44 protein-coding genes and 3 tRNA genes are annotated in these 43,394 nt (G+C 60.9%); 29 read left to right on the top strand and 18 right to left on the bottom strand.

Annotated elements, in window-relative coordinates; all coding sequences use genetic code 11:
- A partial coding sequence (locus tag VIH17_02370; protein ID HEY4682076.1) for a hypothetical protein occupies nucleotides 1-209 on the top strand: 209 nt, incomplete at its 5' end.
- A gap of 153 nt (nucleotides 210-362) precedes the next feature.
- Here VIH17_02370 and VIH17_02365 read toward each other — a convergent pair.
- A complete protein-coding gene (locus VIH17_02365) occupies nucleotides 363-680 on the bottom strand; it encodes a (2Fe-2S) ferredoxin domain-containing protein (GenBank protein HEY4682075.1) in 318 nt (105 codons plus the stop codon).
- 106 nt (nucleotides 681-786) lie between these two features.
- Nucleotides 787-1,557 (bottom strand): nickel pincer cofactor biosynthesis protein LarB, encoded by a 771-nt coding sequence (gene larB, locus VIH17_02360; GenBank protein ID HEY4682074.1) that lies wholly within the window; start codon nucleotides 1,555-1,557, stop codon nucleotides 787-789.
- Nucleotides 1,558-1,776: 219 nt separating this feature from the next.
- On the opposite strand from larB, the gene VIH17_02355 reads away from it, so the two are divergent.
- The 4 genes from VIH17_02355 to VIH17_02340 all read left to right on the top strand — a co-directional run bounded on the left by VIH17_02355 (nucleotide 1,777) and on the right by VIH17_02340 (nucleotide 6,241).
- The gene (locus tag VIH17_02355; GenBank protein HEY4682073.1) at nucleotides 1,777-2,421 is read left to right on the top strand and encodes a UbiX family flavin prenyltransferase; all 645 of its coding nucleotides are present in this window, start codon (nucleotides 1,777-1,779) and stop codon (nucleotides 2,419-2,421) included.
- Nucleotides 2,422-2,601: 180 nt separating this feature from the next.
- A complete protein-coding gene (locus VIH17_02350; protein ID HEY4682072.1) occupies nucleotides 2,602-3,483 on the top strand; it encodes a UbiA-like polyprenyltransferase in 882 nt (293 codons plus the stop codon).
- Nucleotides 3,484-3,554: 71 nt separating this feature from the next.
- Nucleotides 3,555-4,700, top strand: a complete 1,146-nt coding sequence (mqnE, locus tag VIH17_02345; GenBank protein HEY4682071.1) for an aminofutalosine synthase MqnE — start codon at nucleotides 3,555-3,557, stop codon at nucleotides 4,698-4,700.
- Between the two features lie 155 nt (nucleotides 4,701-4,855).
- Nucleotides 4,856-6,241 carry a M48 family metallopeptidase gene (locus tag VIH17_02340; GenBank protein ID HEY4682070.1) on the top strand — a complete coding sequence of 462 codons (1,386 nt, stop codon included), beginning with the start codon at nucleotides 4,856-4,858 and terminating at the stop codon, nucleotides 6,239-6,241.
- Between the two features lie 65 nt (nucleotides 6,242-6,306).
- Here the strand turns inward: VIH17_02340 and rmuC are convergent, their stop codons facing one another.
- Together rmuC and VIH17_02330 are read right to left on the bottom strand one after the other, a co-directional pair.
- Entirely contained in the window at nucleotides 6,307-7,683 is a 1,377-nt protein-coding gene (gene rmuC, locus VIH17_02335; GenBank protein HEY4682069.1) for a DNA recombination protein RmuC, read from the bottom strand.
- A gap of 225 nt (nucleotides 7,684-7,908) precedes the next feature.
- Nucleotides 7,909-9,210, bottom strand: coding sequence for a glycosyltransferase 87 family protein (locus VIH17_02330; protein HEY4682068.1), 1,302 nt, complete (start codon nucleotides 9,208-9,210; stop codon nucleotides 7,909-7,911).
- Between the two features lie 23 nt (nucleotides 9,211-9,233).
- Between VIH17_02330 and VIH17_02325 the strand changes: the two genes are divergently transcribed.
- Nucleotides 9,234-10,880 (top strand): cellulose synthase family protein, encoded by a 1,647-nt coding sequence (locus tag VIH17_02325; protein ID HEY4682067.1) that lies wholly within the window; start codon nucleotides 9,234-9,236, stop codon nucleotides 10,878-10,880.
- A 120-nt stretch (nucleotides 10,881-11,000) separates the two neighbouring features.
- On the opposite strand, the gene VIH17_02320 is transcribed toward VIH17_02325, so the two are convergent.
- A complete protein-coding gene (locus VIH17_02320; protein HEY4682066.1) occupies nucleotides 11,001-11,327 on the bottom strand; it encodes a hypothetical protein in 327 nt (108 codons plus the stop codon).
- Nucleotides 11,328-11,490: 163 nt separating this feature from the next.
- Here VIH17_02320 and VIH17_02315 point away from each other — a divergent pair, with 163 nt between their 5' ends.
- The 4 genes from VIH17_02315 (at nucleotide 11,491) to VIH17_02300 (ending at nucleotide 14,664) form a co-directional block, all read left to right on the top strand.
- On the top strand, nucleotides 11,491-12,864 hold the full coding sequence (locus VIH17_02315; protein HEY4682065.1) for an aminopeptidase P family protein: 1,374 nt from the start codon (nucleotides 11,491-11,493) through the stop codon (nucleotides 12,862-12,864).
- Complete coding sequence (locus VIH17_02310) at nucleotides 12,861-13,586, top strand: uracil-DNA glycosylase (GenBank protein HEY4682064.1); 726 nt, start codon at nucleotides 12,861-12,863, stop codon at nucleotides 13,584-13,586. Before VIH17_02315 ends, VIH17_02310 begins: the two co-directional genes overlap by 4 nt.
- Nucleotides 13,587-13,816: 230 nt before the next feature.
- Nucleotides 13,817-14,377: an elongation factor P gene (efp, locus tag VIH17_02305; protein HEY4682063.1), complete on the top strand. Its 561-nt coding sequence runs from the start codon at nucleotides 13,817-13,819 to the stop codon at nucleotides 14,375-14,377.
- 47 nt (nucleotides 14,378-14,424) lie between these two features.
- Nucleotides 14,425-14,664 carry a hypothetical protein gene (locus tag VIH17_02300; protein ID HEY4682062.1) on the top strand — a complete coding sequence of 80 codons (240 nt, stop codon included), beginning with the start codon at nucleotides 14,425-14,427 and terminating at the stop codon, nucleotides 14,662-14,664.
- A gap of 88 nt (nucleotides 14,665-14,752) precedes the next feature.
- Here VIH17_02300 and VIH17_02295 read toward each other — a convergent pair whose 3' ends face one another.
- Nucleotides 14,753-15,712, bottom strand: coding sequence for an alcohol dehydrogenase catalytic domain-containing protein (locus VIH17_02295; GenBank protein ID HEY4682061.1), 960 nt, complete (start codon nucleotides 15,710-15,712; stop codon nucleotides 14,753-14,755).
- 71 nt (nucleotides 15,713-15,783) lie between these two features.
- The gene (gene selA / locus VIH17_02290) at nucleotides 15,784-17,187 is read right to left on the bottom strand and encodes an L-seryl-tRNA(Sec) selenium transferase (protein ID HEY4682060.1); all 1,404 of its coding nucleotides are present in this window, start codon (nucleotides 17,185-17,187) and stop codon (nucleotides 15,784-15,786) included.
- A 104-nt stretch (nucleotides 17,188-17,291) separates the two neighbouring features.
- Between selA and VIH17_02285 the strand changes: the two genes are divergently transcribed.
- From VIH17_02285 to rlmB, 17 genes are all read left to right on the top strand, one after another.
- Complete coding sequence (locus tag VIH17_02285) at nucleotides 17,292-17,885, top strand: MXAN_5187 C-terminal domain-containing protein (protein HEY4682059.1); 594 nt, start codon at nucleotides 17,292-17,294, stop codon at nucleotides 17,883-17,885.
- A gap of 482 nt (nucleotides 17,886-18,367) precedes the next feature.
- Entirely contained in the window at nucleotides 18,368-19,933 is a 1,566-nt protein-coding gene (gene purH, locus VIH17_02280; protein HEY4682058.1) for a bifunctional phosphoribosylaminoimidazolecarboxamide formyltransferase/IMP cyclohydrolase, read from the top strand.
- A gap of 195 nt (nucleotides 19,934-20,128) precedes the next feature.
- Complete coding sequence (locus tag VIH17_02275) at nucleotides 20,129-22,237, top strand: tetratricopeptide repeat protein (GenBank protein HEY4682057.1); 2,109 nt, start codon at nucleotides 20,129-20,131, stop codon at nucleotides 22,235-22,237.
- A gap of 38 nt (nucleotides 22,238-22,275) precedes the next feature.
- Complete coding sequence (gene ispE, locus VIH17_02270; GenBank protein ID HEY4682056.1) at nucleotides 22,276-23,205, top strand: 4-(cytidine 5'-diphospho)-2-C-methyl-D-erythritol kinase; 930 nt, start codon at nucleotides 22,276-22,278, stop codon at nucleotides 23,203-23,205.
- 6 nt (nucleotides 23,206-23,211) lie between these two features.
- A tRNA-Gln gene (locus VIH17_02265) sits at nucleotides 23,212-23,285 on the top strand.
- A 95-nt stretch (nucleotides 23,286-23,380) separates the two neighbouring features.
- Nucleotides 23,381-24,325, top strand: a complete 945-nt coding sequence (locus VIH17_02260) for a ribose-phosphate pyrophosphokinase (protein ID HEY4682055.1) — start codon at nucleotides 23,381-23,383, stop codon at nucleotides 24,323-24,325.
- A gap of 112 nt (nucleotides 24,326-24,437) precedes the next feature.
- Nucleotides 24,438-25,157 (top strand): 50S ribosomal protein L25, encoded by a 720-nt coding sequence (locus tag VIH17_02255; protein HEY4682054.1) that lies wholly within the window; start codon nucleotides 24,438-24,440, stop codon nucleotides 25,155-25,157.
- Nucleotides 25,158-25,163: 6 nt separating this feature from the next.
- The gene (gene pth / locus VIH17_02250; GenBank protein ID HEY4682053.1) at nucleotides 25,164-25,745 is read left to right on the top strand and encodes an aminoacyl-tRNA hydrolase; all 582 of its coding nucleotides are present in this window, start codon (nucleotides 25,164-25,166) and stop codon (nucleotides 25,743-25,745) included.
- A 24-nt stretch (nucleotides 25,746-25,769) separates the two neighbouring features.
- Entirely contained in the window at nucleotides 25,770-26,186 is a 417-nt protein-coding gene (rpsF, locus tag VIH17_02245; protein ID HEY4682052.1) for a 30S ribosomal protein S6, read from the top strand.
- A 12-nt stretch (nucleotides 26,187-26,198) separates the two neighbouring features.
- Nucleotides 26,199-26,528, top strand: a complete 330-nt coding sequence (rpsR, locus tag VIH17_02240) for a 30S ribosomal protein S18 (protein HEY4682051.1) — start codon at nucleotides 26,199-26,201, stop codon at nucleotides 26,526-26,528.
- Nucleotides 26,529-26,580: 52 nt separating this feature from the next.
- Entirely contained in the window at nucleotides 26,581-27,027 is a 447-nt protein-coding gene (gene rplI / locus VIH17_02235; protein HEY4682050.1) for a 50S ribosomal protein L9, read from the top strand.
- 236 nt (nucleotides 27,028-27,263) lie between these two features.
- Nucleotides 27,264-28,628 (top strand): replicative DNA helicase, encoded by a 1,365-nt coding sequence (gene dnaB / locus VIH17_02230; GenBank protein ID HEY4682049.1) that lies wholly within the window; start codon nucleotides 27,264-27,266, stop codon nucleotides 28,626-28,628.
- 542 nt (nucleotides 28,629-29,170) lie between these two features.
- On the top strand, nucleotides 29,171-30,295 hold the full coding sequence (locus VIH17_02225; protein ID HEY4682048.1) for a PIN domain-containing protein: 1,125 nt from the start codon (nucleotides 29,171-29,173) through the stop codon (nucleotides 30,293-30,295).
- A 20-nt stretch (nucleotides 30,296-30,315) separates the two neighbouring features.
- The gene (gene ispD / locus VIH17_02220; GenBank protein ID HEY4682047.1) at nucleotides 30,316-31,044 is read left to right on the top strand and encodes a 2-C-methyl-D-erythritol 4-phosphate cytidylyltransferase; all 729 of its coding nucleotides are present in this window, start codon (nucleotides 30,316-30,318) and stop codon (nucleotides 31,042-31,044) included.
- A complete protein-coding gene (ispF, locus tag VIH17_02215) occupies nucleotides 31,041-31,577 on the top strand; it encodes a 2-C-methyl-D-erythritol 2,4-cyclodiphosphate synthase (GenBank protein HEY4682046.1) in 537 nt (178 codons plus the stop codon). The genes ispD and ispF overlap by 4 nt, the downstream gene beginning before the upstream one ends.
- A 97-nt stretch (nucleotides 31,578-31,674) precedes the next feature.
- Nucleotides 31,675-32,229 carry a hypothetical protein gene (locus VIH17_02210; GenBank protein HEY4682045.1) on the top strand — a complete coding sequence of 185 codons (555 nt, stop codon included), beginning with the start codon at nucleotides 31,675-31,677 and terminating at the stop codon, nucleotides 32,227-32,229.
- Between the two features lie 2 nt (nucleotides 32,230-32,231).
- Nucleotides 32,232-32,993: a 23S rRNA (guanosine(2251)-2'-O)-methyltransferase RlmB gene (rlmB, locus tag VIH17_02205; protein ID HEY4682044.1), complete on the top strand. Its 762-nt coding sequence runs from the start codon at nucleotides 32,232-32,234 to the stop codon at nucleotides 32,991-32,993.
- Nucleotides 32,994-33,198: 205 nt separating this feature from the next.
- Here the strand turns inward: rlmB and VIH17_02200 are convergent, their stop codons facing one another.
- From VIH17_02200 to VIH17_02175, 6 genes are all read right to left on the bottom strand, one after another.
- Nucleotides 33,199-33,747, bottom strand: a complete 549-nt coding sequence (locus VIH17_02200) for a hypothetical protein (protein ID HEY4682043.1) — start codon at nucleotides 33,745-33,747, stop codon at nucleotides 33,199-33,201.
- A gap of 8 nt (nucleotides 33,748-33,755) precedes the next feature.
- Complete coding sequence (locus VIH17_02195; GenBank protein ID HEY4682042.1) at nucleotides 33,756-34,277, bottom strand: adenine phosphoribosyltransferase; 522 nt, start codon at nucleotides 34,275-34,277, stop codon at nucleotides 33,756-33,758.
- Nucleotides 34,278-34,568 carry an acylphosphatase gene (locus VIH17_02190; GenBank protein HEY4682041.1) on the bottom strand — a complete coding sequence of 97 codons (291 nt, stop codon included), beginning with the start codon at nucleotides 34,566-34,568 and terminating at the stop codon, nucleotides 34,278-34,280.
- A gap of 70 nt (nucleotides 34,569-34,638) precedes the next feature.
- Nucleotides 34,639-34,717, bottom strand: a tRNA-Pro gene (locus VIH17_02185).
- Nucleotides 34,718-35,416: 699 nt separating this feature from the next.
- Nucleotides 35,417-35,752, bottom strand: a complete 336-nt coding sequence (locus VIH17_02180) for a hypothetical protein (GenBank protein ID HEY4682040.1) — start codon at nucleotides 35,750-35,752, stop codon at nucleotides 35,417-35,419.
- A gap of 17 nt (nucleotides 35,753-35,769) precedes the next feature.
- The gene (locus VIH17_02175; protein HEY4682039.1) at nucleotides 35,770-38,325 is read right to left on the bottom strand and encodes a tetratricopeptide repeat protein; all 2,556 of its coding nucleotides are present in this window, start codon (nucleotides 38,323-38,325) and stop codon (nucleotides 35,770-35,772) included.
- 231 nt (nucleotides 38,326-38,556) lie between these two features.
- On the opposite strand from VIH17_02175, the gene VIH17_02170 reads away from it, so the two are divergent.
- Together VIH17_02170 and VIH17_02165 are read left to right on the top strand one after the other, a co-directional pair.
- Nucleotides 38,557-38,925: a carboxymuconolactone decarboxylase family protein gene (locus VIH17_02170; GenBank protein ID HEY4682038.1), complete on the top strand. Its 369-nt coding sequence runs from the start codon at nucleotides 38,557-38,559 to the stop codon at nucleotides 38,923-38,925.
- 15 nt (nucleotides 38,926-38,940) lie between these two features.
- Nucleotides 38,941-39,087, top strand: a complete 147-nt coding sequence (locus tag VIH17_02165; protein ID HEY4682037.1) for a hypothetical protein — start codon at nucleotides 38,941-38,943, stop codon at nucleotides 39,085-39,087.
- A 40-nt stretch (nucleotides 39,088-39,127) separates the two neighbouring features.
- On the opposite strand, the gene VIH17_02160 is transcribed toward VIH17_02165, so the two are convergent.
- From VIH17_02160 to VIH17_02140, 5 genes are all read right to left on the bottom strand, one after another.
- Entirely contained in the window at nucleotides 39,128-40,357 is a 1,230-nt protein-coding gene (locus VIH17_02160) for an inner membrane CreD family protein (GenBank protein ID HEY4682036.1), read from the bottom strand.
- A gap of 112 nt (nucleotides 40,358-40,469) precedes the next feature.
- Entirely contained in the window at nucleotides 40,470-41,393 is a 924-nt protein-coding gene (locus VIH17_02155; protein HEY4682035.1) for a 4Fe-4S binding protein, read from the bottom strand.
- Between the two features lie 135 nt (nucleotides 41,394-41,528).
- Nucleotides 41,529-41,606: transfer RNA gene (locus tag VIH17_02150), tRNA-Pro, on the bottom strand.
- A gap of 135 nt (nucleotides 41,607-41,741) precedes the next feature.
- Nucleotides 41,742-42,539, bottom strand: coding sequence for a 5'/3'-nucleotidase SurE (surE, locus tag VIH17_02145; protein HEY4682034.1), 798 nt, complete (start codon nucleotides 42,537-42,539; stop codon nucleotides 41,742-41,744).
- A gap of 227 nt (nucleotides 42,540-42,766) precedes the next feature.
- Nucleotides 42,767-43,126, bottom strand: a complete 360-nt coding sequence (locus VIH17_02140) for a MerR family transcriptional regulator (GenBank protein ID HEY4682033.1) — start codon at nucleotides 43,124-43,126, stop codon at nucleotides 42,767-42,769.
- Nucleotides 43,127-43,394 lie beyond the last annotated feature (268 nt).

Below are 43,394 nucleotides of genomic sequence, written 5' to 3'. Positions count from 1 at the left end.
CGCGCCAGGAAGCCTACGCCTGGGTCCAGGAACACGCCATGGAAGTCTGGCGGCATGGCGGCAACTTTCGCGAGCGGGTCTCCGCCGATTCCCGCATCACCCGATTCCTCTCGCCGGCAGAGATCGAAGCTGCCTTTGATTTCAAGCGCCAGTTGAAGTATGTGGATGCGATCTTTCAGCGGGTCTTCGGCGCTGCCGTGTCTCACTGACCCGCCGTCTTTCTCTGTTTAGCTCTGTGCACTCTGTGATCTCTGTGGTGAGAAAAAAAGCAAAAATAAACCACAGAGGACACAGAGGATTCACAGAGACGAAGCACGGGCAGCAATAAATCTTCTGTGTTTCCTATCTAGGCCCGGGCGCAGCTACTCGCCCTTTACCGCCATTTCCGGGTTAATCAGCCGCGCGACCGGTGTGTCGCCTTGGATGTGTTGGTCGAGGATTTCGGCCACGTCGGAAGGCTGAACGGTCTTATACCAGATGCCGTCGGGATGGATGATGACGGTGGGGCCGACGGGATGCTGGCCGGTGCAACCCACTTTGGTCACGATAACGTCGGTCCACCCCCGCGCCTTCACTTCCTCGCGGAATTTCATCAGCAATTCGTTCCCGCCTTTTTCCCCGCATTTGCCGGGACCTTCGGTGTTGCAGACAAAAATCTGTTTGCGAAAGACGCGTGGCATCGTTCCCCTCCGTGGGTGTGTTTACCTCTTTGGATTGTAACTGAAAATGGGGGCTTATACGGCAACCATCCCCTCAAGAGTCGCGCTCGTCATCTGCTCAGCCGGCTCACAATCGGTTAATCACACTGGCGACAAAGCCGCCGCCGAAGCCATTGTCAATGTTGACGACCGACACGTTTGAGGCGCAACTGTTCAGCATGGCAAGCAGGGCGGCCAATCCTTCGAAGCTGGAGCCGTAGCCGACGCTGGTCGGCACGGCGATCACCGGCACCGAGACTAATCCCGCCACCACGCTCGGCAGCGCCCCTTCCATGCCGGCCACGCAGACAATCACCCGGGCCTCGGCCAATTTCTTGCGGTGTTCGAGCAGGCGATGCAGGCCGGCCACGCCCACGTCGTAGATCGCTTCCACACGATTGCCCATCATTTCCGCCGTGAGCAAAGCTTCTTCGGCAACCGGAATGTCCGACGTGCCGGCGGACACGACAACAATTTTTCCCTTGCCATGGAGCGTAGTTTCTAGCCGAATGGCGATTACGCCGGAGAGAGGATAGAACCGAGGCGGAGAGCGTCGTAATCCACCCGATCTGCGGCAGGCCGCAACCACGCGGTCAAAAATCGCGCGGTTGGCGCGGGTAATCAGGATATTGTGCCGCTGGCGCAGCATCTTGCGGACGATCCCGGCGATTTGCTCGGGTGTCTTGCCGCGGGCAAAGATCACTTCGGGGAAGCCCGTGCGCAGGGCGCGGTGGTGATCAATTTTGGCAAAGCCGATATCTTCGAACGGAAGATGGCGCAGACGGTCGAGCGCCGCCGCCAGACCCACCTTGCCGCGCTTCACTTTCTCGAGTAGCTTCTTGATTTCCTGTTCTTTCAACAATTCTCCGGTTTCTTTAGCTCTCTGGAATCACCGAGATTCTACACGAAGATGTAGGGGCCGGTCTTTAGACCGCCCCAGGCAAGGGAGGGCAAGCTGAAGCTTGCCCCTACATGTGGGGGATACGATGTGCGTAGGCTATTCCACGTCTCTGGTTTCGTTGACTTGCCTTCGGCGTCGCCTTAACATGGCGCTTTGCCTCGAGCGCAAAATCTCGCCATGACACCCCGCCAACAGACCGATCAACGTACCATCACCGTGGCGGTCACGGGCGCAAGCGGCGCCGTTTTTGCCCAGAAGATCCTGACTGTCCTCGATGCGGATCGCCGCGTCAGGAGGGTCCATCTGGTGGTCTCGAACGGCGGCATCATGCTCCTCAAGCATGAATTGGACATTGCCGCGAACGAACGCAAGAAGCTGCCCTCGCTGATCGTCGGCGGCAAGGGCAGGAAAATCGAGTTGCTCGATAATCAGGATGTGGGCGCGTCGATTGCTTCGGGAAGCTATCCGGTGCACGGGATGGTGATCATGCCGTGCAGCATGGGGACGCTCGGCGCGATCGCCCACGGCGCTGCCGAGACCTTGATCCAGCGGGCCGCCGACGTGACGCTCAAGGAGCGCCGGCCGCTTGTCCTGGCGATCCGCGATACTCCCTTTTCCCGAATCCACCTCGAGAACATGCTGCGCTGCCAGCAGGCCGGCGCCATGATCTTTCCCATCATCCCTTCGTTTTACCATCGGCCGAAGAAGATTGACGATCTGGTGAGCCAGTATGTGTTCCGCGTCCTGGCGCACCTGGGGCTGCCGCAGGAGCGGCAGTATCGGTGGAAAGGAATGTCGCAGGCCGACAAGCTGAAATCGTAGCCGCGCGATGAAGAGGACAATCGAAAAGCGAAAATCGAAAAACGGAACTCGCAACTGCGTCCATGTCGCCCTGGAGTTTCTCTCCAAGCCGATTCCTTTGAATCGATTTTCGAATTTCGGTTTTCGACTTTCGTGTTTCGCCTGGATCTTTGCATTTGCGCGCTGAGTCCGAGTCCTGATATGAGCGCCGGCAGAATCCGCACCACGCTCGAGATGATCAAGTTCGAACACTCGGTCTTTGCGCTGCCGTTTGCCCTGACGGGGGCGCTGGTGGCGGCGCGGAGCGCGGGGCTTCCGCACAACCTGCCCACTCTCCGCCAGTTCCTGTGGATCGTGGTGGCGATGGTGGCGGCGCGGAGCGCGGCGATGACTTTTAACCGCATCGCCGACCGGCATCTGGATCGAGCCAACCCGCGCACGCAGGCGCGGGCGCTGGTAACCGGCCAGCTTTCCCTCCCCTTCGCCTGGGGCTTCACGTTGGTGGCGCTGGGCGTTCTCTTCCTGGCGGCCTGGCAACTGAACCCGCTTGCTTTGAAGCTGGCGCCGGCGGCGGCGGCGATCCTCCTGCTCTATTCCTACACCAAGCGGTTCACTGTCTGGTCGCATTTTGTGCTTGGTTTTTGCCTGGGGATGTCGCCGGTGGCGGCGTGGATTGCCATTCGAGGAACGATCGAGCCGCGGATGCTGATTCTGGCGGCGGCGGTAACGCTCTGGGTGGCCGGATTTGACATCCTGTACGCCTGCCAGGACGTGGAATTTGACAGCAAGGCGGGGCTCTATTCGCTGCCCAAGTCGCTCGGGATTCCGCGGGCGTTATTGGTGGCGCGGCTGCTGCACGTTTTCATGGTGGCGCTCTTGCTCTGGCTGGCGCGCGTTTGGGCGCTGGGCGGGCTGGCCTATGCAGGCATCGCGATCGTCGGCGCGCTGCTGGCCTACGAACATTCGCTCGTCAAGCCTCACGACCTGAGCAAAATCAATGCTGCATTTTTCACGGTGAATGGCTATATTAGCCTCTTGTTTCTGCTTTTTTGGGGCGCTGACATACTCGTGGCTGGAAGGTAGAGGCTGCAAGCGACCGAGGCGAAACTCGAAAAGCGAAAACCGAAAACCGTGCCCTACGAGAATTCCTAAGTATGGCGAGCCAACTCATCCTTGAGGACAAGCGGCTGGCAGCGATCGGCGACAAAGTGCTTGCCGGCGAGCGGCTCGCGTTTGACGACGGCGTCGCGCTCTATCGCTCGACCGACTTGCTGGCCGTCGGCTGGCTTGCCAACTACGTCCGCGAGAAGAAGCACGGGAACGTCTGCTACTACAACATCAACCGGCACCTGAACCCGACCAACGTTTGCGTGGCCTCCTGCCGGCTGTGCGCGTTCGGCCGCAAGGCGGACGCGCCGGGCGCTTACACGATGGCGATTGAGGAGGCGGTGGAAACGGCCGCGCGGGGATGGACGGAAGCGGTGACGGAATTCCACATTGTGGGCGGGCTTCACCCCGACTTGCCCTTCGCCTATTTCCTTGACCTGGTGCGCGCGCTCAAGAAGCGCTTCCCGCGGGTGCATCTCAAGGCATTTACGATGGTCGAGGTGCACTACCTCCAGAAGATTTCCGGTCTCTCGATTCGCGATGTGCTTCTGAAGCTCAAGGAAGCGGGAGTGGAGTCGCTGCCCGGCGGCGGCGCGGAAATTTTCAACCCGCGGGTGCGCAAGGTAATCTGCGACCACAAGACTTCCGGCCAGATGTGGATCAACGTGGCGCGCACCGCCCACGAGGTCGGCCTGCGGTCGAACGCGACGATGCTTTACGGCCACATCGAGACGGAAGAGGAGCGTGTCGAGCACCTGTTGCTGCTGCGCGCCCTGCAGGATGAGACGGGCGGCTTCGTGGCGTTCATCCCGCTTGCCTTTCACCCCGAGCACACCGCGCTCAGCCACCTGCCGAAAACCTCCGGGCAACTCGACCTGAAGAACATCGCGGTGGCGCGCTTGTTGCTCGACAATTTCGATCATATCAAGGCCTACTGGATCATGATGACGCCCCGGGTGGCGCAGGTGGCGTTGCGCTTTGGCGCCGATGACCTGGACGGCACGGTGGTCGAGGAAAAAATCTACCACGATGCCGGTGCGACCACCGCCCAGGTGATGCGGCGGGAAGAACTCGTCCGTTTGATTCGCGCCGCCGGCCGCGAGCCCGTCGAACGCGATACGCTCTACCGGCCGGTGCGGCGCCTCGAGGACGGCGACTTTCGCGTGGAGACCAGCGTCACCGTCCAGGTGTGACTTGAGGCTAGAGGCTGGAGGTTAGAGGCTTGAGTTTCCAGCTTCGAGCATCGAGCTTCCAGATCGCTTTGCGTTACCATCTCAAGCTTCGGGAGCCCGGTGTTTGGAGCGGCCCTTCGATCACGAAGCATCTCGCCATCCCTTCTGGAGGATTTATGCGACGCGTGCTTACCCTGCCCGGTGGCGCACGGTGGCGGGCCTTGCCCCTGGTCGTGCTCCTCTCGGGATTCCTGGCATTGCCGATCCTTTCGGCTCAAACCCAACTTCCTTCAGCCCCAAGCCAACCGGGGCCGGCTGCCCAGACGGCACCGGCGGCTGCTGAAGCACCAAAAGCGGAAATAAAGCCTTATACCCTTTCGCCCGAGCGGCGAGAAAAGGCCATCGCCTACTCGCGGGCGCAGTACCGTCTCTATTTCCTGGGTTTTGTTTACAGCCTGGCGGTGCTGTGGTTCTTCATGCGTTCCGGGCTGGCGGTGAAGATCCGCAACTGGGCGGTGGGCGATGGCCGCCGCCGGCGCATTTTCGAGGCGCTGATCTTTGTCCCGCTTTTCCTTCTTGCCCTGCGCCTTTTCCATCTGCCGATCAGTTACTACGGCCATCACCTCGGGCGAGCGTACGAGATTTCCGTGCAAAGTTTCGGTTCGTGGCTTTGGGACTGGACGAAGTCCAGCCTGATCTTGATGGTGATCCTGACGTTCGTCTTCTGGATCATGTTTGGGATTATCCGGCGGAGCCCGCGCCGCTGGTGGTTCTACTTCTGGCTGGCAAGCATTCCGATCCTGATCTTTATTCTTTTCATCACGCCGGTGGTCATCGAGCCGCTGTTTTTCAAGTTCGAGCCGCTAAAGGCGAAGAACCCCGGGGTCGTGGCCGACGTCGAGCAATTGCTCGGCCGGGCCGGGCTCTCCATCCCGGAAGAGAAGATGTTTTGGATGAAAGCGAGCGAAAAGACCAAGGCGCTCAATGCGTACGTCACCGGCATTGGCGCCAGCAAGCGAGTCGTGGTTTGGGACACAACGCTCGAGAAACTCAGCAAGGATGAGACGCTGTTTATCTTCGGCCACGAGCTGGGCCACTACATGCTCCACCACATCTGGAAGTTAATCGGGATCGCCGTCGTGGTCCTCTTCGTTTTCTTCTGGCTGGGCGCCGGGATGGTTCACAGCCGGCTTCAGAAGTGGGGTAGCTGGACGGGGGTGAAAGAGGTGAGCGACTGGGCCGTCCTCCCGATGTTGCTTTTCTTCCTGGCGATCTTCAACTTCCTTTCCGATCCCATCACCAATAGCCTCAGCCGCCACTACGAGCATCAGGCCGATATCTATGGGTTGGAAATCACTCACGGGGTGGTGCCAAACTCAGCGGCGGTGGCGGGCCAGGCGTTCCAAATCCTGGGTGAGGTGGACCTGGCCGACCCCAATCCCAGCCGGTTCATCGAATTCTGGCTTTACAGCCACCCCTCGATTCCCCGGCGGGTGACGTTCGCCCAGGCCTACAATCCCTGGGGAGAAGGCAAAGAGCCGGAGTTCATCAAAAGACCGTGATCCCGCAGAGCGGGACGGCTGGCGAGCCGCTGGCAGTTTTCAAGCGGCGCGTGGCTTGGCCAAGCTCAGGCGCCGGCTGCTTTCTTGGCCGCCGCGTCTGCCGGCGGAGCGAGTGCCGCCGCTTCGGAAGCCGCTTCAATCGCCCCCAGCTTCAGCCCGCTGAGGGTCACATCGAATCGCCGCACATCCTGCGTGGCCGTTTCGAACCGCTTGCGAGCGTTGTCCAGGTGCGTGCCCAGGATGTCGAAGCTCTCCCTGAAGCTGTCGAATTGCTCCTTGAGCGAAAGCAAAATCTCCTGAATCCGCCTGGCTTCCTCCTGGATCTTCATTCCCCGGAACCCGATGGCAATCACGTGCAGGTAGGCGTAAAGGGAATTGGGGGAGACCGGGATCACTCCCTGCCGGAGGGCATATTCGTGGAATTCGAAGTTAGTGAGGACTTCATAGAAGACGCTCTCCGCCGGCACGAACATGAACGCGAGATCGAGGGTCTCTTTCGGAACGATGTACTTTGACTTGATCGAGTCCACGTGGCCGTAGAAGTCGTTGACAAAGGCCTTCCGCGCCTCCTCGCGTTCCTGGTCGCTCGCCTGCGGGTTGTGCATCCGCTGGAAGTTGGCAAGCGGAAATTTGCTGTCAATGCAGAGCTTGCCCTCTTTGAGGAAGATGACCGCATCGGCCAGCGCGGTGCCCAACTGGCCGGGCGCCTCGTAACGGTCAGCCGGCACGATCTCACGGAGCATGTTGCTTAGCTCAAACTCGCCGAACTCGCCCCGCAGCCGCGGGCTTTCCAGAATGCCGGTCAGTTCGTTTATGCCGTCGCTGATTTCGACAATGGTGTCGGCCGTTTTGCGCAATTCGGCGATGCGCTCGGAGACATCGCGGAATACCCCGAGGTTCTTCTCGATGTTCTCATTCATCTTGCCTTCGAGGTTTTCGCGGATTTCGCCCAGCCTTTGTTCGTTGCTTTCCTGCAAGCGCCGAAATCGTTCGTCCATCATCTGGAAAGCGGACTCGAGCGATTCCCGGACCTCTCGCCGGTTCTGGGCAAGCTGCTCCTCATTGTTTCTTTGGAAGGTGGCGATGGCCGCGCCGAGTTCCTCGCGGCTCGACCGCTGCTGGTCGTCCATGCTCTGCCGGAATTGCGCCCACTCGGCCTGCACCTCCTTGCTGAACAGCCGCTGCGTCTCTTCCACTTTGTGGACGACCTCCTCGCGGACCTTGGCTACATTCTCCACGAGGTTGGTGGAAGACTTCTGGAGCGTCTCGGCAAAGGCAAAGCCGCTATTCTGCATCACCTGGTCGGTGCGCATGCTGGCAGCGTGAATCTCCCCCTGGATCTCATTCACGGCCGAACGCGCCGTTTGCAGGACGCGTGCGAAGAGGTAAACCACGACAAGGAGAAGAGCTGCTATTCCAATCGTCAACCACGTCAGTTCCATTTCTCGCCTCCCATCCGCTGCCGCCATCGGGTTGCGTGCCCCCCGCGCGCCAGCAGCACCTTCGAGGCCCGCTGCCTGTTTGCCCCCCAAGTTAAGGATTCCCCTGAGGGGCCGTCCATACTGCGAAATCGGTTATGGAGCCGTGCAGATCGCCTCAGGGACGGGTGAATCATAAGTCCGACCCGGGGCTAAATCAATAGCAGGCACTCGAGAGCCGTCGGCCTCTCAGGCAGCCGGCTGGTTTGCCGCCCGGCGGCTCTTCGCATACCGGGCAATCAGGAGGACAAAGAAGGGAGCGTACTCGAGCCACCGCAGGTAAGGGTTCCAGTGCCAGATGCCGAGCGCGCTCGAATCGATCAGCACCTCATACGAGAGCACGCTCGTTACCGTCAGCAGCAACCATGCCGGGTTGGGAAAGAAGCAGAGAAAAGGGACGAGCATCGTCAGATACCACGGAAACAGGTTGGGCGAGAGCAACCAAAGGGCTCCCGCCACCAGATAGACCGCCCGGAGGGAATCCGCTCGCCACCAGGCGAAATAGCCCACCATTCCGAGAACGACTCCGTAGAGAATCCCGTCCGCAACCGCTCGCGGGAACCCCACCCATTGCCAGAGCGCGTACAAGCTCCCATTGTTTTGCCAGTGAAGGTAGTAGTAGCGCAGTCCGTCGAACAGGCGGTGGCCCGCCGAAAGAAAGGGCAGATACCACAATGCCAGCACCACCACGAACCAGAGCCAATAGCGCAGGCGGCGGGTGAGGAGCGGGAGAAAAACCACCGGAAAATACTTGACGGCAGCAGCGGAAGCCAGAGCAACGGTTGACAGTGCTGGGCGCTGTTTTATAATCCAGAGGATCGCGGCGACGAGCAGGATGACGACCAGCGAGTCGAGGTGGCTGCTGGCCGCGAATTCAACGACTACCAGCGGACTCCATGCATAAATGGCCGCGGCCGTAACTGGCTTTCCCCGGAGCGCGAGCAAACGCATGATCAGGAGCAAAATCCCCAGGTCGAGCAAAACGTAGGCCGCCTTCATCCCAACCACCGAGCTGCCCGGCGGGCCACCAGGGGCAAGCCGGTAGTTGAGCCGGTAAAAGAGTTCCGCCAACGGCCCATAGATTGTCGGGGAATCTTTGCCGGAGGCTCGATCCCAGAAGGCGTCTCGCAGCGCCGTGAGTTTGGTGTCGTCGGGGCGCACGGTGTAGGGATTGACGCCCGCGTCTTGTACCCGGCCTTCCCAGCGATAACGATAGAAATCGTCCGACAGGGAAGGCCAGAGCGGCAAGAGAGTAGCTCGAAACGCCAGCGCGGCCGCCAGAACGAGCAAGCGGGCCCGTCGGGAATCGGCCGTTCGCTCGAGCCAGAAAAGGCCGACGAGATAGACGATGCCGGCGGCCAGAGCGAGGGCAATAAACTCCACCACTCGCTCCTTGAGGTTGCCCAGGCGCAGCATGGCGGCGAACAGGACTTCAAGCGCAAGGGCGCTCGCCGCTGCGAACCAGAACGGTCTTGCGAGAGCCTGTTTCAAGGGCAGAAGAGGAGAAACGCCTCTTGATCTTTTATCAGGGTTGCCAGGTCATAGTGGCTATCTTGTCGGCCAAAAGGAACCCGGTGGCAGACTATCTCCAACGCATTTTTTCCCGCGACGCGTTCCAGAAAGTCTATCAGCTTAACGCTTTCGACCTGCTCGTCATGATTCCGTATTTTCTGGTTCTGATCGTCCTCGCCGCCTACGGTCTGCACCGCTACAAGCTGGTTTATGATTATTTCAAGAACCGGCGGAACGTGCCGCCTTCGCTGCCCCCGCTGGACCAACAAAAGCTTCCCAAGGTTACCATACAGCTCCCGATTTATAACGAGCAGTACGTCATCGAGAGGCTATTGGAAACCGTCTCCCGGATGGACTATCCGCACGACCGGCTGGAAATCCAGGTGCTCGACGATTCGACCGACGAAACGCAGCGGGTGGCCGCCGACGTCGTGGAACGCTATCGGGCGCTTGGCGTGCCGATCCGCTATCACCATCGCGACCACCGCCAAGGGTACAAAGCAGGCGCCCTGCGCGCGGGCATGGAGGTCGCCAGCGGAGAGTTTATCGCCATTTTTGACGCTGATTTTCTCCCGCCGGCGGATTTTTTGCGCCGCCTCTTGCCTTACTTCGCTGATCCGAACGTAGCCATGGTGCAAGCGCGGTGGAGCTACATCAACCGCGACTACTCTTTGCTCACGCAGATTGAAGCGATCCTGCTCGATGGCCACTTTGTGATGGAGCATGGGGCGCGGTCGCGGGCGGGCTGCTTCTTCAACTTTAACGGCACCGGCGGCGTGTGGCGGCGGTCGGCGATTGAGCATGCCGGTGGCTGGGAGCATGACACGTTGACCGAAGACACCGACCTGAGCTACCGCGCCCAGATGAAAGGCTGGCGATTTCTCTACTTGCCGGAGGTGGAGTGTCCCTCCGAACTGCCGGTGGAGATGAACGCCTTCAAGGCGCAGCAAGCCCGCTGGGCCAAGGGCTTGATGCAGACGGCCAAGAAGATCCTGCCGCGTCTGCTGCGGTCGAAGCTCCCGTGGCGCGTGAAGGCGGAAGCCGTCTTTCACCTGACGGCCAATATTTCTTATCCCTTCATGATTGTTCTCTCGACGCTGCTCCTTCCGGCCATGATCGTGCGCTTCTACCAGGGAATGTTCCAGGTGCTGGTGATTGACCTGCCGCTTTTTCTTGCTTCGACGATGTCCATTTCAACCTTCTATCTTTTAAGCCAACGCGAGCTGGACCCGAAGGGCTGGAAGCGAACCTTTCTCTATCTGCCGTTTTTGATGGCGATCGGGATCGGGCTTTGTGTGCAGAACGCGAGGGCGGTGCTCGGGGCGGTTTTTGGCGTGCGGTCGGAATTTGTCCGCACGCCGAAGTATCGGATCGAGAGCGGTCGAGATACCTGGGCCGGCAAACTCTATCGTCATCGCGCCGGCCTGCTTCCCTTTGCCGAGATTGCGATCGGTCTCTACTTTGTCTTTACGGTGTATTACGCCTTCGACAACGAAAACTACGCCACCCTTCCCTTCCTTCTGCTCTTCGTATGGGGCTATCTCTACACCGGCTTCCTCTCGCTGGCGCAGATCTATTTGGAGCGCTTTCGGCTGGCGCGGCCGGTGCGCGTGGCGCGGGCTTCGGCTACCGGCGTGGCCGGGTTCTGAGGCTCCGGACCGCTTCCAGCTAATACGCTTTCTCGCCTGCTTATCCTTCCGTTCAAAAAAAGAAAAGCAGGCGGGTTTCGTCCGCCTGCTCCGTTTGGGATCGCATGAGTCGAAAGAAGGCTACTTCTTGGCTTCGATCGAGGCGACCTTGATGGTGTTCGAGGCTTCGTCAAGGTCGCCCTTCACCACCACTTCCTGCGCGGCAAAGGCTTCTGCTTTCGCCTGGTCGCTCAGGATGAAGACTTTCTTGCTGGCGCCGTCGTAGAGAGCATACTTGGCGCCCATTCCTTTGACGCAGTTTGCGGCGCAGTCTTTGTGGTCGGCTTTGGCCCCCTTGACACCGCAATGGGTATCCGTGACCCAGCCCGTCCACGACCCTTCCTTGGCCAGGAGGAGACTGGCCACCACCATGCACATCAACACAACAAGCGCGGCTTTTCTTAGCATGCTTTAACCCCTTGTGGGAAATGGTTGCAAACACCAGATTCTTGACACAATTCCAGGCACAATGCAAGCCTCAAGCGGAAGAGGTGGATTTGACAGGAGAAATCATCACCGCGCGACGCCGGCGGTGGTAGTAGAATTCCTGCTTTGCTCTTGGAGGCAATCGATGCGTATGCGTTCCCGCCGTGGTTTCTTGCTTTTCGTCATACTGCTGTCCGTCACGGTTTTTTCGTGGGCGCTCGAAAAAGAGCCGCCCTCGGTCTTTGGGTCTCGCCGCGATAACCTCCGCCGAATGACCGAAGGCGGGGTGGTGGTGCTGTTCGGGTTCACCGGACGGGAGCCGCAGTTTGATCTGCCCGCGGCGCGTTTTTGGCAAGAACCGAATTTCTACTACTTGACGGGGTGGAACGAACCGGGCGCGGGCATGCTCCTGGCGGCGGAGAGCGAAGCGACGCGAGCGGCCGGCCTCAACAAGGAAATGCTTTTCGTTCCGCCGCGCGACCGGGGGCGCGAGCGGTGGGACGGCATTCGCTCCGGCCCCGATGACGCTGACGTTGCCCGGAAGAGCGGCTTCCAGACGGTCCTGCCCTTTTCGGAGCTATCGGGTCAGTTGGAGAAGTACCTCAAGCTCTTTCCCATCGTTTACACCCTTTTCCCTGCTTCCGGCCCGGCGGGCGAGTTCAGCCCCAACCGGCGATGGCTCGAATGGCTTCAGAAGGTTGCTCCGGGACCGGAATATCGCAATCTGACGGCAATCATCGGCAACCTGCGACAGGTGAAATCGCCGGGGGAAGAAGCCTTCTTGCGCAAGGCGATCGAAGCCTCCATGGATGCTCACCTGGCGGCGATGAAAGCGGTCCGGCCCGGGGCCTGGGAATACGAAATTGCCGCGCTGATGGAGTACACCTTCAAGAAGGCGGGCTGCGAACAGCCGGCTTACACGCCCATCGTCGGCTCAGGGTTTAACTCTACCGTGCTTCACTACGCAGAAGCCGAGCGGCAGATGAAGGACGGCGAACTCCTGGTCCTGGATGTGGCCGGCGCCTATTCCGGCTACGCGGCGGACATCACCCGGACGTTGCCGGTGAACGGCAAGTTCAGCCCGCGGCAGCGCGAGATCTACGAGATCGTTCTTGGGGCGCAGAACGCCGTCCTTGCCGCCGTCAAGCCGGGGATGTCGCTCGGCCGTGCCGGCGACAAGAGCCTCCACAAGATCGCCTACGACTACATCAACTCGCACGGAAAAGATCTTCATGGTGACCCGCTGGGAAAGTATTTTATCCACGGCCTCGGCCATCATATCGGCCTCGATGTTCACGACGCCGGCGAGCCAACCCGCCCGCTCGAAGCCGGCATGATCATTACGATCGAGCCCGGCATCTACATCTCGGAAGAGAATCTCGGCGTGCGCATTGAAGACGACGTCCTTGTGACCAAGGACGGCGCCGTGCTCCTGACCGCGCGGCTGCCCCGCCACCCGGACGAAATCGAGAAAATCATGGCGGCGGCGCGGAAGGCCGGGAAGCAGCCTGACCCATGAGTGGCGCTTCGGCTCATACGGCGGACGTGAATCCTCTCGGTCACCTTGCCCGGCTCAACGCCCGCATCATTGCTTGCGAGAAGTGCCCGCGGCTGCGGCGCCACTGCCGGAAGATGGCGCGGGTGAAGCGAGCTGCTTTCCGCGATTGGGAATATTGGGGCAAGCCCGCGCCGGGATTCGGCGACCCCGAGGCGGAGCTCTTGTTGATTGGCCTCGCGCCCGCGGCCCACGGCACCAACCGCACCGGCCGCGTGTTCACCGGCGACCGCTCGGGCGACTTTCTCTACGCCGCTCTCTTTCGCGCCGGCTTTTCGAATCAGCCGACCTCGGTCAGCCGGGACGACGGCCTCCAGTTGAGCCGCTGTTTCATCACTGCGGCGGCGCGTTGCGCCCCACCCGGGAACAAGCCCACCCGGAGCGAGTTGGCGAACTGCCGGCCTTATCTTGAGGAGGAACTGAAACTGCTCAAGAAGGTTCGCGCCGTGCTCGCCCTTGGCCGGATTGCTTTTGACAATTATCTCGAGCTCTTGAAGCAGCAAGGACACATCGGCTCACGGGCGGCCTATCGCTTTGCTCATGGTGCGAGCTACGAATTGCCGCCGTCCCTGCCGCGCCTTTTTGCCTCCTACCATCCAAGCCAGCAAAACACCCAGACCGGACGCCTGACCACCAAGATGTTCGATGAGGTGCTATTCGGAGTGCGGCGATACATTGGGAAGTGACAAGCGACGGGCGGCCAACCCCCGCTGCCTCTTCTCACTCACACACTTCAACCTCACAGGGGGGATACGATGTGAGTAGGCTCTCCCATCGCAAAACGAAACTCGACGGACGGGCGGCGGGCTGCTATAATTTTCTTGGTTTGAGCAGGCTTGCTCTAGCGAGTTATCTCCAGGTGGTCGGGAAGGTTCTCCGGCTTATCGGGTGAAGGCAGGAGCGGAAGGATAAGGATATGGTGCAGGCGACACAACTGCGCCCGGGCATGGTCATCAAGCACGACGGCGAACTCTATTCCGTTTTCAGCCTCTACCACCGCACGCCCGGCAACAAGCGAGGCTTTGTCCAAACGCGCCTGCGGAGCCTTCGCTCCGGTTCGATCATTGACTATCGCTTCCGGTCGGAAGACATGCTGGAGCGGGCCATTCTCGATGAGATCGAATTTGAATACCTCTATGCCGACGCCGATACCTACTATTTCATGAACACGGAAACGTATGAGCAGATCGGGCTGCCGGCGGAAGTGGTGGGCGAAGCCAGAGACTACATGGTGGCCAACGTCCGCCTCAAGATTGAGTTCCACGAAGGAAAGCCCATTGGAATTGACCTGCCCCAACTGGTGGAGTTGAGGGTAGCGGAAACGGAGCCCGGGCTGCGCACCGCGACCGCGTCGGCGGTGATGAAGCCCGCCAAAACCGAAACCGGCCTGGTCGTGCAGGTCCCCTCCTTTATCCATACCGGCGATCGCATTCGCGTGGACACAAGCGATGGACATTACGTGCAACGAGCGGAGTAGTCAGGCGCTGCACTGGCTCCGCGCTATTCCTTGACACCATGCTCAGCTTGATTGGTCTCTTTTTTGCTTTTCTGTCCGGCTTGTTCCTGCTCGTCGGTCTCATCCCTTTCCTCGGCTGGATCAACTGGATCACCTCGGTGCCGGCTTCCATTCTGGGGCTCGCCTTTTCCCATGCGGGCGTCACCCGGGGGAGGTTGAAAGCAATTGGGGTGCTGGGCGAAGTGATTTCCGTTGCCGTCCTTGCCCTGGCCGTATTTCGGCTGGCGCTGGGGCACGGGATTCTCTGATTAGAAGCTGCTTCATAATCTGACCCACACCAAGAGCTTCGGGGCCGTCCCCCGACTGCGGAAAGGCGTTAAGGAATGAGAGCGCCGGTTAAGGCGCCAGGAGGACTTTCAGGACTCCGGGACGTTGGGCAAACGCGATGGCCCGGGGGGCTTCGGAGAGAGGGAAGGTGCGCTCGACGAGCGGCAGGGGATCGACCTTTTTCCGGCGAAGCAAGTCGATGGCGCGCTCGAAGGGCCCGCAACGCGAGCCAACCACGGTGATCTCGTTGACGACCAGCGGCGCAGCATCGAATTGCGCGGTGCCGTGAAACGTGGACTTCCAGACCACCGTGCCTCGCGGGCGCACCAGCCGCAGTGCCAGAGGCATGCCGGTGGCCGAGCCGGTGGCTTCCACGACTACGTCCAAGGCTGCCATCCAATCCTTCGGCACGTCGCGACCCAGTTTGGTCTCGAGCCCGGCCTCGCGTGCCAGGCGCAATTTGTTCGGGTGCTTCCCGATCATGGTCACGGTGGCGCCGGTTGTTTTGAGGACGCGGCCAATCAATTGCGCCAGTTTGCCGTCGCCCACCACTGCCACCCGGGTGCGGCGGTCAATCGCCACCTGCTCGAGGATCTCGCATGCGGCCGCCAGCGGCTCGACCGAGACCGCCGCCTGGTCCGAAACCGAATCCGGTACGCGATGGAGATTTTGAACCGGCAGAGTGATGTACTCGGCAAAAGCGCCGTCTTTGTTGAGGATCCCGAGAACGGTCCGCCGCCGGCAGTGCCGCGGAAGGTTTCGCCGGCAAAAATCGCACCGGCTACAGGCCAGATTGATTTCGCCCACCACCCTTTCACCCAGCCAGCGCGCTTCCGGGCAGGTTTCTACCTGGCCGACAAATTCATGCCCGGGAACCCCGCCAAACCGGTGGTAACCCCGCAGGAGTTCGATGTCGGTGTTGCAGATTCCTGCCAGGCGAACGCGGATGAGCGCCTCATCGCGTCGCGGGACGGGTTGCGGCTTCTGAATGAGACGGAGCCTCCGGCGGTGGACTTCAGCAACCAGCATGGGGTTCGTTCAATCGGCCAGCCCGCCGCGCCTGCCCTGAGTCCGCCGCGGGCGGAACGAAGGGGCAGGCCTCACGGGGCAAGAGCCACTACCAGAGCGCGCAGGAGCGTCTCTTCCTGGTCGGGGAAGACGGTTCGCAAGTCGAGCAGGAGTTGATCGCTTTCGATGCGCGCCAGGATGGCCGGACGGTGCTGGCGCAGGCGAGCTTCGAGCTGCGGCGGGCCAAGGTGCGGGCTGGCAATGGCGATGAGGTGGGTGGGGAGAAATTGTTCCGGCGTAGAGCCGCCGCCCATGACCGATTGGCCTTCCTGCACTTCAATGTGAGCCGGCGAAGCGCCCAGATGATGGCGCAGCCGCGCCACAAAAACTTCCGACCGCCGCGCAATTTCCGCTGCCGTGGTCAGCAACATTTGGAGCGCCGGAACCTCGTCGTGGGCGCCGCGCCGGTAAGAGAGCAGGGTCGCTTCCAGCGCGGCGACCGTCAGTTTGTCCACCCGCAGAGCGCGAAACATCGGATTGCGGCGGATGCGCTCGACCAGGTCTTTCTTGCCGACCAGGATGCCCGCTTGCGGCCCGCCGAGCAGCTTGTCGCCGCTGAAGCTGACGACCGACACCCCGGCGCGGAGACTTGCTTCAACCGTAGGTTCGTCAAAAGTCCCTTTCTGAGCCGCTGCGGCGAGGCAGCCCGAGCCCAAATCTTCGTAAACCGGCAGGGTACGTTGCGCTCCGAGGGCAACGAGCTCGGCCAGCGAAGGACGCTCGACAAAACCGATCATGCGAAAATTCGAGGGATGCACCCGGAGCACGAGTCGCGTTCTTTCACTGACGGCGTTTTCGTAGTCGGCAAGGCGCGTGCGGTTGGTGGTGCCGACCTCGCGCAGGATGGCTCCCGACTTCACCATGATTTCCGGAATGCGGAAACCGTCGCCAATTTCAATGAGCTCGCCGCGGGAGACCACCACCTCGCCGCCTTCGGCGAGCGTGTTCAGGACAAGATAGACAGCGGCCGCGTTGTTGTTGACGACGATGGCAGCCTCGGCGCCCGTTACCGAAGCCAGCAGCCGGCCGGTGTGTTGGTCTCTTTTTCCGCGCCGGCCGGCGGCGAGATCGTATTCCAGGTTGGAATAGCGGCCAGCGGTTTCAACGAGGTGCTTGAGCGCCTTCTCTCCCAGCGGCGCCCGCCCCAGATTGGTGTGGAGGACGACGCCGGTAGCGTTGACCATCGGCTGGAGCGAGTAGTTGACGGCTGCCTTGAGCTCGTCGGCGAGCAGTTCTTCTACCCGGGCCACGTCCGCGTCCACCGCCTCGGAAGCGCCCGCGATCTCCTGCCGCAGGCGGTCGAGGAGGGCGCGGGCGACTTTCACCGCCAGTTCGTGTCCGGCTTCGGATACCTGCGCCGCCACACCCGGGCGATCCACCAGCTCATCCACTGCCGGAAGCTGGCGCAGCAGCTCTGCCTTCGAGCTTTCTTTCATGACAAGACGCTATTTGAACACACGCCTCAGGGAGCGTCAACTTGGCGGTTGACGCATTGGATAAGGCAGCCGTAATATTTTCCTGCCTTCCTCCCGGGAGCCGCATGGCAACCATCGACGAGGACCTTTTCCAACTTGAAAAAGAGCTTCGCCGCTTGAAGATTGAGTACGAGGTGTACTTCAACGGCGGGTCGCCGCGACCGCCCTCAGACACGCAATGGCGCGTCGAGCAACTCATCAAAAGATACCTCGACCAGTCCGAGATGAAATACAGGCAGCGCTTCCGCTACAACAACCTGGCGGCAACCTTCGCCAAGCAGTGGACGGTTTGGCGGCAGAAGCTCAAGCAGCGCGAGGAAGGCCGCGCCCCCCATCACTACGGCGCGACGGCCAGGGCGCTGGAAGCCGATCGCGCCGCCCGCGCTGCCGCCGCCCGGAAGGCTCTTGACGATACGACCGTCAGCGTGGTCTGTCGCGACCCAAAGCATGAAACGGACAAGGTAGAACGGCTCTACCACGCCATGCTGGCCGCCCGGGAAAAGCTTGGCGAGAGCGGCCGCCACACGACTCTCGACCAGTTCCGCGAATTTCTGGCACACAAGGCCGGTGATCTGAAAAAGCAAGGCGTTCAGCGAGTCGAATTCAGCGTAACCATCGAAGACAACAAAGTCCGCCTCAAGGCCAAAGGCAAGAACTGAGACTCGAACGACCCGTCGCTTTTGCCATCCTCCCCATTCCACTCCGGCGGCACAACCGGCCACGAACATCTCCCTTCTTGACTTGCCGTGGCGAGCCTTGTCTGGATCATCGCCTGCCATACCGTCTTGATCGACTGGTTTGTCCGCACCATCCCATCCTAGTGCCATTCCCACTGTCCACGGGCAGGAGTCTGGTCCGGCCGGGCCGGCCGTAGGCAACGGTTGTCAACAGTTCCTGGCCGCGTGTATCAACGTGTCCCAGCTGGACTGTCGGGCTTTGAGACCGACTCGCCGCGGCGGGAATGCCCGGGAAGATTTCGTGAACGGGAGCACCCCAGCGCCACTTTGAAGAGGGTCTCCTCGACATTTATTTATTGCCCCGGCAGGAAGGCTTGGCGGGGGCGCCGGCTGTCAGTAGAATGGGTCGCTTTTTGAGTCGGCCCGGCTTGACGGGGCGGCCAAGCTTGTTGAGGGGGTTGGTGATGACAGCGGTTGAGCGAGCCTTGCTGAGTGTTTTCGATAAGAGCGGGCTGGTGTCCTTCGCGCACGGTCTGGCAGCGCTCGGCATCGAACTCATTTCTACCGGCGGGACGGCCGAGCTTTTGCGCCAGAGCAACCTACCGGTGCGCGAGGTTGCCGAAGTGACCGGCTATGCGGAGATGCTCGGCGGGCGAGTCAAGACGCTTCACCCGCGCATCCATGGCGGCATCCTGGGCCGGCGGAGCGACCCCATCCATCGGCGCGAGATGGCCAACCACGGGATCCCCCGCATCGACCTGGTCGTGGTCAATCTTTACCCCTTTGAGACCGTCGCCGGCCAGCCAGGCGTGACAGTAGAGGAGTTGCTGGAAAACGTGGACATCGGCGGGCCGGCGATGGTGCGTTCAGCGGGAAAAAACTTTTTCGATGTCGCCGTTGTCACCGACCCGGCTGACTATGCTTCGGTGCTCGAGGAGCTGGGCAAAAGCGAGCGCTCGCTCTCCCTGGCCACGCGCCTGCATTTGGCCAAGAAGGCGTTTGCGCTCACGGCGCACTACGACGGGGCGATTGCGATGACGCTCGAGCGTCTTCGGGCAAACGAGTCGGTCAAGCTTGCTGAACCGCCCGTCCATCTCCCGAGGCTGTTCTTCGACTTCGAATTGCGCCATAGCTTGCGCTATGGTGAAAACCCTCACCAGCAGGCAGCCTTTTATGTGCTCAGGGGAGGGGTTCATGGTTTTGCCGGAGCCAGGCAGCTTCACGGCAAGGAGCTTTCTTATAACAACCTGCTCGATCTCGATGCCGCCTGGAATCTTGTCGAAGAATTCTCTCTACCCGCGGCCGTCATCATCAAGCACACCAACCCTTGCGGAGCGTCCGAGCAGGCGACGCTCGCGGAAGCTTACCGGAAGGCTTACGAATGCGATCCAGTGTCCGCTTTTGGTTCGGTGCTCGGTTTCAATCACGCGGTTGACCGGATGACAGCCGAAGAAATCGGCAAGACTTTCGTCGAAGCGGTAATCGCGCCCGGCTACCACCCGGAAGCATTGGCCCATTTGCAGACAAAGAAAAACATGCGGCTGATGGAGATGCCGCGGGAGAAGGCCGCCGATTGCCGGCAGATCCGCAGCATCCGCGGCGGCGTTCTCATTCAGGAAGCCGACCGCCAGACGCTCCCGGAAAGCGAGTGGAAGGTGGTTACCCGGCGTCCGCCGACGCCCGCGGAAGGGGAGGACTTGCGCTTTGCCTGGATTGTCTCGAAGCACGTCAAATCGAACGCTATCGTCTTCGCCCGCTCCCACCAGGTGGCCGGCGTGGGCGCCGGACAGATGAGCCGCGTGGACTCAGTCAAGCTGGCAGTGGCAAAGGCAGGCCTCCCGCTTGGCGGGACTGTGGTTGCCTCCGACGCTTTTTTCCCGTTCCCCGACGGCGTCGAAGAAGCAGCCAAGGCTGGCGCGACCGCGGTGATCCAGCCCGGCGGGTCGGTGCGCGATTCCGAGGTAATCGGGACTGCCGATCGCCTTGGCCTGGCCATGGTCTTCACCGGCATGCGCCACTTTCGGCATTGATTCGATTTCTTCGTGGAAGCTCCTATCCGTCAGGCGATACGTTCCGGGCGTGATCACAAGAGGAACGGATTCTCGAAAGAGGTGTTCGCGCGCCTCGCTGAGGGCGTTGGCTCTTGTCGCACGCAGCTTTGACGGAAATCGTTTCCTGTATGATAATAGGAAGTTCAGGAGCGGCGCTAGGAACAGGATGGGTGCATGAACAATCGGTTCTGGCGAGGCCGGCTGGCGTGGGCCATGCTGGCCATTTTTATCTGGCTGCCGCTCGCCTCGGCGCAGGACGACGACCCCGCGCCTTTGAGAGAGCTTCCCCCGGCCACGAGCTACACGCAGCCTGACCCGGCCAAGCGCGCCGAGGCCTACTACCACTTTACGCTCGCCCACGTTTACGAAGAGCTCTACGAGATTACCAATCAGTCTGCCTACGCCACCCAGGCCATCGAGGAGTACAAGAAGGCACTCGCGCTCGATCCCGGCGCCCCCAGCATTGCGGTCAGGCTGGCGGACATCTATGCCCGCTCGCAACGTATCCGCGATGCCGTCCTCGAAGCGCAGGAGATCCTGAAGCGGGATCCGGACAATCTTGCCGCCCACAAGCTGCTGGCCCGGATTTATGTCCGCACCCTGGGCAACACCGAGGCCGGCTCGGCCTCGCCCGAAACACTGCGTCGCGCCATTGAGCAATATGAGGCGATCGTGCGGATCGATGGCGACGATCGCGACGCCATGATCTCCCTCGCCCGCCTCTACGGCCTCTCCAACCAGACGGAGAAGGCCGAGGCCATCCTCAAGAAGGTGCTGGGCCTCGATCCGACTTCAGAGCAGGCCTTGCAGCAACTCTCCGCCATCTATATCGAGCAGAAAAGATATGACGATGCCGTCAAGCTATTGAAAGAGGCCGCGCCACAGGCTGATTCCCCGCTGATCTATGCCGCGCTCGGCCGTGCCTACGAGCAGATGAAAGATACCGCGCGGGCAGTGGAGGCTTTCGAAAAAGCGATCGAGGCCGATCCGGCAAACGCCGAATACCGGCGCAGCCTCGGCCAGCTCTATCTGGAGGAAGAAAAGTTGGATCTTGCCCTCGCCCAATATCAGGCGGCCTTGAAGGTTGAGCCGGAAGATCCGCAAGCCTATTTGCGGCTTTCGCAGATCTATCGCGCTCAGAAAAAATTTGACCTGGCGGCGAGCGCGCTCCAGCAAGCAAAGACTCTGGCGCCCGACAGCCTGGAGGTGCTTTATAACGAAGCTTCGCTGGAGGAGGATCAAGGCCAATTTGAGAAGGCCATTCTCAGGTTGACGGAACTGGTCGCCTCCGAACGGAACCGGGTGCAGCGCGGGGGCGGCGGCAAGGATCGGCTGGTGTTGTTGCTCGAGCGCCTGGGGTTTCTCTATCGCCAGGTGGAAGATTACGCCACGGCGATCCATACCTTTCGTGAGGCGGTGGCGATCGCGGAAGGGGAAGAGGCGGTCCGCGCCCGGAACTTGCTGGCCGACACGCTGCGCCTGGATCGCCAGATTGACCAGGCCGTTGCCGAGGCTCAAGCTGCCGCCGCAAAATTTTCCGATAACCGCGCCACCGCCATCATGGTGGGAACGCTTTTGGGCGAGCGCGGCGACACCGACCAGGCCGTGGCCGAGCTCAGGAAGCTTCTCAAAGGCGATGCCACCGACCGCGAGATTCATCTCTCCATGGGCCAGGTGCTGGAACGCGGGAAGCGCTACGCCGAAGCTGAGGAGGCAGTGCGGGCGGCAGAAAAGCTCGCTGCCAAGCCTCAAGATCAGGAATACGTCTTCTTCCTTCTCGGCGCCATCTACGAGCGATCAAAAAAATATGACCTCGCCGAAGAAAGTTTCAAGAAGGTTCTGGCTATCAATTCCAAGAGCGCCGGCACTCTCAATTACCTGGGTTATTCCTGGGCCGATCGAGGCGTTCGGCTCCAGGAAGCGCTCAGCCTGATCCAGAAAGCAGTCGAGCTCGAGCCTTTCAACGGCGCCTACCTCGACAGCCTCGGTTGGGTCTATTTTCGTCTGCACCGGCTGGATCTGGCCGAAGAATATCTGCGGAGGGCAGCGGCGCGCATCAGCCGCGACCCAACCATCCACGTGCATCTCGGCGACGTCTATTTCAAGACCGGGCGCATGGAGCTGGCTCAGCGCGAGTGGGAGCGCGCCACCGAGGAGTGGCGGCGGTCGCTCAGGCCGGATTTCGATGCTGAGGAGTACGCCCGGACCGACAAGAAATTGACCGATCTCAAACATTTGCTGGCCAAGAAACGGCAAGTGGATGTGAAGAAGAAGCCCGATTGATTCTTTCGCCGCCATCCGTTCCCCAGGAATCTTGATTCATGCCATCGCTACGCATGCCGGCGTTTGCCAAGATCAACTTGGGCGTGCGTGTGCTCGGCCGGCGGCCGGACGGCTACCACGAGCTGCGCACCGTTTACCAAACCATCGGCCTCCACGACCGGTTGACCGTGGAGCTTCACCCGCGCGGCTCGAAGATCGAGGTGCAAGCGGATGACACCCTGCTGCCCACCGGGCCGGAAAATCTGGTGTACCGGGCGGCCGAATTGTTTCTGCGCGAGACCCGTATCCGGACGGGCGTGCGCATCTACGTGGAAAAAAACATTCCCGTTGGCCGCGGTCTGGGTGGCGGTTCAAGCGACGCGGCGGTGACCTTGCTGGCGCTGGGCAGGCTCACCGGCCGGCGTCTGGCGGGCAAGGCATGGCTGGCGATGGCGGCCGAGCTTGGTTCCGATGTCGGCTTTTTTCTTTTGGGTGGACGGGCGCTGGGGATTGGCCGCGGCGAAGAAGTCTTTCCGCTGCCCGACCTGCTGCCCACTCCCTGCCTGATTGTGTCGCCGGATCTTTCTATTCCGACCGCTGAGGCGTATCGCTGGCTGAGTTTGCGATTGACTTCAAGAGCAGCCGCTCCTATTATATTGAGCTTTTGCGCAGGCTGTTGGAAGGCTCCCTCTCCAGCAGGATGGATTTCCGAAGACGTCCAGAACGATTTTGAGCCCGTTGTCTTTGCCCGCCACCCGCAACTTGCTACAATCAAGAGGCAGTTGGAACGGCAGGGAGCGCAGGTGGCGGCGTTGACCGGAAGCGGTTCGGCGTTGTTCGCACTGTTTGCCAGCAGAGAAAAGGCTCAAAAGGCGGCGCGGGCCACTCAGAGGGCTCAGGCCCTGGTCACCCAAACCGTAACCCGCGCCCAATACTGGCGAAGGCTCGGCATCCCGCGCGAGCAACTCGCCGCGGCGAGCGCCAGATGACTTTTCTGGGGCGTCGTCCAATGGTAGGACGCCTGCCTTTGGAGCAGGTAATCTAGGTTCGAATCCTAGCGCCCCAGCCAGGATGTCCTTGCTGCGCCCCGGGCAAGCGCTTCTTGGGCCACGCCGGCGACAGCACCGGTGGCTCGGGGACATTGCAAAAGGGAGAGACCGGCTCATGCCGGGCAATCAGCTAAAGATTTTTTCGGGGTCGGCCAACCGGCCCTTGGCGGAAGAGATTGCCAGCTTCCTTGGGGTGACACTCGGGGAGATTGAGATCACCCGTTTTAGCGACGGTGAGATCTACCCGCAGATTCAAGAGAACGTTCGCGGCGCCGACGTGTTCGTGATCCAGCCGACGTGCCATCCGGTGGACCGGAATCTGGTCGAGCTCTTGCTGATGCTGGACGCTTTCAAGCGAGCTTCCGCGTCGCGCATTACGGCGGTGCTGCCGTACTACGGCTATGCCCGGCAGGATCGGAAAGACAAACCGCGCGTGCCCATTTCCGCCAAGCTGGTGGCCGACCTGATCACCACCGCCGGAGCGACGCGGGCGCTCTTTCTTGACTTGCACGCGCCGCAGATCCAGGGATACTTCAATATCCCGGTGGACCACCTCTTTGCCTCGCCGGTGTTGCTTGATTATTTTCGGGCCAAGAGCCTGCCCGACCTGACGATTGTTTCCCCCGATGCCGGCGGGGTGGAGCGGGCGCGTTTCTTTGCCAAGCAGATGGACTCGGCCTTGGCCATTGTGGACAAGCGGCGCGTGGATATGGACGTGAGCGAGGTGATGCACGTCATCGGCGAAATCGAGGGCCGAAGCGCGCTGGTCATTGACGACATCGTGGATACCGCCGGCACGCTCGTGAAGACGGCCCGTGCCCTCAAGGAGCAGGGTGCCGCCCGGGTGCTGGCGGGCTGCACCCATGCCGTCCTGTCAGGCCCGGCGATTGAGCGCATTCGCGGTTCCTGTCTTGAAGAAGTGGTGGTGACGAACTCGGTGCCCCTCAAGTCGGAGGCCAAGGGCTGCGACCGGCTGGCGGTGTTGAGCGTCGCCAGCTTGCTGGCTCGCGGCATCCGCTCCATCCACGAGGAGACGTCCATCAGCCAGCTTTTCCTCTAACCGTCCACCCCGGCCAGGGATGGGGGCGGGAGACGAGCCGATGTCGAGCCCTTGCCGCCTGCCGGAACGACGGGATCGCGTAGCGCGCTCGGGAGAGTTTGGGAGAACGCCTATGGAACAGATAGTGGTGGAAGCAACCCTGAGAAAAGATTTCGGGAAGAGCGCATCGCGCCGGACACGCCGGCGTGGAGCGATTCCAGCCATCGTTTATGGCGCGAGGAACAAGCCGGTTCCGGTCGAAGTGAATCCGCGCCGGGTGTTGGAGATTCTCCATTCGCCCTCGGGCTACAACACGATCTTTACCCTGAACATCGCCGGGGAGGGCAAGGCCAACGTGATGCTCAAGGATTGGCAATTGGATCCGGTGCGCGAAACCCTGCTCCACGTGGATCTCATCCGCGTCGCCCTGACGGAGAAACTGCGCGTGAAGATTCCGGTCATGCTCGTAGGGGAGGCGAAAGGAGTCAAGGTGCAGGGCGGCGTGCTCGAACAGGTGACGCGGGAAGTGGAAGTCGAGTGCTTGCCCGCCGATATCCCGGATCACTTGAGCGCCGATGTCAGCGAATTGATGATCGGGAAACAGCTTCGCGTGGGTGAACTGGTGGTCGAGGCGAAGGTCAAAGTGTTGACCGACCGCGACCGGGTGATCGCTCACGTCGTCTCGATCAAGGAAGAGGTGGTGGCGGCGCCGGAAGTGGTGGTGGAAGCTGCGCCGGCCGAGCCGGAAGTCATCAAGAAAGGCAAAGCGGCCGCCGAGGAAGAAGAGGTTGTCCCGACAGGTCGGGAAGCCGAAGCGGAAACTCCAGCCAGGAAAGAGAAGGAAAAGAAGTAGCCTTCCGTGCGAGTGATTGTTGGATTGGGGAATCCGGGGAGCCAATACCAGTTCACGCCGCACAACCTGGGGTTTCTGGTGATTGACCGCCTGTCGGAACGGGCCGGGGTGCGGGTGACGCGGCCGGAAGCGATCTCGCTGGTGGCGGTGGCGCGGGTGGCTGGAGAAGAAGTGGTGCTGGCCAAGCCGCAGACCTATATGAACGCAAGCGGCATGGCGGTGCGGGCCCTGCTCGAGAAGCGGGAAGAGACGCCCGAGTCGCTGGTGGTCATCGCCGACGACGTGGCGCTGCCGTGGGGCATGATTCGCCTCCGCGAACGCGGCCGGTCGGGCGGGCACAACGGCCTGGAGTCCGTCATCGGCGCGATGGGCACGGGAGAGTTCTGCCGGGTGCGCCTGGGGATTCAGCCCGAGCATCCGGTCAGTGACGTCGCCGCGTACGTGCTCGCGCCGATGCGCAAGGCTCAGCTCGCGGTGGCCGCCGAAGCGGTGGATCGAGCCGCCGAGGCGGTAGCCATGATTTTGAAAGAGGGCATGAAGCGCGCCATGACGCGCTTCAACCAGAAAGTGTCCCCGTCGAGGCAATAATAGAATCGGGGCAACGAGGAAAGCATGAGAATCTACGAACTGCTTTTTGTTTGCCGGCCGGACACGCCCGAAGAGGAGATTGACAAGATCGTGGCGCAGCTTGGCGAAGCGGCTGCCGCCATGAACGGGCGAGTGGACAAGGCGGAGAAGTGGGGCAAGCGGCGGCTGGCCTATCGCATTGCCCGGCACCGCGAAGGGTCCTACGTCCTGCTCGTGGTTCACGGTCAAAAGGGAGAAATGGTAAAGGAGCTCGAGCGGCGGCTGAAGGTGACCGACGCGGTGATCAAGTACCTCAGTATCCGCGTGGACGAAGAGTGGAAGCGGATGGAGAAGATGCGCCAACGCCGCGAAAAGCGAGCGGCGCGCCGCCCACGCCGGACTCCGGCGGCTGCGCCGGGCGGGGCGCCGGCCGCGGCGGGCGAAACCACAACCACAACCTAGAAGGAGATCATCATGGCGAACGAGGGACAGGCATCAGGCTCAGCCCCGCGCGAGGATCGCGGACGTCGCGAGGGAGGCCGCGAGGGCCGCGGCCCGGGCGGTCGCAAGGGCGGCGGCAAGCGCCAGTTCTTCCGCAAACGGAAGTTTTGCAAATTCTGCGCCGAAAAAATGGACCACATCGACTACAAGGATACCCGGCTGCTTTCTCAGTTTGTGCAGGAGCGCGGCAAAATTCTTCCTCGGCGGCTGACGGGAACCTGTTCGCCGCACCAGCGCCGGCTGACGGAAGCGATCCAGCGCGCCCGCAATATCGCCCTCCTGCCGTTCGGAGGCTTTCGCTAGAATCTGCTGGTCCTGTCATGGAGACGACACACCCAAGCTTTTGAGGTCGCCTATGGATGTGATTCTGGAACAGGACGTGGAGAAGCTCGGCACGCGCGGCCAGGTAGTGGTGGTGGCCGATGGCTATGCCCGAAATTATCTTTTTCCTCGCAAGCTGGCGGTGCCGGCCACGCCAGCCAACCGCAAGCGCCTGGAACAATTGCGATCGGTCATGGTCCGTCAGGAAGCGAAAGAAAAGTCAGACGCTGAGTTGCTGGCGAAGCAGTTGACGGGCCTCTCCTTGACGCTCGTGCGCAAGGCCGGGGAGACCGACCAGCTTTTCGGGTCGGTCACGGCGATGGACGTGGCGGAGGCGCTCGCCACCAAGGGCTTTCAGGTGGACAAGCGAAAAATTATCCTGGACGACCCGATCAAGGTGTTGGGCGAGTTCGATATTCCCCTGCGGCTTCACCGCGAGGTAAGCGTCAACATACACCTCCACCTCAAGCGCGAGGAGTAGCCGGTCTTCAGGCATCGCTCCCTCCAGGCGGTCTCCGCCTTGGCCCTCGATTTCCACAGCCGTGCACAGATATTTTTTCTTTTCCACCGGATTCTCACAGCGGAACGGAGTTTTTTGTTTGCCAAGCGGACGTAGCCGGGTTAAATTGGGGATTGCCTCCGGGCGAAAATAAAGCGAAAATAGACTGGCCCTGATGGGATCAGGGCTAGGCGTCTCCAGACCCGGAGCCCCTTCCCATGCCCACTGACGTTATCCTAGAAAAGAGCCTGCCCCACAACCTGGACGCCGAACGATGCGTGCTTGGCGCCGTCTTGCTCGACAACGCCGCTTTGAACGCGGCCATCGAGCTGCTCAAGCCCGAAGATTTTTTTCTCGACACACACCGCCGCATTTTCGATAGAATGCTGCGTCTGTCAGAAGGGTCCCGGGCCATAGATTTGGTCACGGTAACAGAGGAGCTGGGCCGCTCCGGGGAACTGGAGGCCTCGGGCGGCCCGGCTTATCTGTCTTCGCTCATCGACGGCGTCCCCCGCGTCAGCAACATCGAGCACTACGCCCGCATCGTCAAAGAAAAGGCCATCCTGCGCGGGCTGATCCACGCCTCCAACAACATCATCCTGGAAGCTATGGACGGCGAAGGGGGCGCGGAAGAAATTCTCGACCGCGCCGAAGCCACCATCTTCAAGATCGCTGAAGACCGCATCAAGGCCGGGCTGCTCGGCATCAAAGAGATTGTCAAATCGAGTTTTCAAACGATTGATCGCCTGTATGAACGAGGCCAGCGCATCACCGGCCTCTCGACCGGTTATAAAGACCTGGATGACCTGACGAGCGGCCTGCAACGCGGCGACTTGGTTGTCGTGGCGGGGCGGCCCTCGATGGGTAAGACCGCGTTTGCCCTTTCCGTGGCTCAGAAAGTCGCTCTCCAGCAAGGCCTGACGGTCGGCATCTTCAGCCTGGAAATGGCCAAGGAACAGTTGCTGCTCCGGCTGCTCTGTTCCGAGGCGCAGGTGGATTCGCACAAGATGCGCGGCGGCTACCTGGGCAAAGAGGACTGGGGCAAACTGACGATTGGGCTCGGCCGGTTGGCCGAAGCGCCCATCTACATTGATGACACGCCTTCCGTCACCGTCATGGAGATGGGAGCCAAGGCGCGGCGGCTCAAAGCGGAGCGCGGCCTGGCCCTCTTGATTGTAGATTACATGCAACTGGTTTCCGGCCGTGGTCGCTTTGAAAATCGAACCCAGGAAATCTCTTCCATCTCCCGCGGCCTGAAAGCCCTGGCCAAGGAACTGGACCTTCCGGTGATGGCTATTTCCCAGCTCAGCCGCGCCCCGGAAATGCGTGGCCGCGACCATCGCCCGCAGCTTTCCGACCTCCGCGAGTCCGGTTCCATCGAACAGGACGCCGACGTCGTTCTGTTCGTTTTCCGCGAAGCGTTGTACAACCGCGACGCCACTCCCGAGGAGAGAGCGAAAACGGAATTGATCATCGGTAAGCAGCGCAACGGCCCGATCGGCAAGGTGGAGTTCATCTTCCTCGATCGTTTTACCCACTTTGAACTCGCCAGCCCCACCGGGGCAGGGGAGGAACCCTTCTAGCGCCCTTCCGATCCATTTCTCCTCCTATCGGATTTTCGGGTTTCTAACCCGACAAGCCTATGGGGATGAATTCCGATACTCCTATCAACGAGCCTTACCTTGTATCCGTCTCCGCGAGTCACTGGGTTTGGGAGAAGTGAGCGGGAACGGCACTCGTTACTGCCGCAAGACCGGCCCCCAAAGGGGGCCGAACGCTCGGAGGTGCTGTTCCCTTCGCAGGCACAAACCGCCTGCCAACACTTCAGGTCTCCTCCCAATCCCGAAGCCTCGGGACGGAATGCGAGTTGAAGGGGCTAAGCGGCGGGTGCTATACTCCACCCCGTTCATATGGGGACACCTTGTTCATACCTCCCCGAGAGGGGGCCCTTCCTATGGAATCAGAAAAGCGTCCTGCTTCGCCCAAGAGTTTTGCCCCTAGAACCCGTACCGAGCCCCGCCCTGCTGCGGGGTCGCAACCCTTAGCTCCCGAACCTCCGCCGCTCGAACCGACCGGCGCAGCCCGGTGGGATCTGCTATTTGTTCGGGCCATCTTTGTGGCGGTCATGACGGTGGCAGCGGTTTACTTTCACCCCTTCAACCTGCCCCGCCGCATCGCCGGGATCGTGGGCGCGCTCTTTGCCGTGTCTATCATCCTGTTTGAGATGCGGCTGAAGCGGGCCAGCCTGAAGCGGCTGATTGGCGCGGCGGTAGGGTCCATTCTGGGCATCGTTGGCGCCTTCTTGATGAGCCTGGTGCTTTCCCGCACCAATTTGGAGCAACAGACGCTTTCTTTCTTCCAGGTCACGCTCCTGCTGTTGATGACCTATGTCGGCCTCATTGTCGGCGCGAACAAGGGCGACTTGCTCAACCTTTCGGCGATGGGTGGCCTTTTCGGAGTGGAACGAGGGCCCAAGCGGGCGTACAAGATTTTGGACACCAGCGTGATCATTGACGGCCGCATTGCCGACGTTTGCGAGACGGGTTTCGTGGATGGCATTCTCCTGATCCCAAATTTTGTTCTTCAGGAATTACAACTCATCGCCGATTCGGCGGATTCGCTCAAGCGCAATCGCGGCCGGCGCGGACTGGACATCCTGCAGCGCATCCAGAAGCTCACCCACGTCCAGGTGCAGATCCTGGAAGAGGATTTTCCGCACCTCCGCGACGTGGATCGCAAACTCATCGAGCTGGGGAAGCGCTACGAAGCCAAGGTGGTGACCAACGACTTCAACCTGAACAAAGTGGCTCAGCTCCAGGGTGTCGAGGTGCTGAACATCAACGAGCTGGCGAACTCCTTGAAGCCCATCGTGCTGCCGGGCGAGACCATGCGCGTCTTCATCCTGAAGGAGGGAAAGGAATACAACCAGGGCGTTGCCTACCTGGACGACGGCACGATGGTGGTGGTGGACAATGCTCGCCGCATGATTTCCAAGACCATAGACATCTCCGTCACGTCGGTCTTGCAAACCACCGCCGGCAAGATGATCTTTGGTCGCTACGAGGAGTCACGAGAGCTTCGCGGCGAACGGCAAGCGCACGACCACGCCAGGACGGGGCACCATGCTCCGCACGTCGCCGCCGCTCCTGCCCCGCCGCCGGCGCCCTCGGCCGGGCAGCCTTCTCCGTCGAGCCCCGCCAACGGCGTGGCTGAACCTTCGGCCCGTCGGGGCAACGAGACGAACGAATAACGGCGCATTCGGAAACCAGCATGAAGGTTGCTGCCATCATTCCCGCGGCCGGCTTCGGCACCCGCATGGGTACTGAACTGCCCAAACAGTTCCTGGAACTGGACGGCGTGCCGATCGTGGTGCGCACGGTGCGGCGCATCGCCGAGTGCCCTTCGGTCACGGAAATCCTGGTTGCCACGCGGCCGGAGGAAGTCAAGCCGCTTGACGAACGCTTTCGACAGGAAAAACTGGGCAAGCCGTTTTGCGTGGTGAGCGGCGGCGGGCACCGGCAGGATTCGGTCTGGAATGCGTTCCAGAAGCTGGCGCCGGATACCGAAGTGGTGGTGGTGCACGACGCGGTGCGGCCGTTTGTCGAGGTCGAGCAGGTCGAGCGCGTCATCGCCGAAGCGCGTAACCGCGGCGCGGCCATCCTGGGCATTCCGGCGATGGATACGATCAAGCAGGTTACCCATAGCGGTATGCCGGAAGGCCTGGCGCAGATTGCGACGACGATTCCCCGCGAGTTAATTGTCCAGGCGCAAACCCCGCAAGCCTTTCGTTACACGCTGCTGAAAGAGGCTTTCGAGCGTGCTGTTGCCGACGGCTTTTATGCTTCCGATGAGGCGGGCCTTATCGAGCGGCTCGGGCAAAATGTCTTCGTGGTAATGGGTTCCGACCGGAATATCAAGATCACCAAGCCGCGCGACTTGGAATTGGCGAACTATATCCTGCGCGAGCGCGAAGCCCGCGGCTCGGGAGCGCAGCGGTGAGAATCGGAATAGGATATGACCTGCATCGTTTAGCCGCGGGGCGCAAACTCATCCTGGGCGGGATGGAGATCCCTTTTGACAAAGGCCTGGCCGGGCACTCGGACGGCGATGCGGTGGCGCACGCGATTTGTGATGCCCTGCTCGGCGCTGCCGGGCTCGGCGACATTGGCCAACATTTTCCCAACGACGACCCACGCTGGAAAGATGCCTCGAGCCTCCGCTTCCTCGAACATACCCGCGATTTGGTGGACAAACTCGGCTACGAGATCGGCTACATTGACGGCGTGGTGATGGCCGAGCAGCCCAGGCTTGGCCGCTACTTCGGCGCCATGCGCCAGACGCTGGCCCGGGCACTCGCCATTCCTGCCGAACGCATCAACCTGAAAGCCAAGACCGGCGAAGGCATCGGTGAAATCGGCCGGGGCGAGGCCATGGCGGTGCAGGCGGTGGCGTTACTCGAAGCAAGGAAGCAGAGAAGCAGGAAGGCAAGAAAGCAGAGAACATCGCGCAAGCCCGCGCAACCCCGTCGTTGATCCTCATTCGTCAATCGTCCATCTTTTACAGCCAGAGCCTTGCCGGCGGCATCCGGGTCTGATACCCGCAGCAATCCCGGCGTACAATGCTTCCGGCATGATGGGCGAGACGGACACGAAGCACCCGGAAAAGAAGGCCAACCCGGCAGCCGAAATCTTCGAAGAGGCGGTCGGTTTTTTCCGGCGGTCGGGATTTTTGCCGGCTGAAATCCCTGGCGAGGCGCGCGGCTGGCTCGAGACGCTCGTGACGGCCTATCTTCCCGATCCCGAAAATGTCGCTGAATTGCCCGACCGGGTCCGCGCCATTTTCTGCTACGACGCGGCTGCCGCGCTCGCCCGAGTGGACATCCAGGAAGTGGTAACGAGGCAACGCGCCCGGCCGGTGATCCGCGAATTCGCTCACCTGATATTGAATGAAGCCGCGCCCGATGAAGCGCGCTTCGAACAAATGCTCGGCGCGATTCGCGCCAGGACGCATTGTACCGGGCGCGACTTGATGCTGCCGATTCGCATTGTGCTCACCGGACAGTTCCGGGGACCGGAGCTCAGGAAACTTCCGCCTTTGATCGAGGAGGGAAGCCGATTGGACCTGCCGGCGCGAATCAAGAGCTGCCGCGAGCGGGTCCTCGAATTCTGCGGAGCGCTGGGGTGACCATGGCGATTCTCTATGGGGTGAACGCGGTCCGGGAAGCGCTCGAAAGCGGCCAGGCGATTGAGCGCGTGGCCATCGCGCGCGGGCGGCACGGCCAACGCGTGCCGGCGATCGTGGCAGCATGCCGCCGGCAGAACATTCCGGTGCGGTTTGTGGCGCGCGAGGAGCTCGATCGCCTCGCCGGCGACGCTCGCCATCAGGGAGTGGTTGCCTTGACCGCGGCGCAAAGCTATCGCAGCCTGGAAGAGCTTCTGGCGAGCGCGAAAAAGCCGGGGCTGCTGGTGGCGCTCGACGGGGTGGAAGACCCGCGCAACCTCGGCGCTATCCTTCGCGCCGCCCATTGCGCGGGCGCGGATGGCGTGGTGATTCCGGAGCGGCGGGCGGCGGGTCTGAGCGATACGGTGGCCAAGACTTCCGCCGGGGCCACTGCCTATTTGCCCGTCGCGCGAGCAACGAACCTGGCCCGTGCCCTCGAAGAGTTAAAAGAAGCCGGTTACTGGATTATCGGACTGGACGAGAGGGCCGAGCAGAGCTACGACCAGGCGGACCTCAAGGATTCCGTTGTCCTCGTGCTGGGCGGCGAAGGTTGCGGGCTACACGAGTTGATCCGCAAGAAATGCGATTTCCTCGTTTCGATTCCTACCTTCGGCAAAATTTCGTCGCTCAATGTTTCGGTGGCGGCGGGAATTATCCTCTACGAAGTCGTCCGCCAACGAAAAATGCGACCGCAGATGCGCGGGGTTTCCCCTGAAGAGCCTGTGTGAAGAGAAGCGGATTTCAGGAGGGCGGGGCTTCAGAGTTTATATGAAAACTCGCGTATCTGGTCAGGGCACGCCGCAGGAACTGGAGGGTACCGAGCCCCCAGGCTTGTCCTGAGCGGAGTCGAAGGGCACCTGCCTGGGGGGCGAAGAAAGAACCCGGTAGCTGGTGCCACCGGGCTCGGCGGGGATGGCTCCTCACACAAACTCTTCATTCCTTCCGCTTGGAGGCTGGCGGCGGGAGGAAAGATTCGACGGAGCGCACGAACTCGGCGCGAAAATCCTGGTAGAAGCCTTCGGGCGCCGAATAAATCATTTCATAGCAAGTCCGGAAGACGCGTTTCTCGCCCTCTGTTTCCTCACCCTGGAAAAGTAAGATGTGCAGCGTGCGAAAAGCGCCGCGGGCCGTTTCCGTGACATATTCGAGCTGAAAGCCCTCCAGTCCGGCGCGCAGGATGGAAGTTCGGGCAAAGATGCTCCCGGCCGGCTTGCGGGCTATGATTTCAGCGAGCTGTTCACGGGGCGTCAGGCGGCGCGGGTTGCCCAGCGGACGGATGATAAACGTTATCTTTGGCTTGTCCTTGACCGCGCCGCTCGTCGCCAGGCGATCCTCGCTGACCGACCAGCCCGGCGGGACATAGACCTGATAGCCAAAGTTTGCCGACCGATAGAGAGCTTGCTTGGTTGTTTCGCCCAGAAGAAAACCGATTGCCAGAAGGGAGGCGCAAGCAATCGCCAGGCCGGAGAAGACACGCTTCATCGCTTGCCTCACCTGTCATATTGGATGAGTGAGAAAACATCGAGGCCGGAGAGCTTGGAACGCCCCTGGAGAAAGTTCAGTTCTACGGCAAAGGCCACGCCGACCACTTCCGCGCCGAGCGAACGGACGAGCTCGACGGTGGCCGAGGCTGTCCCCCCGGTGGCGAGCAGATCGTCGCAGACGAGCACGCGCTCGCCCGGCTGAATCGCATCCTTGTGGATTTCGAGCGAGTCCTCGCCATACTCGAGCTGATAGGTCACCCGGGCCGTTCTCCACGGCAACTTCTTGGGCTTGCGCACCGGAACAAATCCGGCGCCGAGACGATAGGCAAGCGCCGGAGCAAAGATGAATCCTCGCGCCTCAATCCCCGCCACCACTGCCACTCCCTTTTCCTGGTAGTGCGCGGAGAGAGCATCAATCAGTCTTCGAAAGCCGTCGGGATCCTTCAGCAGGGTGGTGATGTCGTAGAAGACAATTCCCGGCTTGGGCCAGTCGGGAACTTCGCGGATCAGTCTCTTGAGATCGTTCATCTACCAGAAGTCTCCTTCGACGGAGAACGAGCGGGCATAGCGCGCCTGGACGTGGGCCTCGTGCTCTTCCACTTCGTTGACGCGGGCCGACCGCGGGCCGATTTCCAGCACTTGCCGCAATTCCTCGAGCTTTGCCGGGGCACCGATCGCATAGACTTCCACGCGGCCGTCCGGAAGGTTCTTGACGTAACCGCAAACACCGAGTTGCTCGGCGCGGCGTTGAGCGAAATAGCGAAAACCCACTCCCTGGACGATGCCGCGAATCACGTACCGACGAGCAACCTCGTCCATAGCCCGAGAGTCCCCATCCATCCTTTCAGGAATTGTAGCAGGAGTAAGCCAGGAAAAGGGATCAGGAAGATGGTCGGGCCGGAGAGATTTGAACTCTCGACCTCCTGCACCCCAAGCAGGCGCGCTAAACCAGGCTGCGCTACGGCCCGACGCCATCCCATTCTAGCATAGCGATCAGGATTCAGGTTGAAGGGAGGCGATCGACCTTCCCGACGAGTCGGGACGCGCTGAGCCAAGCTCACTACAGCCCGACGCACCCCATTCTAGCACGGGATCAGCTTCACGCCCAATTCGGGAGGCGTGCGATTGCTTCGACCTTTCGGACTCCTCTGCCTTTTGACATGGGAGGCGCTGCATCTACCTATGGGGACTACACTGTTCGCTGGAAAGTACACAACACGGCCGGCCCGAGCTCCGCATCAGTTCAGTCCTGGGTCCGGGTCGTCACCTAACTGGTTCTCCAACAGTCGATTCGCCTCCAAACAACTTACGTCCACGAGGGGCGGGATCCGCTGGTGGCTCTCCTGCCCGTGATGCGGGCGAAAGGTGGCAAAGCCCTATCCTGCCGCCGGGCCGAGCCACAACGACCCCAAGTGCTGGTTTTTCAGTGGGCTTATTTCGGGCACTGAGAGACCGGAAAGTTGTTTCTCGAACGTTTCAGACACTCCTGCTCACCTGCGACCCGATTTTGCTCCGGCCGTGCTTTGCTCCCTTCCGTACTTGATTTCCCCGCTCGCGATTCCTTTTCGCGCAAGAAGATCCTCCCCAGAGAGGACCCAGCATACACACTCCCGCGCAGCACAATTGGAGCGTCTGATTGGCTTCCCCAACCCACGGGCCCACTAGGTTTACGGGTCGACCTTGCCGCCGGGATCGAGCTTCTTTCCTCCAACCCTCACCGTGTACTTGTAGACCTTCTCCTCCCCGCTGGCTGGCACATCGCGCCGGACGAGGCCCGAGCAAGTTTCGCTCTCGGTGAAGTGCGATTCGTAGAACGGCGAGTTCTCTTTGCTGCCGAAGTCCACCGAGAAAGGTTGATCGCAGACCCAGACCACACATACATTCGGTTTTTTTCCCTTGCTGACTCGAAATATATCAGGCTCGCATCTGATGTCGCCCTTCGCATCGAGTGAAATTCTCACGATTTCTGGTTTGATTCCTAGAGCGAGCGATGGGGTGGCCATGTTCTTCCTCCTTTTCGTTAGGTCATTTTTCCCTGGAGCAATTCCTGAAAACGCGGATGGGAGCGTAGGTGGTCGAAGTCGGGAGTATCGCGCAGTTTTGTCGGCGACCAGCCCGCGGCCATCGCCTTCTCCAGCCACCCTAGCGCGGGTTTGATCTCCCCGAACTGGTTGTAAACGACCGCCGCCTTGAATCGCAGCTCCGGGTCGTCTGGCGCGACCCGTAGTCCGCGCTGGAGATATTGCAGCGCCATTTTTTTTTGGCCCAACATGGCGTGGCAAACGGCCAACACGCCGAGAGCAGACGTGTCCCGAGGATTCACATGCAATCGTGCCTCGGCGAGAGAAATGGCCTGGCGGTAAGCCCGCGCCGCCTGGGTACGACTTTCCCGGGCCCAGTAATACGCGTCGCCCAAGTTCCACCAGAACAAGTAATCTTGTTCATCGAGCTTCACGGCCTGCTCAAAGGCGCGGGCGGCTTCCTGAAATCGCCGCGAATAAAAGTAAGCGTTGCCCAGGTTCGAGTAGGCCGTAGCCGCCGGTCGGATGGCAAGCGAACGCTCCAATACCTCGATCGCCTCGGCATAACGTCCCTGTTCAACATGCACAGCCCCCAGATTGTAGTATCCGCGGAAGCTGTCGGGCACGAGCGCCACAACTTGGCGGAACATTTCCTCGGCTTCCTTGTACCGCGCCTGGTGATAATAAAACGCGCCCAGCCAGCTGTAGCCCGCCCAATAATGCGGGCGCAGCTCGATGGCCTGCCGGTAAGTGCGGTCTGCCTCGGCGGGTTTGCCAAGATTTTGGTAAGCAGCGCCCAGTGCTCGATAGGCGTCATCGTTCGTCGGTTCGAGCTTGATCGCCTGCTCGAACTCAGCGACAGCGCGTTCCGGATGCCCCGTGTTGTTCGCAATTGTTCCCAGGCAAATGTGCACTTGGGCGAGTGCCGGGTTGAGCTGCCGCGCTCGCTCACACGCCTGGCGCACCTGCTCGACCCACTGCGATTCTCTGCGCGCCTCGTACATTTTCCAGTAGGCCTCGCCAAGCCCGGCGTGCGCCAGCGCATAGTTCGGATCTAGGCTGAGCGCGCGCATGAAAACGCGGATGGCGTTCTCGATGTTTTCGATCTTGTCGTAGTTCAGGAGATAGCCGCGCCCCTGCAGGTAGTACTCTTGGGCGCCGGCGACGTGCGTGCCCGAGCCGCGCAGCATTTGCCGCTCCTGCGGCCGGAGCTCAAGAGCCAACATTTGCACGATGGCGACGACCACGCGGTCCTGCACCGCGAAGGGATCCGAGGCATCGGCGGTGATCGTCTCGGCGCGCAACTGCCGCAGCGTTGCTGTGTCCACCAGCACGCAATTGACACGAACCGTGTTCCCCGAGCGGTGCACGGTACCCTCAACCACGAGACTCGCCCCCAGCTCTTTTCGTGTTGTCCTGGCTGTCATCACCCCGCGTGCGCGAACTTCCCGCGTCGGCGCGATCTGCAACTGATGGGTGGCCGTGAGCTGCGTCAGCTTCGCCGTCAAGGTTTCGGTGATCCCGTTTGAATACGCCTGGTCTTCCGGGCCTCCTCCAATGGCTTCAAAAGGAAGCACCGCCAGATTTTTGGGCCCGGCCAGCGCAGGACGCGCCCACGGCAACCGATCACGCACCGCCGGGATCCACGCGGTCGCCGCGACCAGCGCGATTCCGAGAACCGCCGCAGCACCCCACCGCAGGGATTTCTTCTCCGCGGATCGAGAGACTTCTGGATAGCGGTCGATAGCATCCAGGTCGGCACGCACCTCGCGGAAATGAGCATAGCGCCGCGATGGCTCCTTTTCGAGCGACCGCTCCACCACCCGGCAAATCTTCTGCGGCACGTTCGGACTTGCGCGGCTGACGGGCTCGGGGTTCTTCTCGAGCAGGGCACGATGCACCTCGACGGCGCTCTCGCCGGCAAAGGGCATCCGGCCAGTCAAGGCGTGGTAGAGCACGCTGCCGAAGGAAAAAATATCGCTTCGTTGGTCAGCGGGCTGGCCGAGAGCTTGCTCGGGAGACATATAGGCAAGCGTGCCGACAATCCCGGTAGCGGTGGTTACCGTGGTGGCCCCCGAGCCGCTTTCCAGCAATTTGGCGACGCCAAAATCCAAAATCTTCGCCCGGCCATCCGGCATGACCATGATGTTGTCCGGTTTCAAGTCGCGGTGCACGATCCCGTGCTCATGCGCGGCTGCCATGGCCTCTGCCACCTGCCGAGCAATCTTCAGGCACTCCTGCCAGTCCAGTTCTTGGGCGGCGATCAGTTGCCCCAGCGTCGAGCCCGGGACGTATTCCATGGCGATAAAATAGTTCTCGCCCTCCTGGCCGATCTCATACACGGTGATGATATTGGGGTGGTTGAGGGCAGAAGCGGCGCGCGCTTCGCGGATAAATCGTTCGCGACGATCCTTGTCCTGGGCGACAGACTCCGGCAGGAATTTGATCGCCGCCGACCGGCCCAGCAGGGTGTCTTCTGCCCGATAGACCTCGCCCATGCCGCCGCTGCCGAGTCGCTCGAGTATTCGATAATGAGAAACGGTCGTGCCCACCATAGCAACCTCGAGCGGGCCGCTTGAATGGCAAGATGTAAAAAGGTATCTTGTTGGATACTAGACTCAAAAACGATTGAAGTCAACGACGGCGACCGCAGGGGGCATCGCACTCTTCATGCGGTGGCGCCCCGTGCAACTTCCCGGGGTCGGAGAGACTACCGATCGTCTCGCCCGAGTTGCCAACCGCCGCCTGCCTGCTTATAGTTTGAGATTCCACTTGGAGGAGAAAACATGCCAGGAAGTTCGGAAGGATCCGGAGGACTTGCCGATTTTCAGAAATTTCACGCCGAGATGAACGAGGAAATCCTGGGCTGCGGCCACCTGGGATTGAAGCGCTTTTTTGCGCTCGATCACCAGGCTTATGAAGCGGGCGCGCTCTCGCCCAAAATCAAAGAGTTGCTCGGCCTGGTGGCTTCCACGGTGCTGCGCTGCGACGATTGCATTACCTACCATCTGGTACGCTCCGCCGAAGAGGGCACGACCCGGCAAGAGATGATCGAAGCGCTGAACGTCGCCCTCATCGTGGGCGGCTCGATTACCATCCCGCACCTCCGCCGCGCCTTTGCTCGCATGCGCGAAATCCCGGCTCTTCAAACCTGAAGGCCAGCACGACACATGCGACTTGGTGGCGCGACCGGCTTCCCTATCGGCCGCAGCCTCTGCGTCAGCGTCTGCCCCATGGACACCCTTTCCTTTGAGAAACCCGCCGCCGGGCTTGTCCAGATTGCCCCGGCCCAGCCCGTCCATGCGGGTTCCAAGTAGCTACCGTCATCAGGTCTTCCAGCGTATGTTGGCTCCGCGCTCAGGCAGGTTTTCTGGCGAATTTCTCCGCCCAACTGATGCGGCCGGTCATCTGCATGACGACAAACAGTGTGATGATCGAGCCAATGGTGACGGCCAGACCCGTGTAGCCCTTGAGGAAAAACGTGTAAGAGAACAAGACCAGGTAAATGAGTTGCCCGAGGCCCGCTTCCACCAGCGCGAAACGCATGCCCGCCACCAGCCGCAGGTAGCTCACCACCAGAAAGATGGAAACGGCCGAACAAATCGCAAATGCCGCGTGGATCGAGAGGTGGTCCACCAAGTAGGCGAGCAACAGGTGGAATGCGAAAAACGCCGCGGCCAGGAAGAAATAGTTCATCGGATGCAGTTCAATGCCGCGCAGCGTCGTGATGATGAACATCAGGAAGAAGAAGAAAAAGAGCGAAATCGGAGCGAAGTAGCTGATTCGCCCGGCCAGCGGCCCGGGCTGCAGCTTTTCCGGCAATGTCATCCCGATCTGGAAGCCGGTGACCAGGTTCTTGTAAGTCCAGGTGAGTTCCCAGCCGTCCGGTGTTTCGCGCTTCTCCGAGGCCGAAAGCGTGTTCTCGGGGAAGTCGATCGCCTTGAAGTTCGTCTTCATCTTGAGCACGAAGTCACGCACCTCAGCCACTTCACCACCGAAGTCATAGCGCCAGCTCTGTAGTCCCTGCGAGCGGTAGGCCGCCTTCAGGACCACCGCTTTGCCGGCCGCCACCCGCGAGGTGACGCGGACGGCGGTCTTCTCGTTTGTGATGGGCATGGGCGAGTCATCGAGGCTCAGCGTCAAATCGTCGTAGATCGCTTGCGCCGTCGGGAAATTCAATGTGAAGGTGACCAACTGGTCTTGGTTGCTGGCGTTCCGGAAGGTATAAGCACCGGCGAAGGCAACCTTGTAAGTGCTGTACCAGAGCAGTCCCTTCCTGCGGTGTTCGAGGTCGAGCGCAACGTCAACGCGGCTGCTCTCAAGCGGTAGCGGCGTTACGATGCGCTCCTGGGTCTTGCGGACGATCTTCCTGTCCTCCTCAATGGTTTCGACCGTCTTCGGCACGGTTTGTTCGTAGGAAGCCGTCGAGGGCCCTTGTTTGTGCGGCGCTCCCCAGATGGACACCACCCGGCCCCTCAGTGCGGAGTCGGTCTCATACGTTCGGTAGAAAATGGTCGAGCCCAGGATGGCCCAGGCCACGGCGGTCATAACGAAGACAAAGGCGATGGCGACGATGCGCTTGACCATGGTGGTGGCGCTCCTCTCTTGGCGCGGCGCCTTGCGGCAGGACGCCATGATGGCAAGCAAACTTTTTCATGTCAAGTACTTTGTTCTGTAAAGCAAAACACACACGGAAACGCTAGGCCAGCACCCGCACGTCGAGGGGTATTCCTTTCTTCTCCTCGCGGACCAGCGTCATGGCATCGGTAGGACACTTTTCCACGCACACCCCGCAACCCATGCAGAGCTCCCAGCTCCTCGCGAGGCGCGTGTCGTCCGCGGAGAGGGCGCTGAAGGGACACGCGTCCACACAGGCGCCGCAAAGATTGCAAAGGTCTTGCTCCACGTCGGCGACGTAGCCCGAAGAGGCCATCATCGGGATGCCGTACTTCATCATGGCTTCAATGCCGCCACAGCAGCACTTGCAGCAGTTGCAGATAGCGTAGAAGCGATTCAGGAGCGCGTCTTTGAACCATGCGGAGTGTACGTGCCCGCGCTCGTGTTCGGCATGGAGGAGTACCAGTGCCTCCGCTTGGGTAAGCCGGCGGCTGCTTTGCGGATTGTGTTCCAGAATGAAGTCAACAAACGGCTGGCCGATCACCATGCACACCCGGGTTGGCTGGCAGTGCTCAGCCCGTGCATGTCGGCAGGCGCATTCGTAAACAGCCACGTCAGGCGGGCCCTTGAGGACTAAATTCCGTGCTGTCGGATAGGGGATAATCTGTTCCAGGTCTTGTAACGGAATGTCTTTTTTCGAGTCGATAATCGCCTCGGCGTGTTCCTGCGTAAGAACCTTGCCGTGATAGTGATCGGACAACCACCTTGCGCTTCGCGTACCCAGGCGGGTTGGAGTAAGAGGGGAGGACTGGATAAGCAGGTTGACATATTGGTTGGTCCATCGGCCGTAGACGTACCCATGCCACGCATTCAGCCCGAAACCGCCCTCACGCACCATGCGTCTGGTCGAACGGCGTAAGAGCCTCCAGCGCTCGCCGAAAAGCCATAGAGCCAAGACCACAACAAGCAATGCTCCAATAACAGCAAGAATAATGACCCCCAGCATTTGACAGCCTCCCGTTCAAGGGGAGTTCCCATAGGATAGTATTCCTGCGGCTCTCTCGGCTCAAGTCCCAAGAGACCAGGGAAATTGTCAAATCCAGGCCCATGCAGATCCGGTAGGAAAGCTATGAGAAGGAATTGGTCGGGGCGAGAGGATTTGAACCTCCGACCTCCTGGTCCCGAACCAGGCGCTCTAACCAAGCTGAGCCACGCCCCGACCGACCAAACCTTCTCCGGAAGTAGCTGCTTCCGGTTGAACCCCCGACCTTCCCGACTCGTCGGGACGCTCTAACTAGGCTGAGCCACGCCCCGACCGAAGGAAGTCCAGAAAAACCTATAGCAGAATTATGGGCTACTTGCTTTGGGCTGGCAAGTCCTGGCGGGCTGAGGATCGTTTGCTGCGCGGGCTCAGCTCCTCCACCCAGTGACTCAGGTGATTGAGCGCCGCCCTGTTCGTGCGGTCGAGATCGAGCGGGGTGATGGAAATGCTTCCGGCAAAGACAGCGGCGTAGTCGGTGCCGGGGGCGACGCGGTCGCGGTCCACCTCCTCGTGGAGCCAATAGTAGCGCCGCCCGCGCGGGTCGGTATTTTCGACCAGCAAATTCTTGATGATCTTGTTGGATTGCCGCGTGATTTCCACTCCGTTGTTCCACGGCTGCGGCACGTTGACGTTGAGCGTTACGCCCTTGGGCAGCTCCTCGGCCAGGATGCGCTTGGCCAGTTTGACGGCAAAGGCCGCCGCCGGCTCGAAGTCAAACTCGCCGTCCTTGTGCGCCACCGAAATCGCAAAGGAAGGGATTCCGTTCAGCGTTCCTTCCACGGCGGCCGCTACCGTTCCCGAGTAGTAAATATTCTCACCCATGTTGCCGCCGCGGTTAATCCCGCTCACGAGCAGGTCCGGCCGCGCCTTCATGATCTTGTTGAGCGCGAGGATCACAGAATCAGCCGGCGTGCCCTCGACCGCGTAGGTGCGCTCGGCGACACGCTCGAAGCGAATCGGCCGGCGAAGCGACAGCCCGTGGCTCTGCGCGCTCACCTCTTTGGTGGGCGCTACCACCGTCACCTGGCCGAGTTCGCTGAGCGCCTGCACCAGCGCCTTCAGTCCCGGAGACTGAACTCCGTCATCGTTGGTAACAAGAATCTGACGCATCCAACATTCCTCTCAAACCTTCGGGCTTCCCGAACCTTCGGGACGCTTCGGCGCGTTCTACTCCTTCCAAGTCTTACCCGCGGGGTCGTGGCATCCCGCTCTGCGGGACAGGGAAGGTCGGGTCGAGCAGCGGGCGCTTCGGCCAGCCCACCTTCAGCGGGGCGGGCAGAAAAAAAGCCGGGGCGCCAAGTGGGTCGCTGGACGCCCCGCCTTGGCAATAGAAGCTATCACCTTTTGGACAGCAGAGTCAAGATGGCGGCAAGTTCGTTGCGCAAGTAGTGAAGCAGCTCCTCTTGGCTGCCGGCGGCAGGTTTTTCAACGACCGGCCGGCGGCTGTCCGCCAGCGCTTTGCGGGCGCCGGCGATCGTGTAGCCTTCCTGATAGAGCAAGCGCTTGATTTCGAGCACGGTCTGGACGTCCTGGGGACGGTAGAGCCGCTGGCCCCGCTCGCTCTTGACCGGGGCCAGCTTCTTGAACTCCGTTTCCCAGTAGCGAAGGACATAGGGTTCGACGGCGGTCAACTGGCTCACCTCGCCGATTTTGAAGAAGGCTTTCCCCGCCGGAAGCGATCCGCCATTGCGACCCATGGTGGGCTTATCTTAGTCGCCCGGTCACTCAGGGTCAAGAAAGCGAACGCAAAGCTCTCCTGGAAGGGCGCACTGATCCTCAAATAAGACAACGGACTGGCTGGGTTGCAAACGACGCCGGTCGTTCTGCTCTCTGCCTATGTTCTGTAAATCAGCCCGGCGATTGCCCCTTCGATTCCATGTGCAATCACCTGGAAAATCGCGTCCGTGACAGCTAGGCCAACAGACAGATACGTCACGCTGTAGAACTGGTATAGGATACACACCA

Source organism: Candidatus Acidiferrales bacterium (assembly GCA_036514995.1).
In the GTDB taxonomy this organism is placed as follows: Bacteria; Acidobacteriota; Terriglobia; order Acidiferrales; family DATBWB01; genus DATBWB01.
The sequence above is the reverse complement of the archived record's forward strand: the minus strand, read 5'-3'. Positions and strand labels throughout refer to the sequence as shown.

Excerpts from the sequence above, each read along its gene's own strand:
- VIH17_02365 (HEY4682075.1), bottom strand. The coding sequence starts at position 680 with ATGCCACGCGTCTTTCGCAAACAGATTTTTGTCTGCAACACCGAAGGT.
- VIH17_02355 (HEY4682073.1), top strand. The coding sequence starts at position 1,777 with ATGACACCCCGCCAACAGACCGATCAACGTACCATCACCGTGGCGGTC.
- VIH17_02350 (HEY4682072.1), top strand. The coding sequence starts at position 2,602 with ATGAGCGCCGGCAGAATCCGCACCACGCTCGAGATGATCAAGTTCGAA.
- mqnE (HEY4682071.1), top strand. The coding sequence starts at position 3,555 with ATGGCGAGCCAACTCATCCTTGAGGACAAGCGGCTGGCAGCGATCGGC.
- VIH17_02340 (HEY4682070.1), top strand. The coding sequence starts at position 4,856 with ATGCGACGCGTGCTTACCCTGCCCGGTGGCGCACGGTGGCGGGCCTTG.
- rmuC (HEY4682069.1), bottom strand. The coding sequence starts at position 7,683 with ATGGAACTGACGTGGTTGACGATTGGAATAGCAGCTCTTCTCCTTGTC.
- VIH17_02320 (HEY4682066.1), bottom strand. The coding sequence starts at position 11,327 with ATGCTAAGAAAAGCCGCGCTTGTTGTGTTGATGTGCATGGTGGTGGCC.
- VIH17_02315 (HEY4682065.1), top strand. The coding sequence starts at position 11,491 with ATGCGTATGCGTTCCCGCCGTGGTTTCTTGCTTTTCGTCATACTGCTG.
- VIH17_02310 (HEY4682064.1), top strand. The coding sequence starts at position 12,861 with ATGAGTGGCGCTTCGGCTCATACGGCGGACGTGAATCCTCTCGGTCAC.
- efp (HEY4682063.1), top strand. The coding sequence starts at position 13,817 with ATGGTGCAGGCGACACAACTGCGCCCGGGCATGGTCATCAAGCACGAC.
- VIH17_02295 (HEY4682061.1), bottom strand. The coding sequence starts at position 15,712 with ATGCTGGTTGCTGAAGTCCACCGCCGGAGGCTCCGTCTCATTCAGAAG.
- selA (HEY4682060.1), bottom strand. The coding sequence starts at position 17,187 with ATGAAAGAAAGCTCGAAGGCAGAGCTGCTGCGCCAGCTTCCGGCAGTG.
- VIH17_02285 (HEY4682059.1), top strand. The coding sequence starts at position 17,292 with ATGGCAACCATCGACGAGGACCTTTTCCAACTTGAAAAAGAGCTTCGC.
- purH (HEY4682058.1), top strand. The coding sequence starts at position 18,368 with ATGACAGCGGTTGAGCGAGCCTTGCTGAGTGTTTTCGATAAGAGCGGG.
- VIH17_02275 (HEY4682057.1), top strand. The coding sequence starts at position 20,129 with ATGAACAATCGGTTCTGGCGAGGCCGGCTGGCGTGGGCCATGCTGGCC.
- ispE (HEY4682056.1), top strand. The coding sequence starts at position 22,276 with ATGCCATCGCTACGCATGCCGGCGTTTGCCAAGATCAACTTGGGCGTG.
- VIH17_02260 (HEY4682055.1), top strand. The coding sequence starts at position 23,381 with ATGCCGGGCAATCAGCTAAAGATTTTTTCGGGGTCGGCCAACCGGCCC.
- VIH17_02255 (HEY4682054.1), top strand. The coding sequence starts at position 24,438 with ATGGAACAGATAGTGGTGGAAGCAACCCTGAGAAAAGATTTCGGGAAG.
- rpsF (HEY4682052.1), top strand. The coding sequence starts at position 25,770 with ATGAGAATCTACGAACTGCTTTTTGTTTGCCGGCCGGACACGCCCGAA.
- rpsR (HEY4682051.1), top strand. The coding sequence starts at position 26,199 with ATGGCGAACGAGGGACAGGCATCAGGCTCAGCCCCGCGCGAGGATCGC.
- rplI (HEY4682050.1), top strand. The coding sequence starts at position 26,581 with ATGGATGTGATTCTGGAACAGGACGTGGAGAAGCTCGGCACGCGCGGC.
- dnaB (HEY4682049.1), top strand. The coding sequence starts at position 27,264 with ATGCCCACTGACGTTATCCTAGAAAAGAGCCTGCCCCACAACCTGGAC.
- VIH17_02225 (HEY4682048.1), top strand. The coding sequence starts at position 29,171 with ATGACGGTGGCAGCGGTTTACTTTCACCCCTTCAACCTGCCCCGCCGC.
- ispD (HEY4682047.1), top strand. The coding sequence starts at position 30,316 with ATGAAGGTTGCTGCCATCATTCCCGCGGCCGGCTTCGGCACCCGCATG.
- VIH17_02210 (HEY4682045.1), top strand. The coding sequence starts at position 31,675 with ATGATGGGCGAGACGGACACGAAGCACCCGGAAAAGAAGGCCAACCCG.
- rlmB (HEY4682044.1), top strand. The coding sequence starts at position 32,232 with ATGGCGATTCTCTATGGGGTGAACGCGGTCCGGGAAGCGCTCGAAAGC.
- VIH17_02200 (HEY4682043.1), bottom strand. The coding sequence starts at position 33,747 with ATGAAGCGTGTCTTCTCCGGCCTGGCGATTGCTTGCGCCTCCCTTCTG.
- VIH17_02195 (HEY4682042.1), bottom strand. The coding sequence starts at position 34,277 with ATGAACGATCTCAAGAGACTGATCCGCGAAGTTCCCGACTGGCCCAAG.
- VIH17_02190 (HEY4682041.1), bottom strand. The coding sequence starts at position 34,568 with ATGGACGAGGTTGCTCGTCGGTACGTGATTCGCGGCATCGTCCAGGGA.
- VIH17_02180 (HEY4682040.1), bottom strand. The coding sequence starts at position 35,752 with ATGGCCACCCCATCGCTCGCTCTAGGAATCAAACCAGAAATCGTGAGA.
- VIH17_02175 (HEY4682039.1), bottom strand. The coding sequence starts at position 38,325 with ATGGTGGGCACGACCGTTTCTCATTATCGAATACTCGAGCGACTCGGC.
- VIH17_02170 (HEY4682038.1), top strand. The coding sequence starts at position 38,557 with ATGCCAGGAAGTTCGGAAGGATCCGGAGGACTTGCCGATTTTCAGAAA.
- VIH17_02165 (HEY4682037.1), top strand. The coding sequence starts at position 38,941 with ATGCGACTTGGTGGCGCGACCGGCTTCCCTATCGGCCGCAGCCTCTGC.
- VIH17_02160 (HEY4682036.1), bottom strand. The coding sequence starts at position 40,357 with ATGGTCAAGCGCATCGTCGCCATCGCCTTTGTCTTCGTTATGACCGCC.
- VIH17_02155 (HEY4682035.1), bottom strand. The coding sequence starts at position 41,393 with ATGCTGGGGGTCATTATTCTTGCTGTTATTGGAGCATTGCTTGTTGTG.
- surE (HEY4682034.1), bottom strand. The coding sequence starts at position 42,539 with ATGCGTCAGATTCTTGTTACCAACGATGACGGAGTTCAGTCTCCGGGA.
- VIH17_02140 (HEY4682033.1), bottom strand. The coding sequence starts at position 43,126 with ATGGGTCGCAATGGCGGATCGCTTCCGGCGGGGAAAGCCTTCTTCAAA.